Origin of the sequence: Saccharopolyspora flava (genome assembly GCF_900116135.1) — a bacterium.
In the GTDB taxonomy this organism is placed as follows: domain Bacteria; phylum Actinomycetota; class Actinomycetes; order Mycobacteriales; family Pseudonocardiaceae; genus Saccharopolyspora; species Saccharopolyspora flava.
The window spans coordinates 1-51929 of the sequence record NZ_FOZX01000016.1 but is presented as its reverse complement, the minus strand read 5'-3'; the positions used below and the strand labels follow the sequence as shown (position 1 = coordinate 51929).

General features: G+C 70.7%; 41 protein-coding genes, 3 tRNA genes, 2 rRNA genes and 1 riboswitch. Of the genes, 30 read left to right on the top strand and 16 right to left on the bottom strand.

The window, feature by feature from the left end; all coding sequences use genetic code 11:
• The 3 genes from BM424_RS28000 to BM424_RS27990 all read left to right on the top strand — a co-directional run.
• Positions 1-94, top strand: a 23S ribosomal RNA gene (locus tag BM424_RS28000); the annotation flags it as partial.
• A 127-nt stretch (positions 95-221) separates the two neighbouring features.
• A 5S ribosomal RNA gene (gene rrf, locus BM424_RS27995) occupies positions 222-338 on the top strand.
• A gap of 127 nt (positions 339-465) precedes the next feature.
• Positions 466-2829, top strand: a complete 2364-nt coding sequence (locus BM424_RS27990) for a glycoside hydrolase family 3 protein (protein WP_093424284.1) — start codon at positions 466-468, stop codon at positions 2827-2829.
• Between the two features lie 5 nt (positions 2830-2834).
• On the opposite strand, the gene BM424_RS27985 is transcribed toward BM424_RS27990, so the two are convergent.
• The 5 genes from BM424_RS27985 to BM424_RS27965 all read right to left on the bottom strand — a co-directional run bounded on the left by BM424_RS27985 (position 2835) and on the right by BM424_RS27965 (position 5976).
• On the bottom strand, positions 2835-3758 hold the full coding sequence (locus BM424_RS27985) for an ABC transporter substrate-binding protein (RefSeq protein ID WP_093424281.1): 924 nt from the start codon (positions 3756-3758) through the stop codon (positions 2835-2837).
• Positions 3759-3897: 139 nt separating this feature from the next.
• Positions 3898-4419: a DUF5134 domain-containing protein gene (locus BM424_RS27980; protein WP_093424279.1), complete on the bottom strand. Its 522-nt coding sequence runs from the start codon at positions 4417-4419 to the stop codon at positions 3898-3900.
• A 130-nt stretch (positions 4420-4549) separates the two neighbouring features.
• On the bottom strand, positions 4550-5548 hold the full coding sequence (locus tag BM424_RS27975; RefSeq protein WP_093424276.1) for a hypothetical protein: 999 nt from the start codon (positions 5546-5548) through the stop codon (positions 4550-4552).
• 132 nt (positions 5549-5680) lie between these two features.
• Positions 5681-5753, bottom strand: a tRNA-Lys gene (locus BM424_RS27970).
• Between the two features lie 150 nt (positions 5754-5903).
• A tRNA-Lys gene (locus tag BM424_RS27965) sits at positions 5904-5976 on the bottom strand.
• 313 nt (positions 5977-6289) lie between these two features.
• Here BM424_RS27965 and BM424_RS27960 point away from each other — a divergent pair.
• Positions 6290-7408, top strand: coding sequence for a L,D-transpeptidase (locus BM424_RS27960; RefSeq protein ID WP_245776184.1), 1119 nt, complete (start codon positions 6290-6292; stop codon positions 7406-7408).
• 344 nt (positions 7409-7752) lie between these two features.
• Here the strand turns inward: BM424_RS27960 and BM424_RS27955 are convergent.
• From BM424_RS27955 to BM424_RS27935, 5 genes are all read right to left on the bottom strand, one after another.
• Positions 7753-7825, bottom strand: a tRNA-His gene (locus tag BM424_RS27955).
• A 122-nt stretch (positions 7826-7947) separates the two neighbouring features.
• On the bottom strand, positions 7948-8589 hold the full coding sequence (gene orn, locus BM424_RS27950) for an oligoribonuclease (protein ID WP_093424271.1): 642 nt from the start codon (positions 8587-8589) through the stop codon (positions 7948-7950).
• Between the two features lie 64 nt (positions 8590-8653).
• Positions 8654-10291 (bottom strand): AMP-binding protein, encoded by a 1638-nt coding sequence (locus tag BM424_RS27945; protein ID WP_342742660.1) that lies wholly within the window; start codon positions 10289-10291, stop codon positions 8654-8656.
• 180 nt (positions 10292-10471) lie between these two features.
• On the bottom strand, positions 10472-10663 hold the full coding sequence (locus tag BM424_RS27940) for a hypothetical protein (protein WP_093424269.1): 192 nt from the start codon (positions 10661-10663) through the stop codon (positions 10472-10474).
• 241 nt (positions 10664-10904) lie between these two features.
• Positions 10905-11645, bottom strand: coding sequence for a hypothetical protein (locus tag BM424_RS27935; protein WP_093424266.1), 741 nt, complete (start codon positions 11643-11645; stop codon positions 10905-10907).
• Between the two features lie 173 nt (positions 11646-11818).
• On the opposite strand from BM424_RS27935, the gene BM424_RS27930 reads away from it, so the two are divergent.
• The 4 genes from BM424_RS27930 to BM424_RS27915 all read left to right on the top strand — a co-directional run bounded on the left by BM424_RS27930 (position 11819) and on the right by BM424_RS27915 (position 14312).
• Positions 11819-12055, top strand: coding sequence for a biotin/lipoyl-containing protein (locus tag BM424_RS27930; protein WP_093424264.1), 237 nt, complete (start codon positions 11819-11821; stop codon positions 12053-12055).
• Between the two features lie 41 nt (positions 12056-12096).
• Positions 12097-12191, top strand: a riboswitch (TPP riboswitch).
• The gene (gene thiD / locus BM424_RS27925; protein ID WP_093424261.1) at positions 12179-12976 is read left to right on the top strand and encodes a bifunctional hydroxymethylpyrimidine kinase/phosphomethylpyrimidine kinase; all 798 of its coding nucleotides are present in this window, start codon (positions 12179-12181) and stop codon (positions 12974-12976) included. Its footprint overlaps the riboswitch before it by 13 nt.
• 102 nt (positions 12977-13078) lie before the next feature.
• The gene (tenA, locus tag BM424_RS27920) at positions 13079-13789 is read left to right on the top strand and encodes a thiaminase II (RefSeq protein ID WP_093424259.1); all 711 of its coding nucleotides are present in this window, start codon (positions 13079-13081) and stop codon (positions 13787-13789) included.
• A 220-nt stretch (positions 13790-14009) separates the two neighbouring features.
• Positions 14010-14312 (top strand): hypothetical protein, encoded by a 303-nt coding sequence (locus BM424_RS27915; RefSeq protein WP_139274195.1) that lies wholly within the window; start codon positions 14010-14012, stop codon positions 14310-14312.
• Here BM424_RS27915 and BM424_RS27910 read toward each other — a convergent pair.
• The 3 genes from BM424_RS27910 to BM424_RS27900 form a co-directional block, all read right to left on the bottom strand.
• Positions 14303-15421, bottom strand: coding sequence for a polysaccharide pyruvyl transferase family protein (locus BM424_RS27910; RefSeq protein WP_175548296.1), 1119 nt, complete (start codon positions 15419-15421; stop codon positions 14303-14305). The two genes, BM424_RS27915 and BM424_RS27910, sit on opposite strands and share 10 nt — an antisense overlap.
• Before the next feature lie 98 nt (positions 15422-15519).
• Positions 15520-15909, bottom strand: a complete 390-nt coding sequence (locus tag BM424_RS27905) for a hypothetical protein (protein ID WP_245776185.1) — start codon at positions 15907-15909, stop codon at positions 15520-15522.
• A gap of 43 nt (positions 15910-15952) precedes the next feature.
• Positions 15953-16891, bottom strand: a complete 939-nt coding sequence (locus BM424_RS27900) for a hypothetical protein (protein WP_093424251.1) — start codon at positions 16889-16891, stop codon at positions 15953-15955.
• Positions 16892-17196: 305 nt separating this feature from the next.
• On the opposite strand from BM424_RS27900, the gene BM424_RS27895 reads away from it, so the two are divergent.
• The 9 genes from BM424_RS27895 (at position 17197) to BM424_RS27850 (ending at position 32582) form a co-directional block, all read left to right on the top strand.
• The gene (locus BM424_RS27895) at positions 17197-18549 is read left to right on the top strand and encodes a GNAT family N-acetyltransferase (RefSeq protein WP_245776183.1); all 1353 of its coding nucleotides are present in this window, start codon (positions 17197-17199) and stop codon (positions 18547-18549) included.
• 92 nt (positions 18550-18641) lie between these two features.
• Positions 18642-25685 (top strand): amino acid adenylation domain-containing protein, encoded by a 7044-nt coding sequence (locus BM424_RS27890; RefSeq protein ID WP_139274194.1) that lies wholly within the window; start codon positions 18642-18644, stop codon positions 25683-25685.
• An 82-nt stretch (positions 25686-25767) separates the two neighbouring features.
• The gene (locus BM424_RS27880; RefSeq protein WP_093424246.1) at positions 25768-25956 is read left to right on the top strand and encodes an MbtH family protein; all 189 of its coding nucleotides are present in this window, start codon (positions 25768-25770) and stop codon (positions 25954-25956) included.
• Between the two features lie 11 nt (positions 25957-25967).
• Complete coding sequence (locus tag BM424_RS27875; protein ID WP_245776182.1) at positions 25968-27341, top strand: MDR family MFS transporter; 1374 nt, start codon at positions 25968-25970, stop codon at positions 27339-27341.
• 109 nt (positions 27342-27450) lie between these two features.
• A complete protein-coding gene (locus BM424_RS27870) occupies positions 27451-28278 on the top strand; it encodes a siderophore-interacting protein (protein ID WP_093424241.1) in 828 nt (275 codons plus the stop codon).
• A gap of 100 nt (positions 28279-28378) precedes the next feature.
• The gene (locus BM424_RS27865) at positions 28379-29668 is read left to right on the top strand and encodes a lysine N(6)-hydroxylase/L-ornithine N(5)-oxygenase family protein (RefSeq protein ID WP_425442085.1); all 1290 of its coding nucleotides are present in this window, start codon (positions 28379-28381) and stop codon (positions 29666-29668) included.
• Positions 29669-30001: 333 nt separating this feature from the next.
• Positions 30002-31030 (top strand): LLM class flavin-dependent oxidoreductase, encoded by a 1029-nt coding sequence (locus BM424_RS27860; RefSeq protein WP_245776181.1) that lies wholly within the window; start codon positions 30002-30004, stop codon positions 31028-31030.
• Positions 31031-31233: 203 nt separating this feature from the next.
• Positions 31234-31623, top strand: a complete 390-nt coding sequence (locus BM424_RS27855; protein ID WP_093424233.1) for a DUF3817 domain-containing protein — start codon at positions 31234-31236, stop codon at positions 31621-31623.
• Positions 31620-32582, top strand: coding sequence for a heme o synthase (locus tag BM424_RS27850; protein ID WP_093424230.1), 963 nt, complete (start codon positions 31620-31622; stop codon positions 32580-32582). Before BM424_RS27855 ends, BM424_RS27850 begins: the two co-directional genes overlap by 4 nt.
• Position 32583: 1 nt before the next feature.
• Here BM424_RS27850 and BM424_RS27845 read toward each other — a convergent pair whose 3' ends face one another.
• The gene (locus BM424_RS27845) at positions 32584-33207 is read right to left on the bottom strand and encodes a maleylpyruvate isomerase N-terminal domain-containing protein (protein WP_093424228.1); all 624 of its coding nucleotides are present in this window, start codon (positions 33205-33207) and stop codon (positions 32584-32586) included.
• A 119-nt stretch (positions 33208-33326) separates the two neighbouring features.
• On the opposite strand from BM424_RS27845, the gene BM424_RS27840 reads away from it, so the two are divergent.
• The 5 genes from BM424_RS27840 (at position 33327) to BM424_RS27825 (ending at position 38182) form a co-directional block, all read left to right on the top strand.
• Positions 33327-34934, top strand: a complete 1608-nt coding sequence (locus tag BM424_RS27840) for a GTPase-associated protein 1-related protein (protein WP_139274193.1) — start codon at positions 33327-33329, stop codon at positions 34932-34934.
• 227 nt (positions 34935-35161) lie between these two features.
• Entirely contained in the window at positions 35162-35770 is a 609-nt protein-coding gene (locus BM424_RS27835) for an Rv1733c family protein (protein ID WP_093424222.1), read from the top strand.
• A 219-nt stretch (positions 35771-35989) separates the two neighbouring features.
• On the top strand, positions 35990-36160 hold the full coding sequence (locus BM424_RS29035) for a hypothetical protein (protein WP_175548294.1): 171 nt from the start codon (positions 35990-35992) through the stop codon (positions 36158-36160).
• A 55-nt stretch (positions 36161-36215) separates the two neighbouring features.
• A complete protein-coding gene (locus BM424_RS27830; protein WP_139274192.1) occupies positions 36216-36401 on the top strand; it encodes a hypothetical protein in 186 nt (61 codons plus the stop codon).
• 182 nt (positions 36402-36583) lie between these two features.
• A complete protein-coding gene (locus BM424_RS27825; protein ID WP_093424217.1) occupies positions 36584-38182 on the top strand; it encodes a FadD3 family acyl-CoA ligase in 1599 nt (532 codons plus the stop codon).
• On the opposite strand, the gene BM424_RS27820 is transcribed toward BM424_RS27825, so the two are convergent.
• Positions 38157-39179, bottom strand: coding sequence for an acyl-CoA dehydrogenase family protein (locus tag BM424_RS27820; protein ID WP_093424214.1), 1023 nt, complete (start codon positions 39177-39179; stop codon positions 38157-38159). The genes BM424_RS27825 and BM424_RS27820 overlap by 26 nt on opposite strands.
• A 264-nt stretch (positions 39180-39443) precedes the next feature.
• On the opposite strand from BM424_RS27820, the gene BM424_RS27815 reads away from it, so the two are divergent.
• From BM424_RS27815 to BM424_RS27780, 8 genes are all read left to right on the top strand, one after another.
• Complete coding sequence (locus tag BM424_RS27815) at positions 39444-40016, top strand: hypothetical protein (protein WP_093424212.1); 573 nt, start codon at positions 39444-39446, stop codon at positions 40014-40016.
• A 235-nt stretch (positions 40017-40251) separates the two neighbouring features.
• Entirely contained in the window at positions 40252-40650 is a 399-nt protein-coding gene (locus BM424_RS27810) for a hypothetical protein (protein ID WP_245776180.1), read from the top strand.
• 23 nt (positions 40651-40673) lie between these two features.
• Positions 40674-42194 (top strand): PPE domain-containing protein, encoded by a 1521-nt coding sequence (locus BM424_RS27805; protein WP_245776179.1) that lies wholly within the window; start codon positions 40674-40676, stop codon positions 42192-42194.
• A complete protein-coding gene (locus BM424_RS27800; RefSeq protein WP_093424206.1) occupies positions 42191-42943 on the top strand; it encodes an ESX secretion-associated protein EspG in 753 nt (250 codons plus the stop codon). The genes BM424_RS27805 and BM424_RS27800 overlap by 4 nt, the downstream gene beginning before the upstream one ends.
• Before the next feature lie 22 nt (positions 42944-42965).
• Complete coding sequence (locus BM424_RS27795; protein WP_093424203.1) at positions 42966-43376, top strand: type VII secretion target; 411 nt, start codon at positions 42966-42968, stop codon at positions 43374-43376.
• A 56-nt stretch (positions 43377-43432) separates the two neighbouring features.
• Positions 43433-43999 (top strand): YbaB/EbfC family nucleoid-associated protein, encoded by a 567-nt coding sequence (locus tag BM424_RS27790; RefSeq protein WP_093424201.1) that lies wholly within the window; start codon positions 43433-43435, stop codon positions 43997-43999.
• Positions 44000-44033: 34 nt separating this feature from the next.
• On the top strand, positions 44034-48584 hold the full coding sequence (locus tag BM424_RS27785) for an RHS repeat-associated core domain-containing protein (protein WP_139274191.1): 4551 nt from the start codon (positions 44034-44036) through the stop codon (positions 48582-48584).
• A 417-nt stretch (positions 48585-49001) separates the two neighbouring features.
• A complete protein-coding gene (locus tag BM424_RS27780; protein ID WP_093424195.1) occupies positions 49002-50264 on the top strand; it encodes a hypothetical protein in 1263 nt (420 codons plus the stop codon).
• 269 nt (positions 50265-50533) lie between these two features.
• On the opposite strand, the gene BM424_RS27775 is transcribed toward BM424_RS27780, so the two are convergent.
• The gene (locus BM424_RS27775; RefSeq protein WP_093424192.1) at positions 50534-50842 is read right to left on the bottom strand and encodes a hypothetical protein; all 309 of its coding nucleotides are present in this window, start codon (positions 50840-50842) and stop codon (positions 50534-50536) included.
• Positions 50843-51929: the final 1087 nt, after the last annotated feature.

The window sequence follows — 51929 nt, the reverse complement described above, 5'->3', positions numbered from 1 at the left end:
AGGCTCCCGGTAGATGACCGGGTTGACAGGCCGGATGTGGAAGCGCAGTAATGTGTGGAGCTGACCGGTGCTGATAGGCCGAGGACTTGCTCACGAAGGTGTTACGCACCCACTATACGATGTCTGAGACAACAACCTATGGGTTGTTGATTCCAGAATATTGTGTGTCAACGCAGTTGGCGCCCTTTGGTTTTTCCCGCGGGTTCGTGGGAACGAGGGTTGTCGGTGGCGATGGCGGGGAGGGTCCGCCCGGTCCCATTCCGAACCCGGTAGCTAAGCTCCCCAGCGCTGATGGTACTGCACTCGCTAGGGTGTGGGAGAGTAAGACACCGCCGACACATACCTTAGAACGGGGCCGATTGATCCGATCAGGATCAATCGGCCCCGTTTTGTGCTTCCGAGCTCGACAGCCTCCGGTTGGTGGTCGAGACTTGCGGCCGGAGTCCGGGCGGAAGGGGCACGGGAGTGAACGAGGACGATCTCCGGTCGTTGCTGGGCGAGCTGACGGTGGAGGAGAAGGCCCGGTTGGTGACCGGGGCCGATTTCTGGACGCTGCACCCCGAGCCGAAGGTCGGTTTGCGCCGGCTGGTGCTGTCGGACGGCCCGAACGGGGTCCGCGGCACGACGTGGGACGAGCGCGACACGTCCCTGCTGCTGCCGGTGGCGTCGGGTCTGGCGGCCACCTGGGACCGGGACGCGGTGACGCGCGCGGGTGAGCTGTTCGGTGACGAGGCGCTGCGTCGCGGTGTGCACGTGGTGCTGGCGCCGACGATCAACCTGCACCGGAGTCCGTTCGGGGGCAGGCATTTCGAGAACTTCTCCGAGGATCCGCTGCTGACCGGCGTGCTCGGTGCCCGGATCGTCGCGGGCATCCAGTCGCGGGGCGTGGCGGCGACGCCGAAGCACTACGTGGGCAACGAGAGCGAGACCGAGCGCTTCACCTACGACGCGGTGATCGACGAGCGGACGCTGCGCGACTGCTACCTGGAGCCGTTCCGCAGGATCGTCGACGAGGCGAGCCCGTGGGCGATGATGGCGGCCTACAACTCGGTCAACGGGCACACGATGACCGAGCACTCGTTGCTGGTCAACGAGGTCCTCAAGGCCGAGTGGGGCTTCGACGGCGTGCTGGTGTCGGACTGGTTCGCGACCCGCACCTGCGCCCCGGCCGCCAACGGCGGGCTGGACCTGGCGATGCCGGGACCGAAGAGCCCGTGGGCCGACGGCGCGCTGGCGAAGGCCGTCGGTGACGGCGAGGTCGCCGAGCAGGTCCTCGACGACAAGGTCCTGCGCCTGCTGCGCCTGGCCGACCGGGTGGGTGCTCTGGGCGAGGAGCCGGAGAAGCCGGCGGACGACGGTCCGCCGGAGCGGGCGCGCGCGGTGATCCGCGACCTGACGGCGCGCGGTTTCGTGCTGCTGCGCAACGAGAAGTCGCTGCTGCCGCTGGACCCCGGCATCACCAAGATCGCCGTGATCGGCGAGAACGCCACCTTCCCCGCGGTGCAGGGCGGGGGTTCCTCGCACGTGAGCCCGCCGCACGTGGTGACGCCGCTGGAGGGACTGCGCCAGGCGCTGCCGAACGCGGAGATCCAGTACCGGCGCGGGGTCCGGCACCGCAGGCTGCTCGACCCGATCCTGCGCGAGGAGATCGAGGACCCGCGCGGCGAGGGCACCGGGCTGCGCGTGGAGTACCTGGGCGAGCAGGGGGACGTGCTCGGCAGTGAGCTGCGGGGTGCGGAACGGCTGATCTGGCAGGTCGGCGCGATGCCCGAGGGCACTTGCAAGCTGCGGATGAGCGGGAACCTGGCGCTGGAGCCGGGCGAGCACGTGTTCGGCGTCAACGGCACCGGGCACTTCCGCGTGGAGATCTCCGGACGCGAGGTGCTGACCGCGGACGTCGCGAGCGACGGCGAGGCCGACGACCCGCTGGGGGACATGCTGGCCCCGCCGGAGCAGCGCTTCAACGTCGTCCTGGTCGACTCGGACGTGAACGCGAAGGGCCGGGCCTGCCTGACGGTCGAGTTCACGCCGCAGAACATCGACGCGGACCTGATCTGCGCGGGCCTCGGGTACCGCCCCGAGCGCTGGGACGACGCGACGGAGCTGGAGGCGGCGCTGCGGGCGGCGCGGGACTGCGACGTCGCGGTGGTCGTGGTCGGCACCAACGACGAGGTCGAGACGGAGGGCCGCGACCGCACCTCGCTGGATCTGCCGGGGCAGCAGGACGAACTGGTCGCGAAGGTCCTGGAGGCGAACCCGAACGCGGTCGTGGTGGTCAACGCAGGCAGCCCGGTGCTGATGCCGTGGGCGGCCGAGGCCTCGACGGTGCTGTGGACGTGGTTCGGCGGTCAGGAGTACGGCGACGCGCTCGCCGACGTGCTGCTGGGCGCGGCGGAACCGGGCGGCAGGCTGCCCACGACGCTGCCGGCCGAGCTGGCCGACGTGCCGGTGCCGCTGCCGGGCGTGCAGCCGGTGGACGGGATGCTGCGCTACTCCGAGGGTCCGCTGATCGGCTACCGCGCCTACGCGGACCGGGGTGTGGCACCGGGTTTCCCCTTCGGGCACGGGCTCGGGTACACGAGCTGGTCCTACGACGCGGTGTCGCGCGACGGCGACGCGGTCGTGGTGAAGCTGCGCAACACCGGCGACCGCGCGGGCCGCGAGGTGGTCCAGGTCTACGCGGCGGATCCGCTGCGGCTGGTGGGGTTCGCGGTGGTGACCGCGGAGGCGGGGGCCGAGGCGGAGGTGACCGTGCCGGTCGAACCCGAGGACGGGGACCTGCGGGTCGGACGCAGCGTCGGCGACCTCCGCCTCGACGTCGTGTCCTGACGGCGTCAGGGCTGGGCGACGAACTTCTCCAGGTCGTCGAGGACGAGCCCGGCGGCGATCGGGCCGAGCCCGAGGTACCAGGTGTCGTCGGGGACCTCGACGGCCTTGCCGTTGCGCACGGCGTTGAGCGTCGTCCACTGCACGGAACCGGTCACCTCGCCCATCTGCCGCCGGGCGTTCTCGCCGTAGGCGCCGTAGAACAGCAGGTCGCCGTCGGCCTGCGAGATCTGCTCGCGGCTGAGCTTGGTGAAGGTCTTGTCGCCGAGCTGGTTGTCGGGCCGGTTGAACCCGGAGTCGGCGAGGATGGTGCCGATGAACGACCCCTTGTTGTAGAGCCGGATGTCGCCGGGGATGAACCGCAGCATGCTGACCTCGCGGCCGGCGGCCTGCTTGCCGATCTCGGAGACGCGGGCCTGGTAGTCGGCGAGGATCTTGTCGGCTTCGGCGCGCTTGCCGAGGGCGTCGGCGTCGAGGAGGAAGTTCTCCTTCCAGGTCTTGCCGACGGTTTCGGCGAAGACGGTGGGCGCGATCGTGCTGAGCGCCTCGTAGTGCTCGTCGTCGCGGGTCTTGCTGGACAGGATCAGGTCGGGCTTGAGGGCGGCGATCTTCTCCAGGTTGGGGGAGCCGATGGTGCCGACGATCTCGACGTCGCCCGCTTTCTCGGCGAGGTAGGGCTGGATCTGGGTGTTGGCGTCGGGCAGCACGGTGGCGATGGGCTTGACGCCGAGGGCGAGCACGGAGTCGAGTTCGCCGGTGTCGAGGACGACGACGCGCTGCGGCGTTCCGCTGACGGTGGTCTGGCCCTTGGCGTGCTGGACGACGCGGGACTGCGGGGGCGGCGGTTGTTCGGAGGCCGGTGAGCCGCACGCGGCGACTCCCAGGGCGAACACGGCTGACAGCGCCGCGAGAAGTCTGCGATGACGCAGCATGGGGACACCCAATCTGTCGGGATCGTGCAAAAGTTTGGGTAGCCTAACCTGGCAAACGGGTCCCGAGAAGATGTCCGGCTTGTAATAGTGATCATTAGCAGCGACAACTGTCAGCGCCTGCTTACCAGCGGTTTTCGGGCTAGAGCATCGCCAGGAACATGTGCGCCATCGAGCCCGAGAGCACGAGTTCGATCAGCGAGCGGGCCCGCGGCGGCGGGGTCCGCAGCAGGTCGGTGGCGGCGTACCCGGCGGCGAGCGCGCAGTAGCTCATCAGCACCCAGGCGAGCAGCGGGAGCACCAGGCCCGGGGTCTGCGCGGCGACGGTGACCGTCCCGTGGTGATGGCCGACCGCGACGAGCGGGGCGCCGGCGGGGCCGGTCTGCTGCCCGGCGAACATGTAGGCCATCGCCAGCGATCCGATGGCGTGGTGCAGGAACGAGATCGTCCGCGTGCGCGCCGCGCGGAACCCCAGCCAGCAGCCGAACACCGCGAACGGCGCGGCCATCAGGGGCGAGGGGGCCAGGTACATCGCGATCATGCCGAGCCCCATGAGCAGCTGCGCGACGTCGACGTGGCAGAGCGGGTGCTTGCGCAAGCCGATCCGCAGCAGGGCCGTGGCCGTGGCCGCGATGACAGTGCCGGTCATGACCTGCTCGAACATGCTCCTCCACCGCCGCCGGAGCCGTGCCGTGATCGATTGTCGAGATCGCGGACGCCCGCAGATACCGCCTTGCGAGCGGACTTCCCGGCCGGCGCCGGTGACCCGCCGTGGCGGAGTCCTCTGTGGAGGGTCAGGAGGCGTTGCGGTGGACGAACTCCTCCAGCGAGACCGACACCTCCCCGCGGGTGTCGCTGTGCCGGGTGCAGTAGACCGTCGGGTACCACCCGGTCTCCTGCCAGGCCTCGGGGAGCTTGAACGGGTGGCACCCGTCGTCGACGGCCCCGGTGCGCAGTCCGTCGAGCCACTCGGCGGTGATCATCGGTTCGAAGTAGGTGACCTCGCGGTTCCAGGTCCCGTAGATCCAGGTGTGCCGGAACGGCTGCCCGTTGAACTCGGGTGCGGTCTTGTCGACGAGGTGGTTGCCCATCGCCGGTTCGATCGCGTCGGCGTCGCTGAAATCGGCCGGGACGTAACGGGAATCGGGAAGCCGCTTGCCGAGCGCGTAGTCGTCGCAGTGCACCAGCTGCGGGCACGGACCGGTGCGGATGGCCAGCCGCTCGGCCTCGTCGTTGAGGTAGAAGTGCACGTCGTAGTGCGGTTGGTCGTAGAAGCCGAGCGGGATGTGCCCGTGCGGGTTCCAGTTCTCGAGCACGTAGGTGAACGGGAAGTCGGGTTGCTGCTGCGCCCGCTCGCCGAGTTCGAGCTTCTGGCCGTAGCCGCCGGAGCACTCCTCCACCGGGTCGGTGCTGCCGTCGCCGTTCTTGTCGAAGCACAGCGTCCCGTCGGTCGGCGGGTCGTGCGGCAGTCCGCTGAAGCTCGCGTCGGTCATCCGCACGCCGATCGACACCGGCCGCGCGCCCAGGAACTGGGTGTAGGCGGTGATCCGCCCGTCGCCCAGCGGCGCGGACTCGCCGTACTCGGCGCACGGGCCCCGGTAGGACGGTGTCTCGGCGATGAGCCGGTCCACGGCCTGCTCGGGCAGCAGCAGCGTCTGCTCCCGCTCGCCCACGGCGCACACCCACTCCAGGGCGCCGCCGGAGGCTTCGGGGGCGTCGGCGGAGGCGGTGGCGACCCCGCTCGCGGCGAGCGCGAGCACCCCCGCGGACGCCACCAGCAGTCGGATCTTCATGGTCCCTCCGCTCGACGAGCCGCTGAACCACGCCAGCGTCCCGCCGGTCCCTGTCCTGGCGCTTTCATCCGAGGGGCGGGGAGGGAATGAAAAAGCGCCCTCGGCCGGAAAGGCGGAGGACGCTTCGTCGTGTGCGCCAACAGGGACTCGAACCCCGAACCCGCTGATTAAGAGTCAGCTGCTCTGCCAGTTGAGCTATTGGCGCTGGCCGCGCCGGGTCTCCCCGGCAACGCGAAAAAGATTAGCACGGGCCTGGAACGGCCTGTGCAGCAGGGTTGTCTCGTGTTCCGGGGCACAATTCGGCGGATCCGGAAAACGAAAAAGACCCGCCGGGAAGGCGGGTCTTTCGCTGCTGTGCGCCAACAGGGACTCGAACCCCGAACCCGCTGATTAAGAGTCAGCTGCTCTGCCAGTTGAGCTATTGGCGCTGGCGTGTCCTCCGGGGTTTCCGTCCGGTCTCCCTGGCGACGTCGAAAACTCTAGCACGGCCGTGCGGAGGGCTTCCGGCAGGGGGTCGCTCGGGCGGGGGTGGCGACCCGCGGTGCGCGAGGACCAGGCGGAATATGACACAACGTGCGGACCCGGTCGCTGCACGCACGGTCGGGCGATTACGGCACACTGGTCGTTAGGCGCAGATGTGCTTTGTGACGGGACGGATAGTTGCCAATGACTGAAAGGTGTAACCCGGTCGGGTTTCTCTCGCGGGTTGGCCGTCCGACGGCTGGGCTGGTCGTCGGGCTGGTGGGGTCGCTGGTCGCCGGGTGCAGCGGCGGCGGGGGTGCGGCAGCCGAGCAGGAGCAGGGCCCGCAGGCCCCGGTGGTGCAGTTCGCGCCGCAGAACGGGGCCAAGGACGTGTCACCGCTGGACCCGGTGACGGCGAAGGTCAGCGGCGGCAAGATCGTGGACGCGAAGCTGACGAACTCCGACGGCAAGGAGGTGCCCGGGCAGATCTCCCCGGACGGCGTGAGCTGGACGTCGGCGGAGAAGGCCGGGTACGGCAAGACGTACACGCTGGCGGTGACGGCGCAGGGCGAGGGGCCTGCGATCACCAAGCAGTCGACGTTCACCACGATCGAGCCGAAGGCGCAGACCTACGTCTCGATGATCCCGCTGGACGGCGAGACGGTGGGTGTCGGCCAGCCGCTGGTGTTCCGGTTCAGCAAGAACGCTCCGGCGCCGGACAAGGCGAAGGCCGAGGAAGCGATCAAGGTCGCGACCGAGCCCGCGGTGGAGGGCGCGTTCTACTGGTTCAACAGCCGCGAGGTGCACTGGCGGCCGAAGGACTACTGGCAGGCGGGCACGACGATCTCGATCGACGTCAACGCCTACGGCCACGAGTTCGGCCCGGGCTTGTGGGGTGAGGAGGACCGCAAGGCCACCATCACCATCGGCGACCGGGTGGTGCTCAAGGCCGACGGTGCTTCGCATCAGATGAGCGTGGAGAAGAACGGCCAGGTCATCCGCACGATGCCGGTGGCGCTGGGCAAGCCGGAGTTCCCGTCGAACAACGGCATCCACGTGGTGACCGAGCACCACCGCAAGAAGATGATGGACTCCACGACCTACGGCCTGCCGCTGGAGGCCGGCGGCTACCAGACGGAGGTCGAGTGGGCGGTCCGCATCTCCAACGGCGGCGAGTTCCTGCACGCGGCCCCGTGGTCGGTCGCCGACCAGGGCCACCGCAACGTCAGCCACGGCTGCATCAACATGAGCAACGAGAACGCCGAGTGGATCTTCAACCTGCTCAAGAAGGGTGACGTGGTCGAGATCACCAACTCGGGCGGCCCGGACCTCCGCTCCTGGGACGGCTTCGGAGACTGGCAAGTCCCCTGGGACCAGTGGAAGAAGGGCAACAGGTAAGACGAACTGAGCAAAGCGACTGCGTCAGCCAAGCGACGCAGTCGCTTTCTCTTTACCCAAACCCCGTCAGGCAACCGGCGAAGCCGGTTTCTCAGTACCCCACCCCAGCAACCGGCACCGCCGCGGGTTCTCAGACGTCTTCTGGGGAGGACAGCCGCAGCGCCGTGTATTGGCATACATAAGTCGCGGATCCCGGACCCAGAAGGCGTCTGAGGTTCCGCTACCCGCACCGCCAAGCACAGGGACCACAGAGTCGTGTCAGTGAAGCAAGCCACCAACCAAAAGACGCTGTGGAAAGAAAAAGACCCGCCCCTCATGAAACATGAAGAGCGGGTCTCTCAAAGGGTGAGTGACGGGAATCGAACCCGCGACACCTGGGACCACAACCCAGTGCTCTACCGACTGAGCTACACCCACCTCGGCCGCTCGGACCGCGCCCTGCCGGGCCCCGTCCGGAGCAACGGAAACCATCCTAGCGTGTGCCCGCGAGGGGTTTTCCACCGGCTCCGGTTTTCGCGTCCGAGCAGCTCAGCGAGGGGTCAGGACTCCTCGCGGGCCTTGGTGGTGCCGCTTATGCCGCCGGGGTCGTCGAGCAGTTCGGCGGCGACGGCTTGGGCCTGCTCGCTGCTGGGCCCGGGGTGGGGGACGAACGCGGTGCGCCGGTAGTAGGCGAGTTCGCGGATGGATTCGCGGATGTCGGCGAGGGCGCGGTGGGCGAGTCCCTTCTCCGGCTGCGCGTAGTAGATCCGCGGGTACCAGCGCTTGCAGAGCTCCTTGACGGAGGAGACGTCGACCATCCGGTAGTGCAGGTGGGCGTCGAGCTGCGGCATGTCGCGGGCGATGAATCCGCGGTCGGTGGCGATGGAGTTGCCCGCCAGCGGTGCGGACCGCACGTCGGGCACGTACTCGCGGATGTAGTCCAGCACCTGCTGCTCGGCTTCGGCGAGGGTCACGCGGGAGGCGCGGACCTCGTCGGTGAGCCCGGAGCGCGCGTGCATGTCGCGCACGACTTCGGGCATCCCGGCGAGGGCGTCGTCATCGGCGTGGATGACGATGTCGACGCCGTCGCCGAGGATGTTGAGGTCGGCGTCGGTGACCAGGGCGGCGATTTCGATCAACGCGTCCTTGCCGAGCTCCAGCCCGGTCATTTCGCAGTCGATCCACACTAGACGGTCATTCACTCGACGCAGCCTAACTGCCGCGACCCGGTGATCGCGGCAAGAGTGTCTTGATCGGTACGTGCGGCTATTCCTCCAGGTGGGTCCGCAGCTCGCGGGGGACGACCTTGCCGGTGGGGTTGCGCGGCAGCTCGTCGAGGAAGACCACGTCGCGGGGGACGGCGAACTTGGAGACCTGTCCGCGCACGTGCTCGCGGATCTGCTCGGCGTCGAGGGCGCCCTTCTCGCGGGGCACGACGAACGCGGCCAGGCGCTGGCCGAAGTCGGCGTCGTCGACGCCGATGACGGCGGCTTCGGCGACCCCGGACAGGCCGGTGATGGCGTCCTCGGCTTCCTTGGGGTAGATGTTCTCGCCGCCGGAGATGATCATGTCGTCTTCCCGGCCTGCGATGAACAGCCGCCCGGAGCGGTCGAATCGTCCCAGGTCACCGGTGGACATGAGGCCGTCGAGGCGTTCCCGGCTGTTGCCGTTGGTGTAGCCGTCGAACAGCATGTCGTTGCCTGCGAAGATCCGCCCGGTCTCGCCGCGGGGGACGGGCGCGCCGTGGTCGTCGAGGATGCGCACCCGGGTGCCGCGCGGCGGCCGCCCGGCCGAGGACGGCGCGGCGCGCAGGTCGGCGGGCGTGGCGATGCTGACCCAGGAGACCTCGGTGGAGCCGTAGAGGTTGTAGAGCACCGGGCCGAAGGCGCGCTGGAAGCGGGTGGCCAGGTCGCCGGGCAGCGCGGAGCCGCTGGCGGCGACGATCCGCAGCGAGGAGGTGTCGAACCGCTCGCGCTCCTCGGCGGGCAGGTCGAGGATCCGCTGCAGCATCACGGGGACGCCGAACATGCCGCCGACCCGGTGCCGCTGGATGGTGCGCAGCGTGTCCACGGCGTCGAACTTGCGGCGCAGCACGAGCGTCGCGCCGAGCACGGCGGAGAGCTGGAACCCGGCGATGGCCCAGGTGTGGAACAGGGGTGCGCTGAGCAGCACCCGCTCGCCGGCGCGCAGCGGGATGCGGGAGAACACCGCGCCCGCGGGGTTGAGGCTCGGCGGGTCGGGGCGGCGGGCGCCCTTGGGGGTGCCGGTGGTGCCGGAGGTGAGCACGATCAGCCGCGAGTGCCGCTTCGGCCGGGGGAGCTTCGTGGCGGACTCGGTGGCGATGAGGTGGTCGAGCGTGTGGTGCTCGGTGGGCCCGTCGGCCCAGCCGAGGACGACGTCGAGCCCGCTGGGCAGGTCCTGGAGGTGCCCGGTGAACTCCTCGTCGAGGACGAGCAGGCTGACCTTCTGCTCGGCGAGCACGTCGGCGAGCTGGCGGGTGCTGAGGCCGACGTTGAGCAGGACGACGTCGACGCCGAGCTTGGCGGCGGCCACGATGACCTCGACGGGTCCGTGGTGGTTGCGGGTGAGCACGCCGATGCGCGTCTTGCCGGGCACGCGGTCGCGCAGCGCGGCGGCGAGCCGGGTGGTGCGGGTGGCGAGCTCGGCGTAGCTGAGCGCGCCGCGCTCGTCGATCACGGCCGGCCGGTCGGGGTGCCGGGCGGCGCCGACGGCGAAGCCGAGCGGCAGGGTGATGCCCCAGCGCCGGTACGCCAGGGCGATGCGGACCAGCTTGTCGGGCCGCATCGGCCGCACAACGCCCTGCTTGACCAGCACGAACAAGGTGTGCAGGGCCGGTGCGGCGTGGTTGGTCAGAAAGCTCGGCAGTCGCCGCAGGAAGCTCACTCGGTCACCCCTCGTCGCGAAACCTACTCGGGAGTAGATTGTGCCGTGCGTAATCCTCCCGGCCAAGCCCTCCGTGTCGAGTATCCCGTTCCTGCGATCACGAGGTGGTCGCGACGGCGGCGCGGCGGGTGAGGGGGGGAGCCTCCACCCGCCGCGCCGACCCCCGGTTCCCGGTCGGCGCTACTCCGCCGCGTGGACGACCGCGTCCCGCAGGGCCGCCCGCAGGCGGCCGACCTCCAGCGGCGAGAGCACCGCCGTCTCGCCGGGCGGCGAGACGATCACGACCTGGCCGTGGTTGACGAACACCGACATGTCCTGTCGCCTGCCGGCGACGTCGCGGCAGCTGACGTGCCACTGCTGGTTGGGCCCCACAGTCCCAGCCTCCCTGTGCCGATCCGCCTTGGTGCGGTGGAAGCCGCGCACCGCGCGCTTCCGGTGTAGGGACGCACGGGCCCGAGGCGCATGACGGCACTGCGGCGAAATCACGTGACGACGCCGTGGAACGCGTTCTGGCCTGCGGCTCCCCGGACACGACTCAGGGGCGACCCCACAACGGGAATCGCCCCTGAGCCGGTGCTGTTAGCCGGTACCACTCGTCCGGCGTCGACATTGATCAGACCGGGCGAACCTTCAGCCCGGCGGCCTCGGCGGAGAGCACGACCGCGCCTTCGAAGTCGGCGATCGGCAGCTCGTCGCGCACCAGGCGGTGCGGCGCCTCGGAGGCCTGGACGCGGATCGTGCCGGTGGTGACCGACTGCTCGGCCAGGTCCTGGCCGCCGAACTGCACGCTCAGCTGGTTGCCGGAGACCGTCGCGGTCAGCCAGCCGCCCTCGATGACCTGCTCGGAGCCGTCGAAGGACACGGTCAGCCGACCCTCGGCCGGGTTGTCGCCGCGGACCGCGACGTGCGAGAGCGCGACGTCCCGCTTGCCGGACTCCTCGCCGGCCAGCGCGATGACATCCCTGGTGACCTCCTCGGCCGGCTCGGTGCCGGGCTTGGGGGTCAGCACCGGGGCGCGCAGCTGCGCGGCCAGCCGGTAGGGCTGCCACGAGCCGGCGCCGATCAGGTTGACCACCGCGCTGACCGCCACGTCGGTCAGCAGCCGGTCACTGCCCGGGGCGGGCGTGACCTCGATCGCCGGCACGTCGCGCCGGGACAGCAGTTCGCGCAGCGCCTTGGCGCGCTGCCGGCTGTTGCGGTCGAATCCGCGGGTGATCGCCACCGTCCCCGATCCGGCGGCCGCGACGGCGGCCTCGGTCAGGTCCGCTAGCGGCGCCCAGATCTGCGCCGGGTCCTGAGCAGGACGCTGCCGGCGCGAGCGGGCGAAGCCTGGGGCATCGGTCGTGGTTTCCATCGCCCTCCACTTTAGTCTTCGAAGAAGGGTGACCTCGCCTTCCGGTGGGCGCTTTCACGGTGTGAAATCGATCGCCATCGCACTGCTCCATCGGGGTGGCTTTTCCCTCCGGCGGGCTCATCCGCTGCGTCATTCGCCGCATCCTGGCTGCTCGTCGAGGCGGGGGGCCGGAGATGACCGATCTGCACCTGCCGGGCGCGCGGCCCGGCCCGGACCGCTGGGTGGTGGTGCGGTGGCTGGTGCCCGACGGCAGCCGGGTGCGGGCGGGGCAGCCGCTGGCCGAGCTGCGGCCCGCCGAGGCCGATGCCCCCGGGATCCGGGTGCGGGCGCTGGCCACCGGGACGGTGTGGCACCAGGTGCGGGCGGGGGAGGTGCTCAGCGTCGGCCAGGTGCTCGGGCTGATCGACTGAACCGCGCGGGACCGGGGGTTGCCCTGGGTTGTTAGGTTGGTGCCAGTGACGCGGGGTGCCCCTGGCCGGGGCTGAGAACAGACCCGTTGAACCTGACCTAGCTCGTACTAGCGGAGGGACGTCATGGCCCCCAACGTGCTGACCATCGCCGGGACCGACCCGAGCGGTGGTGCCGGTATCCAGGCCGATCTCAAGGCCTTCTCCGCCAACGGCGCCTACGGCATGTCGGTGATCACCGCGCTGGTCGCGCAGACCACGACCGGGGTGAGCCGGGTGCAGGAGGTCCCGCCGGACTTCATCACCGACCAGCTGGTGACGCTGCTCGACGACGTCCGGGTGGACGCGGTCAAGATCGGCATGCTGGCCAACGCCGAGGTCATCCGCGCGGTCGCGGCCGTGCTGGACCGCTACGCGCCGCGGTTCGTGGTGCTGGACCCGGTCATGGTCGCCAAGAGCGGCGACCGGCTGCTGGCGCCGGAGGCCGTCGGAGCGCTGCGCGATGAGCTGCTGCCGCGGGTGGACCTGATCACGCCGAACCTGCCGGAGGCCGCCGACCTGCTCGGCGAGGCCGAGATCGCCTCTCCCGAGCAGATGCCTGCGCAGGCCGAGCGGCTGGCGGGGCTGGGCGCCAAGCAGGTGCTGCTCAAGGGCGGGCACCTCGACGGCGAGACCAGCGTCGACCTGCTCCACGGCGACGGGCTGGCCGAGTTCCTCAGCAGCGAGCGGGTGGCCACCACCAACGATCACGGCACCGGCTGCACGCTCTCGGCGGCGATCGCGGCGCTGCGCCCGCAGCGCGCGGACTGGCTGGAGGCGGTCCGCGAGGCCAAGCAGTACCTCACCGACGCCCTCCGCGCCTCGGAGCGCCTCGACGTGGGCCGGGGTCACGGTCCGGTGCACCACTTCCACCGCTGGTGGTGACAGTTTTAGCCATAATTGACCGGACATTTCGGAATTTGATCATGGACAGTTCTGGCTAAAACTGTCCGACTCCCGGACCCACCGATCTCTGCGAGGGTTTTCATGAGCACCTTGCCCGCACCGCCCGCCGGGGGTTTCTGCGCCGAGGCGTGGGAGCGCACCGCCGGGCTCCAGAAGGCGATCGAGGACCACCCGTTCAACGTCGCGCTCGCCGACGGCAGCCTGCAGCGGGACGTCTTCGCCTTCTACATCGTCCAGGACGCCCGCTACCTGGTCGGCTTCGCGCAGGCGCTGTCGGCCGCGGCGGCCCGCGCCGATGACGCCGCGGACGCGGCGTTCCTGGCGGGTGCCGCGCAGGGCGCGCTGGTCGAGGAGCGGCGGCTGCACGCCGGCTACGTCGAGGAGTTCGGCCTGACCGACGAGGAGATCGCCGGGATCGACACCTCGCCGTCGTGCCTGGGCTACACCTCGTACCTGCGGGCCTGCGCGCTGACCGAGTCCTACCCGGTGCTGCTGGCGGCGATCCTGCCGTGCTTCTGGGTCTACCAGCACGTCGGCAGCACGATCCTGGACGCGACCGGCGACATCGAGAACCACCCGTACAAGGCGTGGATCACCACCTACGCCGACGACGAGTTCGCCGAGGCCGTGCTGTCGGCGCGCGAGCTCACCGACAAGGTCGCGGCGCGCGCCGACGAGGCGACGCGGGAGCAGATGTTCGCCGCGTTCACCCGCGCGACCGAGTACGAGTGGCTGTTCTGGAACAGCGCCTGGGTCAAGGAGAGCTGGCCGACCGCGAAATTCCTTGCCTGACAAGGATTTCGCGTCTCGCTCGCGCTGACGGCGGCTCATCCGGAGTGGTGGGTCGTCGTCCTCTTCGGATAACTCACAAGCGTGATTCGCGTTGTGATACGGGTCACGATCTTGTGCTGTTAACGAAGCGCGCGACACAACGACATCCTGGGCGAAACCCCTGTTCGAGCTGGGCATTCAGGGGCGGTCGTTCTTCAGGCGTGGATGGAGTCCCGGGGCAGTGAGTTCTCTTCTGATCGTGTTCATCGGCATGTCGGTCCCGATCCTGGCGGCCGCGCCGTTCTACATCGCCGACCGCCGCAGCGAGACCCGACCCGAGAAGGCCGAATCCGAGAAGGCCGAGCTGGGACCCGAGATCACCGAGGCGCCCCGGATCTGGCCGGATCCGGTCGAGGAGCCGGCGTGCGAGATCCCCGAGGCCCGCACGCCGGAGGAAGCCCTCCCGTCGGCCGACACCGCGTCCGATGACACCGCGCCCGCCGACACCGCCCACGCCGAGACCGAGCGGGTCGCTCAGCCGTAGATGGCCCGGGCCAGCGCCGACTTGCGCTTCTGCAGCTCGCGCAGCCCGGCGGTGCTGAACCCGCCCCCGCTCGGACTCGCCGGGATCTGCAGGCCCTCGCTCAGCTGCCAGCCCGAACCGCGCTCGATCAACGACCGGTGCTTGTTGGTGTAGTAGCCGGAGTTGATCGACACGGCGACGCCGCTGGCCCCGGCCGCGGCGGCCAGCAGGTGCAGGTGGAACCGGGTCGACAGCCACCGCTGCCCGGGCTTTGCGGGCAGGCCCTTGCGCATGATCTCGTCGAAGGCGTGGAACCGGGCGCCCGGCAGGTCGTGCTCGACCAGCGCGAAGACCTCGCGGTCGGCACGCGGGATGCCCTCCACGAACGCCACCTGCTCCGGGGCGACCTTCCACTCGCGCAGCGTGTCGAGCAGGAATCCGGCCAGCGCGGGCACCGTCTCGTCCAGCAGGTCCGACTGCATGCAGATCATGACGTCGCGGACGTCGTCGTCGCCGGTGCGGAACAGGCCGGGCTCGATGCCGAAGAACATGTCGTCGCCGGTGGCGGAGGCGTTGACCAGCATCGCCTCCGACGGTTCGTCGCGGACGTCGACGATCTCGAACTGCTCGGCCAGGCTGCGCAGCAGCGGCTCGGCACCCGCCGGGACCGGGGACAGGCCCTGGCCGGTCATCACCGCGCGCCCGCCGGAGCGGTGGGCGGCCGCGGCGGTGGCCGCGAGCAGGCCGATGTGGCGGGGCCAGATGCCGTTGATGAAGCCGCCGCCGATCACGTGGAACAGGTCCATCCGGGCGGCGAGCTCGATGCCGGCGACCCAGCGCGGCGCCAGGCCGGGGTTGTGGATCGCGTGCTGCACGAAGGCCGCCACGGCCCACGGCTCGGTTTCCGGGGCCTCCCAGCACAACCGCCAGAACGTGTCGGTGAACCGGACGTTGGGGTGCAGGTCGGCGAGCATCACCGAGCTGGGGCCGGGGTTGGGGCAGTCGATCCAGACCTCGCTGCGAGGAGCGACCTTCGCGAGGTGCTTGAGCCACGCCGCGGCGATCAGCTCGTCGCCGTAGTTGGGGTGTCCGGTGGTGGCGACGAGGTATATCCGGTTCGGGGTGTTCACCAAGGAGGCTCCAGCCGTAGGTTGCGAGGTCCGCTCACGAACCTAGCAACCGGCAAAACACCCGTACCATCCTCGCACCGCACAGGATCGCGGTCGGGTCAGCCGGCCTTGCTGATCTCCGAGCGCAGGCGCTCCAGGCGGCGCTTGGAGCGGTTGAACTTGGCCTGGTAGCGGGCCTCGAAGATGTCGGTCGGGATCTCCGGCATCACCATCGGCTCGGGCTCGCGCGGCTGCGGCGCGATCGCCTCGTCGATCTTCACCGGCTGCGTGGGCTCGCCCTCGCGGTCGGTCTTCTCGCCCTCGCCCTCGGTCTTCTCGGCGGTCTCGGTTCCCGCGGCGGGGGCAGCGGCGGCGCCCAGCGCGTGCTTGCCGCGCGGGGCCGCCTCCGGCTGCTGGGTCTCGGCCGCCTTGCGCTGCGCGCGGTGCAGCAGCGGCCAGAACACCAGCGTGGCCACGGCCAGACCGCACACGAACATCAGAACCAGCATTTCCACCAGCCGCCTCCGGGATCAGGCTCTCTGCCGAGCGCTGTCAGTTCTGCCGAGCACCGGGAGCCTGGGCGGCTCCGTTGGTGGTGTGCTGCGGCTCGATCGGGATCGTGTAGGTCTGCACGTCGTCGCGCTGCTCGGGCAGCGTGACCTCCTGCAACCGGCGCCCGTCGGTCTCGACCGGTCCCTCGGCCTCGGCCGCGTCGGGGGTGTCGGTCGTGGTGCGCAGGTTCGCGGCGGACTCGTCGAGGACGCGCTTGGCGTTGTCCATCGCCTGCAGCACCGAGCTGCGCAGCTCCTCCAGCCGCTGCCGCTCGACGCGGATCTCCTCGAGGGCTTCCAGCCGCATCTGCTCCGATTCGGCGTCCCACTGCCCGCACTGCCTGCGGGTCTCAGAGATCAGCGCGTCGGCCTCCTCCTGGGCGTCGCCGACGACCTTCTTGTACTCGTTGCGGATCTCCTGCCGCATCCGGTACTCGCGGGTGCGCTGCTCGCTGATCTTCTGCTCGTGCTCGCGCTGCAGCGTGGCGCGGCGCGACTCGACGTCGGTGACGAGCTCGTTGCACTCGTCGCGGAGCTCGGAGGCGGCCTGTTCGGCCTCGCTGATCAGCGCGCGGGCCTCGGTCTCGGCGGTGCCGCGGATGATCTCGGCCTGGCGCTTGGCCTGATCGCGCAGCGTCTGGACCTCGTCCTCGGCGATGGCGAGCATGTTCTGCACCCGCTGCGAGGCGGCGGGCAGGCCGGTGTCGGAGTTCTCGATGCTCTTGAGGCGCTGCTCGGCCTGGTCCAGGCTGCGGCGGGTGTCGTCGCAGAGCTTGCGCAGGTCGTTGTTGAGCCGGACCGCTTCGTTGCGGTCGATGGTGACCATGCGCAGCTGATCTTCCAGGACCTCGATGTGCTCGATGACCTGATGGCGGCTGAAACCGCGGACCTGGATGTCGAAACCCGGCCGGAGCGGCACGACTGCGTCGGCGTCATCCATGGGTGATCTCCTCTCCGGACGGTAGGCCCATTCGATGTTTCGGAGAGTAGGGCGGATGTTCGGGCAACGCCCAGCGAGACACAACGATCATCACCGGATCAGGTGTTGATCAATCGGGTCGTTCGGCTTGCCGCGTCCGGAGATGTTGGCACGCATCTGTCCACAGTGCACGCCGGAACGAGGGCGATCGGATCGCCCGGTCGTTGCCGTCGGTCCGCCATCGCCGGGTGACGCTCTATCGCCCGATCAAGTGCTTAGGTTAGGCTCCGCTTACAAAGATGTTCACGGATCGAGGGGAGCGCGGCGTGTCTCAGGGAGCCGACCTGGTCGGGCGACAGCACCAACGGGCCTCGGTGCTGCTGCGGCGCTGGCTGGCCGAGACGCACACGCCGGTCGCCGAAGGGCCGCTGCGGCTGACGATCGGACCGCTGTCGCTGCACGCCGACGTCGTCTACGACTCCCCGACGGGCGCGCACGGGTTCGGGTCGATCGGTGTGCTCGACGACGAGGGCCGGACGCTGGTCTCGGCGGATCCGGCGCTGCTGGCCGCCGCTTGCTCGGCCGACGCGCGGGCGCGCTCGCGGGCCGAGGCCCCGATCAACCGGCCGGAGTCCGGCACGCTGGTCGACTGGCTGTTGGACGCGCTGCCGCGCCGCGAGGTCGACCCGCTGCCGCTGCGCGACGACCTGGTGGCCGTGGGCCGTCAGCTGTCCAACGCCGCCGAGGCCCAGCGCTGGCTGACCCGGCACGTCGAGGAGCGGATGCTGCCGGAGGTGCTCGCGTTCGACGGCGCCGACCGGGACGAGCTCACCGCGCGACTGCTGACCCGGGGCGTGCTGGTGGTCATCGGCCTGCTGGGCAGGCGCGGCGTGGTGCACGAGGAGTACCTGCTGGCGGAGCTGGCCAAGCGGCTCGGCGGCATCGCCGAGCAGCACTCGCAGGTCGCCGGGCTGGTCGAGCGCTGGCTGACCGGCCCGACGCTGACCGATCTCGCCGCGCTCAACGGCTCGGGGCTGCGCTACCGCGACGAATCGGGCGCGGTGCGGGTGCGGCCGGTTCGCTTCGAGCGCCGCAACCCGCTGCGCCTCGACGACCCGGCCGAGGTGCCCGGGGTGCCGCTGCCGGAGCTGGGCGAGGGCTGGGCGTTGCGGCCGGTGGCGATCACCGGCGAGGACGGCGGCCCGGACGTCGCCCTGGTGCACCGCTGGATGAACCGCGAGCACGTCGCGGTCAACTGGAACCAGGACTGGCCGCTGGAGCGGTGGCGCGACGAGCTCGCCACCCAGCTGGCCGGCGAGCACTCGGTGCCGTGCGTGGTGGCGCGCGACGGGCGCGACATCGGCTACCTGGAGCTCTACCGGGTGCAGCGGGACAAGCTGGCCCGCTGCTACCCGCACGCCCCGCACGACCTGGGCGCGCACATCGCCATCGGCGAGCCGGACGCGATCGGCAAGGGCGTGGGATCGGAGCTGCTCGGCGCGGTCGCGCGCGGACTGCTCGCCGCGGACCCGGCGTGCCGGAACGTGGTGGCCGAGCCGAATGTCCACAATGGAGCCTCGGTGGGCGCGTTCGGCAAGGCGGGCTTCGTCCAGGCGGCCGAGGTCGGCTTGCCGAACAAGAACTCCGCGCTGATGGTGTTCGCACGCCCGGGTGAGTAGCCCCACGTCAGGCGGTCCGGTGTGCGGGTGTACTCGCGATCGAATCTTGACTAAGGTTAGCCTTACTTACCTTGTTGATCGTGGGGAGAGCAATGCCGTCGCGAGCTGACCAGTCGCCGCCGCACCCGTTGCCGCTGACCGCGGCGCAGGCGGGGATCTGGTTCGCCCAACAACTCGACCGCACCAATCCGATCTTCAACACCGCCGAGCGCGTGGAGATCGAGGCGGAGATCGACCCGGAGCTGTTCGCCGAGGCCCTGCGCACCGCGGTCGCCGAAGCCGAGACGCTGCGGATGCGGGTCGTCGACGACGGCGAAGGACCGCAGCAGGTCGTCGACGAGCTCGACGCCGTGGAACTGCCGGTCCTGGACTTCTCCGGCGAGGCCGACCCGGAGGCCCGCGCCGAGGAGTGGATCCGCGCCGACCTGGACGCGCCCGTCGACCTGACCCGCGGGCAGCGCGACGGCGGCCGGTTGTGGACCGCGGCGCTGTGCCGGCTCGGCGAGCGGCGCTGGTGGTGGTACCAGCGCATCCACCACGTGGCGGTGGACGGCTACGGGTTCTCGATCATCCTCCGGCGCGTCGCCGAGGTCTACAGCGCGCTCGTCGCCGGAGCGGAACCGGGCGAGTCGCCGTTCGCGGGGCTGGCGGAGCTCGTCGAGGACGAGCAGAAGTACTCGGCCTCGCCGAAGGCCGAGCGCGACGCCGCCTACTGGGGCGAGCGCTTCGCCGACGAGCCCGACGCGGTCACCCTCACCGAGCGGTCGCGGCCGACCGCGCGCACCTTCCACCGCCAGCTCGACAGCAGCTCCTCGCTGGAGGCGCTGGGCTCGGCCGCCGAGCGGGCGCGGACGATCTGGCCGGACGCGCTGATCGCCGCCTTCGGCGCCTACCTGCACCGGATGACCGGGGCGAACGACGTGGTGCTGGGCCTGCCGGTGATGGGCCGGATGGGATCGGTGGCGCTGCGGGTGCCCGGCATGGTCGTCAACGTCCTGCCGCTGCGGCTGCGGATCGACTCCGGCACCACCCGCGACGAGCTGATCGCGCAGGTCGCCAAGGCCGTGCGGGAGCTGCGCAAGCACCAGCGGTACCGCAGCGAGCAGCTGCGCCGGGACCTGCGGCTGCTGGGATCGGACCGCGCGCTGTTCGGGCCGATGATCAACATCAAGTCCTTCGACTACGACCTGGACTTCGCCGGGACGCCCGGGCGGGTGCACAACGTGGCCGCCGGACCCGTCGACGACCTCAGCGTGCTCGTCCGCACCGAGGACGACGAGCTGCGCCTCGAGTTCGACGCCAACCCCGACCGCTACACCGCCGAGGAGCTGACCGGTCACCGCGAGCGGTTCCTGCGCTTCCTCGGCACCTTCGCCGACGCCGCCGGCGACACCCCGGTCGGCGGCGTCGAGCTGCTCACCCGGGACGAGCGCACCCGCATCCTCGAGGAGTGGAACGCGCCGGTGCCCGGCTTCACCGAGGCCGAGCCGGCGACGCTGCCGCAGCTGTTCGAGGAGCAGGCGCAGCGCACCCCCGACTCGGTGGCCGTGACCTTCGAAGGCGAGTCGCTGACCTACGGCGACCTCGACGCGCGGGCCAACCAGCTCGCCCACCACCTCATCGACCACGGCATCGGGCCAGAGCAGCTGGTGGCGCTGGCGCTGCCGCGCTCCACCGAGCTCGTCGTGTCGCTGCTGGCCGTGCTCAAGGCCGGGGCCGCCTACCTGCCGCTGGACCCCGGGCACCCGGCCGAGCGCATCGCCTACATCGTCGGCGACGCGCGGCCGAGCATGCTCATCAGCGACCGCGAGCACGCAGACCGGCTGCCCGAGGGCATCACCCGCGTGCTGCTCGACGACGAGACCGAGATCGCCGAGATCGTCCGGCACTCCCAGCGCAACCCCAAGCCCGGCGAGCGCGGGCCGCTGACCAGCGAGCACGCCGCCTACGTCATCTACACCTCGGGATCGACCGGGCAGCCCAAGGGCGTGGCGATCCCGCACCAGAACGTGGTCCGGCTGTTCTCGGCCACCGACCCGTGGTTCGGCTTCACCGGCGAGGACGTGTGGACCCTGTTCCACTCCTACGCCTTCGACTTCTCGGTGTGGGAGCTGTGGGGAGCGCTGCTGCGCGGCGGCAGGCTCGTCGTGGTGCCGCACGAGGTCAGCCGCTCGCCGCGGGAGTTCCTGGAGCTGCTGCGGCGCGAGCGGGTCACCGTGCTCAACCAGACGCCCTCGGCGTTCTACCAGCTCAGCCAGGCCGAGCGGGAGAACCCGGGCGCCGGCCTGGCGCTGCGCTACGTCATCTTCGGCGGCGAGGCGCTGGAGCCGTCCAGGCTGGACGACTGGTACCGGCGGCACCCCGAGTCGCCGAAGCTGATCAACATGTACGGGATCACCGAGACCACCGTGCACGTCACCTACGTCGAGCTCGACGCCGACCTGGTGGGCCGGTGCGACGGCAGCGTCATCGGTCGCGCCATCCCGGACCTGCGGGTCTACCTGCTGGACGCGCAGCTGCAGCCGGTGCCGCCCGGCGTGACCGGCGAGCTGTACGTGGCCGGTGAAGGCCTGGCGCGCGGGTACCTGGGACGGCGCGGGCTGACCGCGCAGCGGTTCGTCGCCGACCCGTTCGGTGAACCCGGTTCCCGGATGTACCGCTCCGGCGACCTCGGGCGCTGGCGCAACGACGGGACCATCGAGTTCATGGGCCGCGCCGACCAGCAGGTCAAGATCCGCGGGTTCCGCATCGAGCTCGGCGAGATCGAGGCGAACCTGGCGGTGCACCCGCAGATCAAGCAGGCCGCCGTCGTGGTGCGCGAGGACGTGCCCGGCGACCGGCGGCTGGTCGGCTACACCGTCGGCGGCGCCGACCCGGCCTCGCTGCGCGCCCACCTCGCCGACCGGCTGCCCTCCTACATGATCCCGGCCGCGTTCGTCGACGTCGCCGAGATCCCGCTGACCGCCAACGGCAAGCTCGACGCCAAGGCGCTGCCCGCGCCCGAGGTCTCCGGCGGTGGCAGGGGGCCGCGCACCGACGCCGAGCGGGTGCTGTGCCGGTTGTTCGGCGAGGTGCTGGGCGTCGAGCGGGTCGGCATCGACGACGGGTTCTTCGACCTCGGCGGCCACTCGCTGCTGGCGACCCGGCTGCTGGCGCGGGTGCGCGCCGAACTCGGCGCCGAGCTCGGCATCCGCACCCTGTTCGACCACCCGACGGTCGCGGAACTGTCCGAGCGGCTGCGGGTTTCCGGCCGCGGCAGGCCGGAGCTGCGCCCGGTGCCGCGCCCCGACGAGGTGCCGCTGTCGTTCGCCCAGCAGCGGCTGTGGTTCCTCAACCGGCTCGAAGGCCCCAGCGCCACCTACAACATGCCGCTGGTGCTGCGGATGAGCGGCGAACCCGATGTGGCCGCGCTGCGCGCCGCGCTCGGCGACGTCGTCGCCCGGCACGAGAGCCTGCGCACCACGTTCCCCGACACCCTCGGCGAACCGCGCCAGCAGGTCGGCGACCACGTGCCGGAGCTGCCCGTCACCGAGGTGTCCGATGTGGACTCCGCGCTGGCCGGGGCCGCGCGGCGGGGCTTCGACCTGGCCACCGAGGCGCCGATTCGCACCGAGCTGTTCCGCGACGGCGAGCGGAGCGCGCTGCTGGTGCTGCTGCACCACGTCGCCGGTGACGAGTGGTCGGTGCGCCCGCTGGTGCGCGACCTGTCCACCGCCTACGCCGCGCGGCTCGACGGGCGAGCGCCGGACTGGGAACCGCTGCCGGTGCAGTACGTGGACTACGCGCTGTGGCAGCGGGAACTCCTCGGCGACGAGGACGACCCGGACGGCCTGGCCGCCCGGCAGCTGGAGTTCTGGAAGCGGGAGCTGGCCGGCCTGCCCGACCAGCTGGAGCTGCCCACCGACTTCCCGCGCCCGGCGGTGTCCAGCCACCGCGGCGAATCCGTGCGCTTCGGCCTCGACGCCGACCTGCACCGCCGGCTGCGCGACCTGGCCGCCGAGCACCAGGCCAGCGCGTTCATGGTGCTGCAGACCGCGCTCGCCGCGCTGCTGACCAGGATGGGCGCCGGCACCGACGTCCCGATCGGCTCGCCGGTGGCCGGACGCGGCGACGACCGGCTCGACGACCTCGTCGGGTTCTTCGTCAACAGCCTCGTGCTGCGCACCGACACCTCCGGCGACCCGACCTTCGCCGAGCTGCTGGACCGGGTGCGCCAGACCGACCTCGCGGCCTTCGACAACGCCGAGCTGCCCTTCGAGCGGCTCGCCGAACTGCTCAACCCGACGCGCTCGCTGGCCCGCCACCCGCTGTTCCAGGTGATGCTGGCCTACTGGGGCGCGGCCGAATCCGTGCGCGCCGAGCTGCCCGGCATCGACACCTCGGTGGACACGATCCCGGCGGGCGCGGCGAAGTTCGACCTGGCCTTCAGCCTCCACGAATCCGCCGACGGCGACGTGAGCGGACTCGTGCAGTACAGCACCGACCTGTTCACCGAGCGCACGGTGGAATCGCTGGTCGACCGGTTCGTGACGCTGCTCGAATCCGCCGTCGCCGCACCGGACACGCCCCTCGGGCGGCTCGACGTCCTCGGCGACCGCACCCGCAAGCAGGTCCTGGAGTGGGGCGACGCGACCGGCGACGTCGGGCCCGCGGGCACCTTCCCGCAGCTGCTCGCCGAGCGCGCCGAAGCCACCCCGGACAAGCCCGCGCTGGTCTTCGCCGACACCGAGCTCACCTACCGGCAGCTGCGCGAACGCGTCACCGAGCAGGCGAAGCTGCTGGTGGAGCGCGGTGCCGGGCCCGGCGACATCGTCGGCGTGATGCTGCCGCGCTCGGCCGAGCTGATCATCGGCCTGCTCGCGGCGATGCACGCCGGAGCCGCCTACCTCGCGCTGGATCCCGAGTACCCGCCGGAACGGCTGCGGCACATGGTCGACGACGCCCGGCCGCGCCTGGTGCTCACCGACGACCTCGACGCCGACCTGCCCGCGACCCTGGTGCACCGCGCCGACCGCCCCGAGGGCGATCCGCGGCTGCCGGAACCGGAGCTCGACGACGCCGCCTACGTCATCTACACCTCCGGCTCCACCGGCACGCCCAAGGGCGTGGTCGTGCCGCACCGCGGCATCGGCAAGCTGCTGGCCACCCAGACCCGCCGGGTCGGCATCACCCCGGACAGCCGCGTCCTGCAGTTCGCCTCGCCGAGCTTCGACGTCGCGTTCTGGGAGATGTGCATGGGCCTGCTCGGCGGCGGAACGCTCGTCGTCGTGCCCTCCGACCTGCGGGTTCCCGGCGAGGCGCTGGCCGAGTACGCGCGGCGCCACCGGGTCACGCACCTGGCGATCGGGCCGTCGATGATGGGCATGTTCCCCGCCGACGTCCGGCTGCCGGAGAACGCGACGCTGCTGTGCGGCGCCGAGAAGGTGCCCTCCGACCTGGTGCAGCGCTGGGGCCGGGACCGGCCGATGCTCAACTGCTACGGGCCGACCGAGGCGACGGTGAACACCACGCTGTGGGACTGCGATCCGGGCGCGGTGTCGAGCTCGGTGCCGATCGGCGTGCCCGACCCGGGCGCCCGCGTGTACGTCCTCGACGAGCGGCTCCAGCCGTGCCCGCCCGGGGTCGTCGGCGAGCTCTACGTCTCCGGGCTGGGGCTGGCCCGCGGCTACCTCAACCGGGCCGGGCTGACCGCGGAGCGCTTCGTCGCCGACCCGTTCGGCGAGCCCGGCGGCCGCATGTACCGCACCGGCGACCTGGTGCGCTGGCGCGCCGACGGGACGCTGGACTTCGCCGGCCGCGCCGACGACCAGGTCAAGATCCGCGGGTTCCGCATCGAGCTCGGCGAGGTCGAAGCCGTGCTGGCCAAGCACGACGACGTCGCGCAGGTCGCCGCCGTGGTCCGCGAGGACACCCCGGGCGACAAGCGGCTCGTCGCCTACGTCGTCGGCGACTCCGACGCGGCCGAGCTGCGCGGACACGTCGCCGAGGAGCTGCCCGACTACATGGTCCCGGCGGCCGTGGTGTTCGTCGACGCGCTGCCGCTGCTGCCCAACGGCAAGCTCGACCGGCGCGCGCTGCCCGCGCCCGACCTGGCCGAGGCGGTCGGCAACGACATGCCGCGCAACCCCACCGAGGAGATCCTCTGCGGGCTGTTCGCCGAGGTCCTGGGCCTGCCCCGGGTCGGCGTGCACGACGGGTTCTTCGACCTGGGCGGGCACTCGTTGCTGGCGGCCAAGCTCATCGGGCGGATCCGCGACGCGCTGGGCATCAAGGTCAACGTCGGCAGCCTGTTCGCCGCGCCCAGCGTCGCCGGGCTCGCCGAGCGGCTGCGCACCGGCGGTGGCCGGGACGCGCTGGAGATCCTGCTGCCGCTGCGCACCACCGGGAGCAAGCCGCCGCTGTTCTGCGTGCACCCGGCGGCCGGCCTGGCGTGGCCGTTCTCCGGGCTGCTCAAGCTCATCGACGACGAGCGCCCCATCTACGGCGTCCAGACCCGCGGTCTGGCCGAACCCGCGCCGGTGGCGGGCAGTCTCGCCGAGATGGCCGACGAGTACCTGGAGCACATCCGCGCGGTGCAGCCGCACGGGCCCTACTACTTCCTCGGCTGGTCCTTCGGCGGCGTGGTCGCCCACGAGATGGGCACCCGGCTGCAGGCCGAGGGGGAGGAGGTGCGCTTCCTGTGCATGCTCGACTCCTACCCCAAGGACGTCTGGGACGAGCTGCCCACCGAGGAGGAGGCGCTGCGGGCGCTGCTCTACATGGCCGGGTACGACATGTCCCAGCTCGGCGAGGGGACGCTGACCCGCCAGCACGTGCTGGAGGTCCTGTCGGGCGAGGGCAGCGCGCTGGCGAACCTGGAGGAGCACAGCGTCACCGCCATCATCGACAACTTCGCCAACTGCGCGGTCCTGGAGAACACCGCCGAGCACGACCGGTTCCGCGGTGACGTGCTGTTCTTCTACGCCACCGTGAACCCGGCGAAGGAGTCGCTGACCAGCGCCATGTGGCAGCCGTACGTGGACGGTGCCGTGATCCACCACGACATCGCCTGCGAGCACAAGGACATGACCCAGCCCGAGCCGCTGGCCGAGATCGCTGCGATCGTGCAGGAATCGCTCGACGAGCTCGACGGGTGACCCCGGTTTCCTCCGGGCGGGGTCTCGCCGGGAGGTGTTCGGGGATGTCGAGTCGAGGGTGAACGCGAGGAGGAACGAACCGATGACCAACCCGTTCGAGGATCCGGACGCGCAGTACTACGCCCTGATCAACGATCAGGACCAGTACTCGCTGTGGCCGGCCGCGATCGAGGTGCCCGCCGGGTGGACCGTCGCGCACGGGCCGACCGACCGGCAGTCCTGCGTCGATCACATCGAGGTGCACTGGACCGACATGCGGCCGGCCCGCTGATGGTCACCGCGGTGCGGCGGGTGAACCCGCAGGTGGCGGTGTGCGTCTGCTACGTCGCGGCGATGTTCATGAACGGCATGGACGCCACGATCGTCAACGTGGCGCTTCCCGCGCTGGTCGAGGACTTCTCGGTGTCGGCGAGCTCGGCGTCGGCGGTCAACGTCGGCTACCTGGTGAGCCTCGCGGTGTGCATCCCGATCTCGGGCTGGCTCGGCGACCGCTTCGGCACGAAACGCGTGTTCCTGGCCGCGTTCGGGACGTTCGTGCTCGCCTCGGCGCTGTGCGGGTTCTCCGGTGACCTGCTGCAGCTGACCCTGGCGCGGGTGCTGCAGGGCGCGGGCGGCGGGGTGATGAGCCCGGTCGCGCTGACGCTGCTGTTCCGCGCCTACCCGCCTGCCGAGCGGATCCGGCTGTCCCGGGTGCTGCTGCTGCCGACGGCGGTCGCGCCCGCGCTGGGACCGGTGCTGGGCGGGTTCTTCGTCGAGCACCTGACCTGGCGGTGGGGGTTCTTCGTGAACCTGCCGATCGGCCTGGCCGCGCTGGTCTTCGGCGCGCTGCTGCTGCGCGAGCACGTGGAGGCGCCGGACAAGCGCTTCGACCTGCGCGGTTTCGCGCTCGCCGCACCGGGTCTCGGACTGGTGGTCTTCAGCCTCGAAGGCATCGCGAGCGGGACGTCGGCGGCGCTGAGCTGGTGCGCCGGTGCGGCCGGGCTCGTGCTGCTGGGCCTGCTGGTGCGGTCCCAGCTGCGCACCGAGCAACCGATGCTCGACCTGCGGCTGTTCGCCGACGACCACTTCCGCCGGGCGAGCCTGATCCTGTTCACCTGCCTGGTCGGATTCCTCGGCACGCTCTACGGGTTCACGCTGATGTACCAGGTGGAGCTGGGCGCTTCGGCGTGGGAGACGGGCCTGGTGACGCTGCCGAAGGCGGTCGGTCTGATGATCGCCTCGCAGCTGGTCGCCTGGGCGCACCGCCGGTTCGGGCCGCGGCTGCTGATCTCGGTGGCGATGCTGGGCGCGGCGGTCTCGTTCGCGCTGATGAACGCCATCGGACCGCACGACGCGTGGCTGGCCGCGTTCGTCCAGCTGGCCTCCGGTTTCTTCGTCGGGGCCGCCACGGCCGAGCTCCAGGTGATCGCGTTCAGCACCATCGACAAGACCGACACCGGCGGCGCGTCGACGCTGTTCAACGTGCAGCGGCAGGTCGGTTCGGCGCTCGGCGTGGCCATCACGGCCAGCGTGCTCGCCGCCGCGGGCCCGGGCCTGGGCTCCTACCACCTGGCGATGCTGACCTCGGCCGGGTTCGCGGTCGTCGGGGTGCTGCTCGCGCTGCGGGTGACGGAAGTCGTGGCGCCGCAACGAGAACCGGTCGCGGCGGGGCGCTGAGCGAGCTCCGGGAGATCTGAGCCACCACGGGGAAGACAATCGTCCGATCTATGGTTAGGCTAGCCTTAACTGAGTGATCGTTGGTGGAGCGGAAAGGAACGCACGGTCGATGGGTACTGCGGATCGACTCCGGCGCAACCGGCCCCCGGCACGCGACCTCGAGGTGCTGCGCACCACCGAGCTCAGCCCGTCCATGCGGCGGGTCACCCTCGGCGGCGAGGAGCTGGAAGGCTTCCTCGACCAGCACACCGGACCCAACGTCAAGGTCTTCGTGCCGCGCCAGGGCCAGCAGCGCCCGGTGCTCCCGCAGCTGGACCCCGAGACCGGCCGGTACACCTGGCCGGAACCCGAGGTCCGGCCCACCATGCGCACCTACACCGTCCGCCGCTACGACGAGTCGCGCGGCGAGCTCGACATCGACTTCGTCATGCACGGCGAGCACGGGGTGGCCTCCAACTGGGCCCGCCACGCGCGGCCCGGCGACCGCCTCGGCGTGATGGGGCCCGGCGGCAGGACCTGCCGGGCCGCCGACTGGTACCTGCTGGTCGGCGACGAGACCGCGCTGCCCGCGATCTCCAGCCTCGTCGAGGAGATGCCGCCCACCGCGCGCGGCCACGTCCTCGTCGAGGTCGACACCGCCGCCGACCGGCAGCACGTGCAGTGCCCGCCGGACCTGCGGTGGACCTGGATGCACCGCGACGGCACCTCCGCGGGCCTGTCGCGCCAACTGATCAACGCCGTGCAGGAGCTGGACGTGCCCGCCGACGTCGACGTCTCCGCCTGGGTGGCGGGGGAGTCCGGCGTGGTGCGCGGCATCCGGCGGCACCTGCGCGACGAGCGAGGCATGGACGCCCGGTCCGTGCTGGCCATCGGGTACTGGAAGTACGGCATGGCCGAGACGGAATACCACGACAAGCACAACCACGATCGGGACTGACCGACGCGGCGACCACCCGGCCTGACCTGCGGTCACGCCGGTGCGCGGTCGCGCCCGCGAGTCGGGCTCCGGCGAACCGAGGGGACACGTGTCTGCGGTGCTGAACCAAGAGAAAGTCCACGACGTGCTCGGGATCGGTTTCGGGCCCTCCAACCTGGCGCTGGCGATCGCGCTGGAGGAGCACAACCGCGACGCCGACGACCCCGTCGACGCGGTCTTCTTCGAACGCCAGCCGGAGTTCGGGTGGCACCGGGGCATGCTGATCGAGGGCACCACGATGCAGGTGTCCTACCTCAAGGACCTGGTCACCATGCGCAACCCGGCCAGCGACTTCTCGTTCCTGTCCTACCTGCACGACAAGGGCAGGCTGGCCGACTTCATCAACCACAAGACGCTGTTCCCCACCCGCGTCGAGTACCACGACTACCTGGCGTGGGCGGCCGAGCGGCTCGACGACGTGGTCCGCTACGACTCCGAGGTCGTCGAGGTCCACCCCGTCGACGAGCACTACGAGGTCGTCGTCCGGCACGGCGGGCAGCTGGCCGTGCACAAGGCGCGCAACATCGTCCTGGCGCTCGGCCTGGAGGCCTCGGTGCCCGAGGGCGCCGAGCTCGGCGAGCGCGTGTGGCACAACCTCGACCTCATGCACCGGGTCGGCGAGCTGACCGAGGCGCCGCGGCGCTGCGTGGTCGTCGGCGCCGGGCAGTCGGCCGCCGAGGTGACCGACTACCTGCACCGCACCTTCACCGACGCCGAGGTGTGCGCGGTGTTCGGCCGCTACGGCTACAGCCCCGCCGACGACAGCCCCTTCGCCAACCGGATCTTCGACCCGCAGGCCGTGGACGACTTCTACGCGTCCTCGCCCGAGGTCCGGGCGAAGCTCATGGACTACCACCGCAACACCAACTACTCGGTGGTCGACCTGGAGCTGATCGAGGAGCTCTACGCCCGCGCCTACCAGGAGAAGGTGCGCGGCGCCGAGCGGCTGCGGATCCACAACGCCAGCAGGCTCGTCGACGTCGACACCCGCCCGGACGGGGCGCGGGTCACCGTCGAGTTCCAGCCCACCGGCGAGCGCAGCGTCCTCGATGCCGACCTGCTCGTCTACGCCACCGGCTGCCGTCCCCGCGACCCCTACACGCTGCTGGGCGAGCTGGCCCGGCACTGCGAGTGGGACGAGCAGGGCTCGCTGCAGGTCGAGCGCGACTACCGGGTGCGCACCACCGGCGACCTGCCCGGCGCGATCTACCTCCAGGGCGGCACCGAGCACACCCACGGCATCACGTCCTCGCTGCTCTCGAACGGCGCCGTCCGCGCAGGCGAGATCCGAGACTCCCTGCTCACCCACCGCAAGGCCCCCACCAGGGACTACGCCCTCTCCCACTACTAACCCGCTCCCCACCCGGACCACCCCGGGTCCCAACGGGAACCCCGAATACCGCCGTATTCCGCTCCCCGATTACCGCCGTATTCCGCTCCCCGATTACCGCCGTATTCGGGGACCCGATTACGGCGGTATTCCGGTTCCCGATTACGGCGGTATTCCGGTTCCCGATTACGGCGGTAATCCGGTACCCGGTTACCGGCGTATTCGGGTCCCCGAATACCGGCGTAATCGGGTGTCCGGTTACCGGGGTGATCGGTGGGTTGGTGGGTGGGAACAGTGTTGGGGGTTGGGTGGTTGTAGGGAGCGATGAGTGGACTTGTGAGTGGTGGGAGCCCCGTGCGCGGGGTGGCCCGCGGTGACGCGCCGGTGCCGTTGTCCGTGCTGGACCTGGCGACCGTGGGGGTGGAGGACTCGCCGTCGGACGCCCTGGCGGCGACGACGGAGCTGGCCGAGCGGGTGGAGGAGCTCGGGTTCCACCGGATGTGGGTGGCCGAGCACCACGGGATGCCCGGCATCGCCAGCTCCTCGCCCGCGGTGGTGATCGCGCACCTGGCCGCGCACACCACGACGCTGCGGCTCGGCTCCGGCGGCGTGATGCTGCCCAACCACGCGCCGCTGGTCGTCGCCGAGCAGTTCGGGACGTTGCAGGCGCTGCACCCCGGGCGCATCGACCTCGGTGTCGGGCGCGCGCCCGGCACCGACCAGGCCACCGCGCGGGCGCTGCGGCGGACCGAGGGACCGCTGTCGGCCGAGGACTTCCCGCAGCAGCTCGGCGAGCTGATCGCGTTCCTCGACGACGACTTCCCGATCGACCACCCCTACGCCGGGGTCCAGTCCGTGCCGCACGGGCCGCTGCCTCCGGTGTGGCTGCTGGGCTCCAGCGGGTTCAGCGCGCAGCTGGCCGGCGCGCTCGGGCTGCCGTTCGCCTTCGCCCACCACTTCAGCGCGCAGAACACGCTGCCCGCCCTGGAGCTCTACCGCGAGTCCTTCCAGCCCTCCGAGGTCCTCGACGAGCCCTACTCGATGATCGGCGTGCAGGCCGTGGCCGCCGACACCGACGAGGAGGCCCTGGACATCATCCGCCCCATCGCGCTGAGCATGCTCAAGCTCCGCCAGGGCTCCCCGGGCAAGCAGCCCACCCGTCAGCAGGCCCGCGACTACCCCTACACCGAGCTCGACCAGGCCTTCGTCGACCACTGGCTGGCCGACGCCGTCTACGGCACCCCCGACACCGTCCGGGCTGGTCTCGACGAGCTCCGCGAGCGCACCGGCGTCGACGAGCTGATGCTCACCGCCAACCTGCCCGACGCCGCCACCAAGCTCCGCTCCTTCGAGCTCATCGCCAAGGCCTACCGGATGACCTGATGCGTCCCCTCCCGCCGGGGACCGGGGTGTTCGTGCGGCGAGCGCAGCGGTTTTCCGGCGGGGGAGTGTGGCTCGCCACTCTAGGTCGAGGTCGCGGGCGGGCTCGAGTTGCGCGTGTCGTACGGTCTATTGACACCGGTGTTGCCAGGCGCCCGAACGCGGGCGCGACGGTGTGGGGCACTACGCGGGATTGAGGGATTGGCGTGAAGCCTGGTGTGCTGATCTTCTACCGGATCATGGCGTACGTCACTGCCGTGCTGCTGATCCTCTTGTGCGCCGCCATGGTGCTCAAGTACGGCCACTTCCTCGGCCTGTGTCCCGAAGGTTCGGCGACGCAGGAAACCGGTACGACGTGGGTGACCACGATCGGCATCGCGCACGGCTGGCTCTACATGGTCTACCTGCTGGTGGCCGTGGTGGCCACGACTCAGCTGCGCGTCCCGCTCGGCCGGATGCTGCTGGTCCTGCTGGCCGGAACCATCCCGTTCGGCGCGTTCTTCGCCGAGCGCAAGGTCGTGCGCTGGCACGAGCTGCGGATGGCGGGCAAGCCGATCGTGCAGCAGCAGACCGCGGAGGAAACAACCGCCTCATGACAGCCATCCCCGAGTCCGTGGACCAGACCGCGTCGGACCAGACCCCGTCGGAGCAGCCCGCACCGGAGAAGCCGGTGCGGCGCCGCACGGTGATCGGCGCCTACTTCGCGCTGACCAAGCCGCGCGTCATCGAGCTGCTGCTGGTCACGACCATCCCCGCGATGTTCCTCGCCCAGCGCGGCATCCCGTCGCCGTGGCTGGTGATCGTCACGCTCGTCGGCGGCGCCATGTCCGCGGGCAGCGCCAACGCGCTCAACTGCGTCGCCGACTCCGACATCGACGCCGTCATGGACCGCACCAAGAAGCGCCCGCTGGTGCGCTACGAGGTGCCGCGCCGCAGCGCGCTGATCTTCGGCATCGCGCTCGGCGTCGTGTCGTTCCTGGTGCTGTGGCTCGGGGCGAACCTGCTGGCCGCGTCGCTGTCCACGGCCGCGATCCTGTTCTACGTCTTCGTCTACACGCTGGTGCTCAAGCGCCGCACCTCGCAGAACATCGTCTGGGGCGGCGCCGCGGGCTGCATGCCCGTGGTGGTCGGCTGGGCCGCGGTGACCGGCAAGGTCGAGTGGCCCGCGATCGTCATGTTCGGCGTGGTGTTCCTGTGGACGCCGCCGCACTTCTGGTCGCTGGCCATGAAGTACAAGGACGACTACGCCCGCGCGGGCGTGCCGATGCTGCCGGTGGTGGCCACCACCAAGCAGGTCTCGGCCCGCATCCTCGCCTACAGCTGGGCCACCGTCGGCTGCACGATGCTGCTGTTCCCGGTCACCAGCTGGGTCTACATCGCGCTGGCCGGCATCTCGGGCGTGATCTTCCTGGTGGTCGCGCAGCGCCTGCACAACAACGCCCGCAAGGGCCTGGCGCTCAAGCCGATGACCCTGTTCCACCTGTCGAACTCGTACCTGACGCTGGTGTTCGTGGCGATCGCCGTGGACTCGGCGCTCACCCCGGTGATCGGCTGAATCAGCGCATCACCGGCAGCACCGGGGTGTAGGTGCGCCCGGTCGCGGCGTCGATGAACGCGACCGGGTCGGCGGTCTCGGCGAGCAGGTCGACCGTCACCCGCAGCGCCTCACCGGCCATCGGGCCGGGGCGGTCGAGCTCCAGGGCCGCGGCGATGTCGAGGTAGTGCGCGACGCCCTCCAGCACGAAGATCCGCAGCGCCTCGCGCGCGGGAACCACCGCGAACCCGCCGTAGTGCACCGTGCGCTCCAGGTCGGTCTCGCGCAGCTCGGCGACGGCCTGCGGGGCGATCTCGGCGAACTGGGCGATCAGCTCGTCGGTGGACATCGTCTGCGCTCGCGCGGTCGCGGACTCCTTGAGCAGCTCCGCGCTCTGCTCGGCCACCCCGCCCGGCCGCTGCATGAACGCCAGCAGCGCCGCGGCGTCGTCGTGGCTGACCGGCGCGTCGGGGGAGGGGGCCTCGATGCCGGCCTTCGTCGCCGACGGGAACGGGCTGACGTGGGTGTAGACGTCCTTGACGGTCCAGCCCGGCAGCCGGGTCGGTCGTGCCCACTGCTCGTCGTCGAGCTGCTCGCCGAGCCGGGCCCAGGCCTGCCAGGTCTGATCCAGGGCGTCGATGATCATGCGGCTCCTCTCGATCGGCAGGTTTTCGGCCTGCGGTACCTATTCACTCACGCGTGGTCGGGGTGCGCGGATAATCTCTTCGGGTGGCCCGGTGATCGTCAGCGGAACGGGAGCGTGCGATGAGCGGAGGGATTCCGGCGCGGCCGGAACCGCCGAGTGCCGACGAGCCGCCTCGGCCCGCACCCGAGGGCAGGCGCTGGGTGCCGCGCGTCCTCACGCCCGACTCGGTGGAGGTCGTCGACTCCATCGAGCTGGCCGACGAGTTCGCCCGCTCCCGCGGCGAGCAGCACGCGGGTCCCGCCGACCGGCTGGCGGCCGGGGTGATCGTGCTCGGCAAGGAGCTGGCCACCGAGGACTGCGCGCTGCTGGCGGCCTGGCTGCGCAGCGCCCCCGCCGACGTGCGCGGACCGGTCCTGTCGGCGGTGCTGGCCGCCGATCCGCCCTGCGAGGTGCTCGCCGATCTCGCCGCCGAGCACGCCGGGCAGGCCCGGATGGCCCTGCTGCGCGGTGAGATCGCGCAGATCGTGGCCGGTGGCGGGGTCCCGGACTCGCCGCTGACGCCGCACCCGTGGGGCGCCGACGAGGCAGAGGAGGCCCGCGCGCTGCTGTCCGAGGCCGTCGACGAGGTCGCTCCGGACCGCGTCGACCTGCTGTTACGCACCGCGACCCGGTTCGGCGTGGACCTGCCGCCGCACCGGTACACCGCCGAGCGCTTCGTCAGCTGGTGGGCCTCGCACCCCGAAGCCGGGCTGGACCCGGTGCTGTGGCCCCGCTCCGACGACCTCGTGGCCCTGCTGCGGTCCACGCTCGTGGCCCGGTTGCAGCACTCCGAGACCGTGCTCGCCGCCGTCACCGACCACTGGTGGCCGCTGCTGCGGAGCATCGCCGTCGACCCGTTCGAGCCGCTGGACGCCGCGGTGCTCTCCGCCGCGGTGCGCGCCAACGGCGACATCCGCCGCGAGACCGTCGACCGGTTCGCCGAGCGGCTGCGCGATCCCGATCTGCCCGACACGCCCGAGGCCGTGCTGGCCGCCCTGTTCGGCGCCGCCCAGCCCACGGTCGACGAGCTGCACCGGCTGATCGGGGCGCTGCCGGCCACCGCCGTCACCGAATCGATCGCCCAGCGCGCGTTCGCTGTCCTCGACAAGGCCAAGGTCACCGGCCGCTCGCTCGACCTGCTGCGCGTGCTCGGCCACCACCTGGGCACCGAGCAGCGGGAGCTGTGGTCCGCCGACGCCCGGGTGCGGTCCTGGATCGTCGCGTTCGGCCGCGGCTCCGAGGTGGGATCGCTGTCCGGCATCGCCGATCGGGTGCTGCGCGCGCGGTTGCCCGAGCTGGTGACCGCGCTGCTGGCGGCCGATCCCCGCGCGGCCGTGCGCGCGATCGGCAGTGCGGGAGCGAGCCTGCAGCAGCTGCTGCAGCGGGAGCTGCCCGCGATCTTCGGCGACGAGCGGGCCGAGGAGTCCCGCCGGGACGCCGCCGTGGCGCTGGCGTTCGTGCTGGCCTGGTCCGACGGGGCCTCGACCGAGATGCGCACCGCCTACGACCGGGAGCTGGAGCGGTGGGTGCGCAGCGGCAGGCGCGCCGATCACCGCCGGGTCAGCAAGCGGCTGCGGCTGTCGGCCGCCGACCACGCCGCCGCCTGGCACGAGTGGCTGCAGGAGATCGTCACGACCCCGGCCGAGCCGGACCGCGCGACCCGCAAGTGGTGGCAGCGGCGTCGCTGAGTGGCGGCCGAGCGCGCCTGCTTCACCGGAAGGTGTTGCGGTGCGGCCGAAAGCGTGACATTGCGGGTTCATAGCGGACATTCGGAACATCGATAGTGTATGACCGGTCACGGTGCGATAACGATCGATGTCCCGCCGGGCATACTCCTCGTGGGTAGTCGTTGCGCAGGGCCACCGCGATCTCACCGCGGGTGCCTGCGCCCAAGGGATCCACGGGAGGTTCGCTCATGGGGGCGGCGCTCAAAGCGCACGCGGCGTGGCTGGTCAACTCGCTGAGCATCGGGAGGAACCCGCTGCGCAGGCCGATCGACCGGCTCGCGGCCGGGCTCACGCTGCTGCTGCTGATGGTCGCGATGATCGCCGTTCCGGTGTCGGGCCTGTTCGCCGAGTCCACGCACCGGGACCTGTCGGTGCGCGCCGAGCAGGCGGCGGCGACGAGCCGGCCGGTGAACGCCGTGGTCACCACCCCGCCCTCGCTGAGCATCCCGGTCTCCGAGGTGTACAGCCAGGACGCGGTCAGCTCGACGGCCGTCGTCCAGTGGCGCCACGGCGTGCACGAGCAGCGCTCCCGGATGCGGGTGCCGTCCTCGGCGAAGGTCGGCGACACCGTGCGGGTGTGGATCGACCCGCAGGGGAATCGCGTTCCGCCGCCGCCGGACGCGCAGTCGGTGACGGCCTCGGCGGTGTTCGCCGCGATCCTGCTGCTGGTGGTGCTGGAGATCGGCAGCTTCACGCTGATCGGCGCGGTGCAGGCCGCCGCGCGCCGGATCGGCATGCGCGCCTGGGGTCGTGAGTGGGACCTGGTGCAGGGCGGGGGAACCTGGTCGCAGCGCTGAGGTAGCAATCGATCTTCACCCGTAAGGGTTAAATGTTGCCGCCGAACTTGTCAGTGGGGCCTGCCGTTGTGTTTGGGTACCCGCGTGGATCTCCACAGCGGGACGCCACCTTTGACGGGCCCGTCGGTGCCGAGGCGGGCACGTCATCGCAGGGCGAGGGCCGATCCTCGCCCGTCGACGATGCAGAGGGCCCGCTGACGATGACGAGGGGACGCGGCAATGGGGGAGAAGAAGACCGAGGCCGCCGAGGGCGTGCCGATCTACGAGCAGCTGGCCAACGAGCTGTGCGACCCGGCCGACACCACGTGGCAGTTCTCGCCCGCTCCGTCGTTCGTCTCGGAGCTGACCGAGGCCGCGGACGACGACGAGTCGACCGCCGTGGCCAGCTGATCTGACGGGGACGCGTCGGCCTCACGACTGTGTGCAGTCGGTGTCCGGCGCCGCGATGTCCACGCTCCTGGTCGCGCGGGAGAACGCGAAGGCGACCAGCGAGATCAGAGCGGTCGCGATCATCCACACCGCCACCAGCCACCCGGAGCCTCCGCCCTGGAGCACCAGCGCGGAGGCCACCAGCGGGGAGAACCCGCCCAGCGCCGCGCCGATCTCGCGCGACGAGGCGAACCCGGTGTAGCGGACCCGGGCGCGTGCGTCACCAGGGGGCAGTTTTAGCCATAATCACCCATGATCAATGTCCGTTATGTCCGGACAATTATGGCTAAAACTGTCCCTTGCTGTGGGGCTACCAAGCGGGTGCTTGCTTGGGTAGGCTGCCTTCCGGGTTCGAGACAGCGGTGTCCGACCGGGGAGGACGAGATGGCTCGTGCGCAGGGCGTGGAGTCGATTCCGGCTGCGGTCCGGGGTGCGGCGGAGCGCTTCGGCGAGGTCGAAGCGCTGGTGGACGGACCGGTGCGGCTGACCTTCGGTCAGCTCGCCGAGCGGGTCCGGGAGATGGCGCGGATGTTCGTCGCCGTCGGCGTCCGGCCCGGCGACCGGGTGGCGCTGAACTCCCCGAACTCCCACCACTGGGTGCTCGCCGCGCTCGGCGCCTCCTACGCCGGTGCGACGCTGATCCCGGTGAACACCCGCTTCACCGGCGTCGAATCCGCCGAGCTGCTGCACCGCAGCAAGGCCCGCGCGCTGGTCGTCGCCGACGAGTTCCTGGGCGTGGACCGGCTCGCCGGCATCCACGAGGCCGCGGGCGAGGGCCCGGGCGAGGTCGTCGCCGGACTGCCCGAGCTGCGCGCGGTCCTGCGCGTGCCCCTCGGCACCGCGAGCCCCGCCGGACCGGGCGTGCACGACTGGGACGAGATCGCCGGCCTCGCCGCGAAGGTGCCCGAAGCCGAGGTCGAGCGCCGCGCGGACGCGGTCACCGCCGACGACCTCGCCGACGTGCTGTTCACCTCCGGCACCACCGGGCGCGCCAAGGGTGTGATGTCGCTGCACCGCCAGTCCCTCGGGGTGGCCGCGGCGTGGGCGGAGTGCGGCGCGGTCCGCAAGGGCGACCGGTACCTGCTGGTCAACCCGTTCTCGCACAGCTTCGGCTACAAGGCCGGGATCCTGGTGTGCCTGCTGACCGGCACCACGATGCTGCCGCAGGCGATCTTCGACGCGGCCGGGACGCTCGACGTCATCGACACCGAGCGCATTTCGATCCTGGCGGCCGCGCCCACCATCTTCCAAACCCTGCTGCACGCCCCGGAACGCGGCGGCCGCGAGCTGCCGGGGCTGCGGCTGGCGGTCACCGGCGCGGCCACGGTGCCCGTCGCGCTGGTCGAGCGCATGCGCTCCGACCTGGGCTTCGACACCGTCCTCACCGCCTACGGCCTCACCGAGGCCGTCGTGGCGACCATGTGCCGGCCGGGTGACGACGCGGAGACCGTCGCGCACACCTGCGGCCGGGGCGCCGCCGGATTCGAGGTCGCGGTCGTCGACGCCGACGGCCGCGAGATGCCCCCGGGACAGGCGGGCGAGGTGGTGCTGCGCGGCCCCAACGTGATGCGGGGCTACCTCGACGACCCGGGCGCCACCGCGCACGCCATCGACGCCGACGGCCGGCTGCACACCGGCGACATCGGCGTCCTCGACGAGCACGGCTACCTGCGCATCACCGACCGGCTCAAGGACATGTACGTCTGCGGCGGTTTCAACGTCTACCCGGCCGAGGTCGAGCAGGCCCTGGCCTACCTCGACGGCGTGCGCGACGTGGCGGTCATCGGGGTGCCGCACGAGCGGCTCGGCGAGGTCGGCAAGGCCTACGTGGTCGGCGACGACTCGCTGACCGAGGAGGCGGTGCTGGCCTTCTGCAAGCAGCGGCTCGCCAACTTCAAGCTGCCGCGCTCGGTGGAGTTCGTCGGAGAGCTGCCCCGCAACGCGTCGGGCAAGATCCTCAAGCGGGTTCTCGCCGAGCGGTGAGCCGGTCCAGCAGCGCGGACTTGATCGACGGCCGCGAGCCGAACAGCAGCAGGAACGTGGCCTCGCGGACCAGCCGCTGCGCGTGACTGCCCGGCAGCACCGACCGGCTGCCGTGGTGCACCGCCGCGGCCGAGGCCGCGCGCATCGCCAGCTCGGAGGCCTGCGCCCGCACCTCGGAGAGCTCCTCGGCGGTGGCCTCGACGAGCCGCGCCCGCGTCGCCTCCAGCTGGGCGGGCAGATCGCCCGCGTCGTCGCCGAGCAGCGCGATCGCGCGCCCGGCCACGCCCAGCGCCAGCGCCCCGTTGAAGCGCACCGACCCCGAGTCGCCCTGCAGGTAGTCGGACTGCGGCACGGTGGAGGCGATCCGGTCGCGCGGCACGAAGTAGCGGTTGAACCGCAGCGTCACGGTGCCGCTGGCCTGCACGGCGATGAGGTCCAGCGGTTCGGCGTGCAGCACGTCGCTCTCGGCCACGTCGAGCATCGCGAACACCAGCGTGTCGTCGGAGGTGTGCCCGGCGACCAGCAGCGAGTCGACCATGCCCCACCCGGTGAACCAGGGCGCCTCGCCCTCCAGCAGGTAGCCGCCGACGACCGGTTCCGCGCGCAGCGGTGCCGGACCGGTCCGCAGCGCCGAGCCGAGCGCGATCCCGCCCCGGCGCTTGCCTCTGACCAGGTCCGACAGGTAGTTCTCGCGCAGGTTGCGGTTCTTGGTGGTCTCGGCCGCGGCGAGCACGCCGTGGTGCTGGATCCACACGAACGTCGTGGTCAGGCACCCGCTCGCGAGGACCTCGATGAGCCGCAGCACCGAGGGGAAGTCACCGACGTCGAGCGGGGTCGTCTCCGGCGAGGCCGCGAGACCGTAGAAGCCGCGCTCGGCGAGCAGCTCCAGGTGGCTCTCCGGAACGCGCTCGGCGGCGTCGACCTCCAGCGCGGCGGGGAAGAGCACGTCCTCGGCGATCCGCCGGGCCTCCTGCAACGCGGGCGACTCCTGAGTCATCACCCCAGTCTCCCCCAACCCCGGAAACTGGCACGACGGGGCGTGGCCAGCGAGGTGTGTAAGGTGGTCGACGCGGACCCGTCCTCATGCTCTTGAGGGTTGCGGGTCCAGCTTCTTCTTCAGCGGAGCCCCTCGCATCGACGGGTCCGCATCTGTCCTCCACGGGCCTGCATGACAGTGACGTGACTCCCGTCTTCGTCACGGGGGTGGGGTGGTGTCGTTAGGTTGGTGGCGGCGTGGTGCCGGCTTGCGAGGGAGTGCGTGATGGTGGGCGACCTGGCGGGCGGTCCGGGCGGGAAGCGGACGATACGACTCCTGGTGATCGGCGGTGCCGTCGTCTACCTCGTGACGATGGGTCTTCTGCAGTACAACTTCTCCCGGATGCATTCCCAGCTCGAATCGGTCACCGCCAATCTGGATCGCACGAACCGGCAGCTTTCCGCGCTCGAAACCCTCGAATCGCTCAAATCGGAGATGTCCCAACTCGACCGGAACATCGTGGCCATGCGCGATTTGATGGGGCCGTTCCCGAACATGGCGGAGAGCGTCGGCGCGCTCAACGGGCAGATCGCGAGTTTGAGCCGGACCATCGTGACGTTGCAGAGCGACACCGCGGGACTCCCGTCGGTGGCGGCGAGCATCCAGCGGATGAGCGGGGAGCTGCGCGGCATCACCGAGCGCATGGACGCGATGAACCGCAACGTGTCCGGGACCAGCGGGAACGTCGCCGACGTGGCGGGTCAGGTCGCTTCGATGGAACGGGCTCTCGGCGAGCTCCAGGCCGACGTGGCCGACATGGATCAGCGCCTCAAGTTCCTCCCGAAGGCGCCCGGCTGATCCCGCTGAGACGCGGAATTCTGCCGGGTGACGGCGGAAGAATTCATGCCGTCGCGGCAGGGTTGCTCGCCGTTCTCGTCGGTCATCTCACACTTTTCGCCGCCGAGGTAAACAACTGATCACGATGGCGGTGAACCGCTGGTCGGTTCGACACGTGTGGATAGTGTGGCCCTGCGGACGTTGATCATGTGCAAGGGGATTGGGGTCGCTTTTTCGTGCTGTTCTGGGGGAATCGATGAACGGGCCGGATGAGAAGGCATCCCGGTCGCTGGCCGAGTCGACGGAATCCGTTGCGGCCGTGCGCGATGCCGTCGGTGAGCTGGACCTGAAGCTGAACCCGGACGCGGGCGAGACGCTCCGCTCCGCGCTGGACGCGCGACTCTCCGAAGTGGACTCCTGGCTGTCGCGAGCTCAGAACCTCGCGCGGGAGGCACCTTTCGGGCAGAACCCGGTCGCCACCGCGATGTCGGGCAAGTTCGCCGGACGCGCCGAAGGTGACGAGCGCTCGCTGGTCGCGGTGCTCACCCGCTACCGGGAGGTCCTGGCCGACGCGCGGGACGCGATCGAGGGCGCGATGCGCACCTACCGCGAGACCGACGAGCGCGTCGCCGACTCCTTCCAGAAGCTCGTCTGATCCGAATGTCCCCGGGGGAGAACATGTCTCAGGACCTCGTGCTGGTGGAGACGCAGAACTGGGCGTCGCGCAGCCACCGGGAGCTCTACGACGCGGTGCACGTCGACAACGATCCCGGGCGGGTCGGTGAGCTCGCCGAGGAGTGGACGAAGCTCGGCCGCGAGATGGCCGAATCCGCCGACCGGATGGCGGAGAAGCTGCGCGACACCGAATCCGGCTGGCAGGGCGAGGCCGCCGACGCCGCCCGCGCGGCGATCCGCGAGCTGGCCGACTGGAGCCGCGACGCCGGTGACTCCGCCGGTGCGCTGGCCGATCGGCTGTCCGAGCAGGGCCGGATCATGGAGAAGGCCAAGGCCGAGATGCCGGAGCCGAAGGACACCGAGGTCCTGCGCGACCGCGTCGCGGTGCTCTTCTCCACCGACAACCTGGCGGCCTTCGCCCAGGCGGCGGTGGACCTGCGCGTCACCGAGGAGAAGGCCTCCGACGCGCACGAGCAGGCGGTGCGCGTGATGACGCGGATGGAGCAGGACTCCCGCGGCGTCGACGCCGACACCCCGACCTTCACCAAGCCGCCGGACCTGATCGAGGAGATCAAGCCGCCGAAGGCGGACCGCCCGACCCCTGAGGGGCACGAGTCCGCTCCCGAGGGAGACGGGCCCGCCTCGACGCAGCAGCAGTTCGCCGGTGGCGGAGCCGAGGCGACCCAGAAGCTGATGCGGCCCACCTCGGCTCCTCCCGGGCAGCAGGCTTCGCCGCCGGCAGGGCCCGCCGGTACCGGACCGGCCGGGGCACCGCTGGCGGCGCAGACCGGGCAGGCCGGGGCGAACGCGCCCACGGCGAAGATGCAGGTCCCCAAGCTCACCGGACCGAGCGCGACGGACGCGCCGACGGTGCGGGCCAGCCCGGTCAAACCCGCGAGCGCCCGCTCGACGCCGAAACCGCCGTCGCTGAGCGACTACAAGTCCCGGAGCACGCATCAGGGATCGACGCAGCACGCCTCCGGGGGCGGCGATCGGCAGGCGGAGAAGACCCGCAAGATGCGGCCGGTGCAGAGGCCCGGCGCGCGTCGCCCCGGGGCCGACGACCGGGACCGCGACGGCACGATGCCCCCGATCCCGGGCACGTCCGGTCCTCGCGGCGATGTCCCGCCGATCGGGCAGACCAAGGCGGCCGGTGGATCTCCCGGTGCCGCAGGCGGTTTCACCCCGCCGATGCCGCCCGGAGGCGGTGCGGCAGGTGGTGCGGCCGGTGGGATGTCCGGCGGCATGACCCCCGGCGGCTCGACCGGTACCGGGGGAGCCGGTGAGCACGGCGGCCCCGCCCAGGCTCCGGCCGGTGGCCAGCAGGCTCCCGGTCAGCCCGCTTCCGGTGGCGCCGGCGGGATGATGGGCGGCGCCGGGATGGGCAACCGCGGCCAGGGCGGTCAGGACGAGGAGCGCAAGGCCAAGTACGTCGAGGGCGGACCCGTCGTCGAGGTGCCGGGCAAGGACCTCCCGCCGCCGGTCATCGGCGAGGGCAAGAAGAGGAAGAAGAGCGAGGGATGACGAACCCGGACTTCGTGCTCTCCGCCGCTGAGTTCGACTTGCTCTTCGCGGCGCTGGAGCTCGGACGGCCCCCGTACCCGCTACAGGTCCCGAGCCTCGGCACGACGATGCGCGAACGCGCCGAGCGCACCGAGGAGGCGTTCCGGGAGCTGGCCCGGCGCGGGCTCGCCACCGACGGCGAGCTCGACCCGCGGCTGGCGAGCGCGCTGCGGCTGCTGGTGGACCACGACGCGGCGGTGGACGCGGTCGGGCACCGCGACGGGCCGATCCGCGCGCTCGCGGCGGTGAACCACCGCAGCGGCGTGGTCGCGGAGCTGGTCGGCGAGGAGCTGCGGCTGACCGAGATCCGCCCGACCGCCCTGGCCCTGTCGGCCGTGGCCGTGCTCCCGCCGAGCGAGCCGGGTCAGCAGCGGGCGATCTCGGTGCCCGCCGACGCCCTGGAGAAGGCCCTGGCCGAGGACGACGACGACCCGTTCGGCGGCGACGTCGAGGAGGACGTGGCCCTGGTCAAGGCCGGTCTGTCGCCGCAGGAGGCGGCCGTCGTGCTCGACCTCGCCCACACCCGCCGTGCGGGCGGCCAGTTCGGCGTTTCACGCGGAACCAGACGCGCCACAACCCTCGTGACCTGGTTCGACACCGACCAGGGCCGCTACCTCATGGTCGGCAAGGACGCGTGGCTGTCCATCGCCCCGGCCGATAACAAGAAGATCGAACACCGCCTCGCCGACGTCCTGGCCGAAGCGGCCTGACGCACCGAAGGATGGGGGATCCATGACGTCGTTCCAGGTCCAGGCCGAAGACCTGACCGCCCACGCCAGCCACCTGGAGGGGCTGACCGACCGGCTGGACACCGCGATCGCGGCGGCCGAGAGCGTGAGCATGTCCGACGAGGCCTACGGGATCCTGTGCTCGTTCCTGCCGCCGATCGTCAACCCGATGGAGCAGGACGGGCTGAGCGCGCTGAAGGCGGCGAAGGAGGGCGTGACGGTCACGGCCGAGAACGTGCGCGCCAGCGCCAAGGACTACCTCGACACCGACGACGCGAACTCCGGCGAGCTGAAGAAGTTCGACGAGGCGGTCGAGGTGGACCGTTCGGCCCTGGCGCTGCGCGGCGTCCCGCCCGTGGGCACGCCCGCGATGCAGGGCGACCTGCGGCCGACCGAGCGCAACACTCCTGCGTAGCAGGCTGATTCACCGGTGAACACCGAGGTTTTCGAGTTTTTGACGGAGGTTGTGCGATGACCGGAGGATTCGCGGTCGCCGGGGCGGACCCGGACGAGGCGGAACGCCGGATTCAGCAGTGGGCGCAGGGTTTCGCCGAGAAGGCCCAGCGCTACCAGGAGGTTCAGGCGCAGACCGAGCAGCTGAGGCTGTCGGCCAGCAGCCCTGACGGGCGCATCAAGGTGACCGTGCGCGCCGACGGCAGCGTCACGGACCTGGAGTTCACCGACAAGATCCGCTCGATGGCGCCGAACGAGCTCGCCGCGCAGATCCTGTCGACGATGCACCGCGCGCAGGCCGACATCGCCGCCAAGGTCGGCGAGACGATGCAGGCGACGCTCGGCGACGAGGACCAGCAGACGCGCGCGATGATGCTGGACAACCTCCGCGAGCGGTTCCCCGAGCAGCCGGACGACGAGGTCGCCGACGAGACGTCGTCGAAGTGGGACGGCCCGGCCGAGGAGGACGAAACCCCGGCCCCGCCTGCTGCTTCGGCCCCGCCTCCGGCGCAGCCGAAGCGGCCGCGCTTCGAAGACGAGGACGACGACGAGTTCGGCCCGGACTTCGATCCGCTGCGCGACTGATCCTTCCACCTGATTTCTCGTTCTGGGGGTTGTAGTGACGAATCCGCTGGTGGCGCAGCGCGAGGACTCGACGACGGCGTACAGCGGCATCCAGATCGCCGAGTCCGTCGCCGACACGCAGAAGGCGATCGAGTCGGGCGACTGGGCGTCCGGCGTCATGGGGGCGGTCGGCACCGGGCTGGACGCGCTGGGCATGGCGATGGACCCGTTCGGCGCGATCTTCTCGGCCGGCGTCGGCTGGCTGATCGAGCACGTCGGCCCGGTCTCGGACGCGCTGGACTCGCTCACGGGTGATCCGGACGAGATCAAGGCGCACTCGGAGACGTGGAAGAACGTCTCGGCCGAGCTCGACGCGATCAACACCGAGATGAAGGACCTGGTCAAGGCCGACACGGCCAGCTGGCTGGGCGAGGCGGGCGACGCCTACCGCAAGCGCAGCGAGGACACGGCGAACCTCATCGCCGCCGCCAAGGCCGCCGCCGACGGCGCAGCGGACGGCATCGGCACCGCGGGCGAGGTCGTGGGCGCGGTCCGGTCCCTGGTCCGCGACATCATCGCCGAACTCGTCGGCCACCTGGTCAGCTGGGCCCTGCAGGTCGTCTGCACCCTCGGCATCGCGATGGCCTGGGTCGTCCCGCAGGTCGTCGCCGAGGTCGCCAAGGTCGCCTCCAAGATCGCCGACATCACCACCAAGCTCATCAAAGCGATGAAGGCCCTCACCCCGCTGCTCAAGAAGCTCGGAGACGGCTTCGGAGACGCCAAGAAGCAACTCGACAAGATCAAGGCCGACGGCGCCAAGAACGACGGACCGGCCTCGACGAAGACGGCGAGCGCCGACGACAAGCCCCGGGGCGGGGACAACAGCACGCAGCCGCCGGGCGAGAACCGCGGAGACGGCAACGCTTCCACCGCTTCCCAGCACGCGGACGGGGACGCGTCACGAGCCGGGAACGGCAACGCCCGCACCGAGAAGAGCGCTGCCCGGCCCGAGGACCCGGTGGTCGCCGGACGTGATCGGGTCTGCAAACCCGGTTCGGGGGACCCGGTCGACCCGGCGACCGGCGACATGTTCGATTCCGCGGTGGACGTGCGCATCGAGGCCGCCCTGCCGTTGGTGTTGCAGCGCAGCCACATCTCGTCGTACCGCGCGGGGCGCCTCTTCGGCCGCACCTGGGCATCCACGGTGGACCAGAGGCTGGAATTCGACGCGCGGGGAGTCGTGTTCGCGGCCGAGGACGGTGCGCTGCTGGTGTACCCCGAGCCACCGGAGGACGGCGGTTCCGTGCTCCCCGAGGCAGGGCCCAGGTGGCCGCTGGCCCGGACCGCGGAGGGATATCGGATCTGGCGGCCGTTGACCGGCGAGATCCTCTACTTCGGGAAAGAGCCAGTCGGTATCGCCCCCATCGTCGCCGTGGCGGACGGAAACGGGAGCCGCATCGATTTCGACTACGAGGCGGGCGCGCTCGTCGGAATTCGGCACTCCGGCGGGCATTACGTCGACGTGATCGCTGAGGACGGCCTGATCAAGGAGTTCCGGCTGCGCGACAGGACCGGCGCCATCCCGCTGGTTCGCTACTCCTACGAGCACGAGCGGCTCGCGGAGGTCATCAACTCGTCCGGCGAGTCGATGCGCTTCAGCTACGACGCGGACGGCCGGATCACGCGGTGGGTGGATCGCAACGGGGAGTGGTACGAGTACCACTACGACGCGGACGGCCGGGTCGTGCGCACCGAGGGATCGGGCGGAGCGCTCACCGGTGAGTGGGAGTACGACGGCTCGACGACCCTCTACACCGACGCGTGCGGTCACACCACACGTTTCGACTTCAACGAGGCGCACCAGCTGATCCGCGAGACCGATCCGCTCGGGCACGTGACGTCGTCCGAGTGGGATGGGCACAACAACCTGCTGTCGCGCGTGGATCCGCTCGGCCGCACCGTGCGCTACCGCTATACCGAGCTGGGCGAAGTCGCCGCGATCATTCGGCCGGACGGTGCTCAACAACGGGCGGAGTTCGACGAGTTCGGCAGGCGCACCGCCGTGGTCGAGCCCGACGGCGGCGTGTGGCGCTACGCGTACGACGAACGCGGGAACCGCAGCTCGGTCACGGACCCGTCCGGGGCGGTGACCACCTACGCCTACGACGACCGCGGTCACCTCGAAGCGATGACGGACCCGGCCGGCGGGGTTCATCGCTGGGAGACCGATGCGGCCGGGCGGGTTCTCGTCGCCACCGACAGCGAGGGCGCCTCCATCCGGTACACGCGGGACCAGTTCGGCCGGGTCGCCACCACGACCGACCCGGCGGGGAACGTGACGAGGTTCCGGTGGTCGATCGAGGGGAGACTGCTGTCCCGGACTCTCCCGGACGGGAGCGTCGAATCGTGGCGCTACGACGCGGAGGGCAACGAGGTCGGGTACGTCGACGAAGCGGGCAAGGGGACCGTGTTCGAAACGACGCACTTCGACCTGGTGTCGGCTGAAGTCCGGCCGGACGGCAGCAGGATCGAGTTCGCCTACGACGCCGCGCTCCGGCTGACCGAAGTCCGGGCCCCGAACGGGTTGGCCTGGCAGTACCGGTACGACGGGGCGGGAAACCTCCTCGCGGAGATCGATTACGACGGCCGCGAGATCCGCTACAGCTACGACGCCGCCGGGCAGCTCGTCGAGCGGGTCAACGGAGCCGGAGAGGTCACGCGCTTCGTCCGGGACGAGCTCGGCAACGTGGTGGAGAAGCACGCCGGCGGCCGCATCTCGCGGTTCGAGTACGACGCGGCCGAGCGCCTGGTGCGCGCCGTCAACGCGGACGCGGACGTGGTCCTCGAACGGGACGCGCGGGGGCGCGTGCTCAGGGAAGCGGTCAACGGTCGTGCGCTGGAATTCCGCTACGACGCTGCGGGACGTCGCGTGTACCGGCGCACGCCAACCGGTGCGGAGAGCATCTGGAGCCACGACGCCGATCACCGCGCCACGGGATTGCGCACTGCCGGGCGGAGGCTCGACTTCGACTTCGACGCGGTCGGTCGTGAAGTGCGGCGGCGAGTCGACACCGGTGCGGAGCTCACGCAGCGGTGGGACGCGCGGGACCAGCTGGTGGAGCAGACCATGTCGGTCGCCTCCGACGATCCGGCCCACCGCCGACCGGTCCAGCAGCGCAGGTACCGCTACTTCGCGGACGGCCATCTCGCGGGCGTCGACGACCCGCTCAGCGGGACTCGTTCGTTCGAACTGGACGCTGCGGGCCAGGTGCTCGCGGTCCGGGGCGCTGATCGCTCGGAGCGCTACTCCTACGACGAGGTGGGCAATCTGCTGCAGGCGGCCTGGCGGAACGCGCCCGGCGCCGAGCCGGATGCCCAGGGAGCGCGCTCGTACCGGGCGAACCGGCTGCAGACCGCGGGCGGGTTGAGCTACATCTACGACGCGCAGGGGAGGGTCGTCGTGCGGCAGCGGAAGCGGTTGTCGCGCAAGCCCGATGCGTGGCACTTCAGCTGGGACGCGGAGGACCGCCTGGTCGGCGTGGTCACTCCGGATGGCGTGCGTTGGATCTACCGCTACGACGCCCTCGGCCGTCGAGTGGCCAAGCAGCGGCTCGCGGCCGACGGAGTGACCGTCGCGGAGCAGGTCGATTTCACCTGGGACGACGTCGCACTCGTGGAGCAGGTGCACAACGGCCGGCACGCCACCGTCTGGAACTACGGGCAGGACGAGGGGGTCGTTCCCATCACGCAGACCGAGCGGATGCTCACCCCAGAGCAGCATTGGGCCGACACCGCGTTCTACTCGATCGTCACCGATCTCATCGGCATGCCGACGGAACTGGTGGACCCGCGCGGGAACCTGGCCTGGCAGGCGAGGTCGACCGTGTGGGGCGAGCCCCTGGCCGCAACCGGGGGCCCGGCCACCACGCCGCTGCGTTTCCCGGGCCAGTACTTCGACGCGGAAACGGGTCTGCACTACAACGTCCACCGCTACTACGACCCGAGCACCGCTCGCTTCACCAGCAACGACCCGCTGGGGCTCGACCCGTCCCCGAATCCCGCCGCGTACGTGCACAACCCGCTCACCTGGATGGATCCTCTGGGGCTCACCGGCAGGCCTGGTGGCTGCAGCGGTGGCTCTCGCGACGTCGTCTACCGGAATCTCCGTGAGGACGAGGACCCGCGCAAGGGCTTGTTCGCGAAGGACTGGGAATACGAACCGAAGCGGTACGTGCGCGGTCCCAAGAGCGGCGAGATCAAGTACGACGACATGGGGACGCCGTCCGGGCACGTCGGCAACGGCAGCGGTGAGAACTTCAAGTCCCGTTTCATCTCGACCACGAAGGATTACGGCGTGGCGGAGAAATTCCGGGAACCGGGCCAGCGCACCGTGGCGATCGATCTGAAGAGGTACAAGGAGCTCGGCGGTGGCGGTGCCGGAAGTGTTCTCGACGTCTCGACCGAGGCGGGGCGTGCCAAGGCCACGTTCCTGTGCGGCGGAGGTTGGGGCAGCACGGCGAAGGGGTACGCCACGGGATCGCAGGAGGTCCTTCTGGGCGGAGCTGTGCATCCGGGAGCGATCACCCAGGTCCATCCCAAACCGTGATCCCGGGCCCGCGTGCTCCGCGGCTCCGCACTAGGCGGCGGCGCTTCTACCCGGAATCGACCCTGGTCGGCACCGAGGAACTGGGGCAAGGCGCGGGCTGAGCCGACGCTTGCGTCCGAAGTGGATTCATACCCGAAAACGGATTTATGTTCGGGTTTTTCGCGGTGGGTTGGGTGACGCCTGATCAGGTTTCCCGGCTCGCCGGGTTCGGTATCGATCTCTAGCGTCTCGCGCGTCGCCGGATCTTCGTCGGCGGCGTGGACCTGCCGTTGTGCGATGACGCGAATTCGGAGAGCGATGAAGTCATTTCGTGGAACCAGGATCAGACCGGGCCGAGCCGCTTTCGCCTTCGCTCTGGTCGCGCTCGCCGTCTTCGGTACCCCTCTTCCCCGTGCCGAGGCCGCCGATCCGCCGGAGGTGGTCGCGCAGATCTACCCGGAGTCGGTGCCCTCCGGCGGACTTGCCGACTTCAGCGTGAGCATCACGAACCACGGCGACGAGGCCTACACCGGCGGGACCATCGAGTTCCCCGAGCTGATGGGCAGCGGTCCGCTGTCGCTGGCCCGCAACCCCTACCTCACCAACGGCAGCTACAGCGACGGCGTGTGGCGGCTCGACGCGCCGATCGGCCCGGGTGAGACGGCGTCGATGTACCTCGGGCTCGCCGTCGAGGATCCCGACGGCGGTGTGGCCACGGTGACCACGACCGGATCGCTCACCTCCGAGAGCGGTCCCGTGCCGGTCTCGGCGCCGCCGGTCGTCCTCACCATCGAGCCCGCGCCGCAGTCGTACATGGAGATCTCCAAGAGCATCACCGGCCCCCGGCCCGGCCGCACGGCCGTCATGCCGGGCGAGCGGCTCGGCTACCACGTCGAGGTGACCAACACGTCCTCCCTCGCGCGTCCCATCATCATCGGCGATCTGCTCCGGCCGGCTCCCGAGGTCGCCGCCCACGATCTCGCGAGCGTGGTGATCGGCGGCGACCACGACTGCCCTTCGGGTGTTCCCGACGCGCGCCTCCTGCCCTCCGGCGGCGACGTCGAGGCGATCATGTGGAACGCCGGGCCGGACGCCTGCACGGTGCCCGGAGGCGGGACCATCACGATGGACTACGAGGCCACCGTCGCCGAGAGCGGGATCGGGCGCACCATCGAGAACCTCGCGTTCGCCCTGGCCGCTCCGGTCAGCGAACCGGCCGCGCGGCAGGGCGAGGAAGTCGCCCCCGGCGTCGTGCAGAGCGACGTGAACTCGATCGTCGTGGTGCAGGACATCTGCCAGACGCCGAATCCCACACCCGTTCCGGGAGAGCCGCCGTTGAGCATCCAGTTCCTCCCGGTACCGGTCCGCTCCGCCCCGGCGGCCACCGCGCAGCAGGACCGGCAGCAGACCGCGACGGCCGCGACCGCTGCGCCGACCGCGCGGCAGGACGAGTGCCCGAGCCCGCCCGCACCACCGGAGACGGCACCGCCGGAAGCGGGGCCGCCGGAGGAACCGCCTGCTGAGACCGCGGTGCAGACCCCCAGCGCACAACCGGTCGCGGCGACGCAGCCGTCGCGACCGCAGCTGGCGGTCACCGGCGTCAACCAGAACAGTCTCGTCGGCACGCTCCTCGCCGCGGCGGCCTGCCTCGCAGGCGGCCTCCTGCTGCTCCGCCTCACCCAGCGCCGACGAGATCACTGAACGAACCGAACACGCGGGGACCGCTCTCGGAAGAGGCGGTCCCCGCTCGCGTGTCGCCCCCGGCAGGACCCGCTCGGTTCACCAGGGGGTGTGGCGCCCCCAGCAGGACTCGAACCTGCGACCTAAGGATTAGGAGAAGTCGTTCCCGGTTGTTCCCGAAAGGCCCACTGTTATTCCCTCTGATCAGGCGTAATAGCGAACGCAAATGCCGGTTGTTCCTGGGTATCTCGGGGCATTTCTGGTTGATTTGTGGGGGTAAAGTGGGGGCGCTACCGGGGCTTCACGGCTTTCGCGGGGACCAGCTGTGTGACCACCAGGCCGGGCCTGCCGGAGCGGTTCGTCAGCTCGAACGTGGCAAGCGCCCACCAGTCGCCGACGCAGGTCTGGTGCCAAGCTAGCAGGACGCCGGGGACGGTGGCGGAGATGTCGATGCCGCCCGCTCGTACGTGGAGCGGGGTGTTCCGGTAGCCGACACCGCGTTGAGGCGGTAGGGCCTGCACCAGGTGGACCCAGATGGGTTGCGGGGTGTCCGGCCGTCGCCGTGTGCCCTGCCAGCCATCGCCACCCTCGTTCGCCACCTGGTGCCCGCTCCGACGTGAAGTTTGGTCGGGTCGGTCAGAGAGGCGCAGCGACCGACCCGCGCCGAGCTTTCTGGATCTTCCCCATCCTCCAGCTCGGCACTCTGAGCTTAGAACAGGTGTACGAATGATCGCCAGTTGTCTCAACAGTCCGAGCGGTTGGGCGGGTTCGCCGCATCAGGCAGGCGAACCCGCCCGGACCGCGCCTAGCTCTTGCGCCGCCCGCTATAGGTGGCGATGAGGCACTTGAGCGGCTCTGTCACGGCGAGCAAGGCGGCTATGGCGATCCCGCCCCCAACGAGAGATATGGGCACCCCCGCTTTGGATGCCGCGTACGACATTCCGAGCATGACCACAGCCGCAGGTGTTGGAGCCAGGCGTGCAGGCAAACTTTCCGGGTTGATCACTTGACCTCCCTAGGCGGAGGAGGCCCGTCGTGCGGATCGCCACAACTCACCGGAGCAACGGTTGTTGACCGTGTCTCGATATTGGGTAATGTTTTGAGTGTCAACGTGGAGATTGACAATCGGGAGCTGTGGCAGCGTAGGGCCCTGAACCCTGTGCTAGCCGCATGACGAGACCTCCTGTAGCTGACAACTAAGCAAGTTGAGATCACCGCCCGTTGCCGCGGGCGGTGATCACTTGCGTGTGTCAGGTTAGCGAAATTCGAACGCCGTTCGAGCCTCTGTGGCTGCACGGCGTGTCGCGGTGTTTGCCGTCTCGACGAGCTCAGCGCCTGGTTGGGCATTTTGGTCGCGGTAAAACTGACCACAGGTGGGTGACCACCTCGTGAAACGGAAACCTTCGTCCGCGGCTTGAGTGGTAAGGCGACCAGCCCCGCAACGTGCCCAGCACCGTCTTCATAGAGCTTTTCAAGCAGCCAATTCGTGACAGGTCGAATCCGCGGTAAAGCTTGTGGGTGGCGGTTTCCGTGGGGGCGCCTGCCGTCCGCCTGCGCCCGGCCGTCGGCGCCGGCGCGGACCGGAGGGAGCAGCCGGCGTCCGAGCTAGGCCGGGCTTGCATACAGCGGCAGGCGGCCCCGCAGGGGCCGCCCTTGATGAAGTAGAGAAAGTTTAAACACGCGGAC

Excerpts from the sequence above, each read along its gene's own strand:
- tenA (WP_093424259.1), top strand. The coding sequence starts at position 13,079 with ATGAGCACCTTGCCCGCACCGCCCGCCGGGGGTTTCTGCGCCGAGGCG.
- BM424_RS27845 (WP_093424228.1), bottom strand. The coding sequence starts at position 33,207 with ATGATCATCGACGCCCTGGATCAGACCTGGCAGGCCTGGGCCCGGCTC.
- BM424_RS27880 (WP_093424246.1), top strand. The coding sequence starts at position 25,768 with ATGACCAACCCGTTCGAGGATCCGGACGCGCAGTACTACGCCCTGATC.
- BM424_RS27905 (WP_245776185.1), bottom strand. The coding sequence starts at position 15,909 with ATGCTGGTTCTGATGTTCGTGTGCGGTCTGGCCGTGGCCACGCTGGTG.
- BM424_RS27935 (WP_093424266.1), bottom strand. The coding sequence starts at position 11,645 with ATGGAAACCACGACCGATGCCCCAGGCTTCGCCCGCTCGCGCCGGCAG.
- BM424_RS27790 (WP_093424201.1), top strand. The coding sequence starts at position 43,433 with ATGACCGGAGGATTCGCGGTCGCCGGGGCGGACCCGGACGAGGCGGAA.
- BM424_RS27980 (WP_093424279.1), bottom strand. The coding sequence starts at position 4,419 with ATGTTCGAGCAGGTCATGACCGGCACTGTCATCGCGGCCACGGCCACG.
- BM424_RS27840 (WP_139274193.1), top strand. The coding sequence starts at position 33,327 with ATGAGCGGAGGGATTCCGGCGCGGCCGGAACCGCCGAGTGCCGACGAG.
- BM424_RS27835 (WP_093424222.1), top strand. The coding sequence starts at position 35,162 with ATGGGGGCGGCGCTCAAAGCGCACGCGGCGTGGCTGGTCAACTCGCTG.
- thiD (WP_093424261.1), top strand. The coding sequence starts at position 12,179 with ATGGCCCCCAACGTGCTGACCATCGCCGGGACCGACCCGAGCGGTGGT.
- BM424_RS27815 (WP_093424212.1), top strand. The coding sequence starts at position 39,444 with ATGGTGGGCGACCTGGCGGGCGGTCCGGGCGGGAAGCGGACGATACGA.
- BM424_RS27870 (WP_093424241.1), top strand. The coding sequence starts at position 27,451 with ATGGGTACTGCGGATCGACTCCGGCGCAACCGGCCCCCGGCACGCGAC.
- BM424_RS27810 (WP_245776180.1), top strand. The coding sequence starts at position 40,252 with ATGAACGGGCCGGATGAGAAGGCATCCCGGTCGCTGGCCGAGTCGACG.
- BM424_RS27800 (WP_093424206.1), top strand. The coding sequence starts at position 42,191 with ATGACGAACCCGGACTTCGTGCTCTCCGCCGCTGAGTTCGACTTGCTC.
- BM424_RS27900 (WP_093424251.1), bottom strand. The coding sequence starts at position 16,891 with ATGGATGACGCCGACGCAGTCGTGCCGCTCCGGCCGGGTTTCGACATC.
- BM424_RS29035 (WP_175548294.1), top strand. The coding sequence starts at position 35,990 with ATGGGGGAGAAGAAGACCGAGGCCGCCGAGGGCGTGCCGATCTACGAG.
- BM424_RS27985 (WP_093424281.1), bottom strand. The coding sequence starts at position 3,758 with ATGCTGCGTCATCGCAGACTTCTCGCGGCGCTGTCAGCCGTGTTCGCC.
- BM424_RS27850 (WP_093424230.1), top strand. The coding sequence starts at position 31,620 with ATGACAGCCATCCCCGAGTCCGTGGACCAGACCGCGTCGGACCAGACC.
- BM424_RS27820 (WP_093424214.1), bottom strand. The coding sequence starts at position 39,179 with ATGACTCAGGAGTCGCCCGCGTTGCAGGAGGCCCGGCGGATCGCCGAG.
- BM424_RS27825 (WP_093424217.1), top strand. The coding sequence starts at position 36,584 with ATGGCTCGTGCGCAGGGCGTGGAGTCGATTCCGGCTGCGGTCCGGGGT.
- BM424_RS27890 (WP_139274194.1), top strand. The coding sequence starts at position 18,642 with ATGCCGTCGCGAGCTGACCAGTCGCCGCCGCACCCGTTGCCGCTGACC.
- BM424_RS27975 (WP_093424276.1), bottom strand. The coding sequence starts at position 5,548 with ATGAAGATCCGACTGCTGGTGGCGTCCGCGGGGGTGCTCGCGCTCGCC.
- BM424_RS27795 (WP_093424203.1), top strand. The coding sequence starts at position 42,966 with ATGACGTCGTTCCAGGTCCAGGCCGAAGACCTGACCGCCCACGCCAGC.
- BM424_RS27930 (WP_093424264.1), top strand. The coding sequence starts at position 11,819 with ATGACCGATCTGCACCTGCCGGGCGCGCGGCCCGGCCCGGACCGCTGG.
- BM424_RS27830 (WP_139274192.1), top strand. The coding sequence starts at position 36,216 with ATGTCCACGCTCCTGGTCGCGCGGGAGAACGCGAAGGCGACCAGCGAG.
- BM424_RS27805 (WP_245776179.1), top strand. The coding sequence starts at position 40,674 with ATGTCTCAGGACCTCGTGCTGGTGGAGACGCAGAACTGGGCGTCGCGC.